General features: G+C 59.6%; 56 protein-coding genes, 2 tRNA genes and 1 pseudogene (2 of these 59 running past the window's edge). 35 read left to right on the plus strand and 24 right to left on the minus strand.

What is annotated here, in order from left to right:
* The 6 genes from AB4Z24_RS01290 to AB4Z24_RS01315 all read right to left on the minus strand — a co-directional run.
* Positions 1–1,963 carry the 5' portion of a multidrug efflux RND transporter permease subunit gene (locus tag AB4Z24_RS01290; protein WP_441705293.1) on the minus strand. The gene continues 1,190 nt to the left of window position 1, outside the view, so only the first 1,963 of its 3,153 coding nucleotides appear in the window; the start codon lies at positions 1,961–1,963; the stop codon falls past the left edge of the window.
* A 14-nt stretch (positions 1,964–1,977) separates the two neighbouring features.
* Positions 1,978–3,141, minus strand: coding sequence for an efflux RND transporter periplasmic adaptor subunit (locus tag AB4Z24_RS01295; protein ID WP_441705295.1), 1,164 nt, complete (start codon positions 3,139–3,141; stop codon positions 1,978–1,980).
* Between the two features lie 338 nt (positions 3,142–3,479).
* Positions 3,480–3,731 (minus strand): hypothetical protein, encoded by a 252-nt coding sequence (locus tag AB4Z24_RS01300; RefSeq protein WP_441705296.1) that lies wholly within the window; start codon positions 3,729–3,731, stop codon positions 3,480–3,482.
* 305 nt (positions 3,732–4,036) lie between these two features.
* Positions 4,037–4,708 carry a response regulator gene (locus AB4Z24_RS01305; protein WP_441706041.1) on the minus strand — a complete coding sequence of 224 codons (672 nt, stop codon included), beginning with the start codon at positions 4,706–4,708 and terminating at the stop codon, positions 4,037–4,039.
* 507 nt (positions 4,709–5,215) lie between these two features.
* Positions 5,216–5,500 (minus strand): hypothetical protein, encoded by a 285-nt coding sequence (locus AB4Z24_RS01310; RefSeq protein ID WP_441705298.1) that lies wholly within the window; start codon positions 5,498–5,500, stop codon positions 5,216–5,218.
* Between the two features lie 239 nt (positions 5,501–5,739).
* The gene (locus tag AB4Z24_RS01315; RefSeq protein WP_441705300.1) at positions 5,740–6,012 is read right to left on the minus strand and encodes a hypothetical protein; all 273 of its coding nucleotides are present in this window, start codon (positions 6,010–6,012) and stop codon (positions 5,740–5,742) included.
* 515 nt (positions 6,013–6,527) lie between these two features.
* On the opposite strand from AB4Z24_RS01315, the gene AB4Z24_RS01320 reads away from it, so the two are divergent.
* Both AB4Z24_RS01320 and AB4Z24_RS01325 read left to right on the plus strand, forming a co-directional pair.
* Positions 6,528–6,656, plus strand: coding sequence for a hypothetical protein (locus AB4Z24_RS01320; RefSeq protein WP_441705301.1), 129 nt, complete (start codon positions 6,528–6,530; stop codon positions 6,654–6,656).
* 119 nt (positions 6,657–6,775) lie between these two features.
* Positions 6,776–7,183, plus strand: coding sequence for an ankyrin repeat domain-containing protein (locus AB4Z24_RS01325; protein WP_441705303.1), 408 nt, complete (start codon positions 6,776–6,778; stop codon positions 7,181–7,183).
* 286 nt (positions 7,184–7,469) lie between these two features.
* On the opposite strand, the gene AB4Z24_RS01330 is transcribed toward AB4Z24_RS01325, so the two are convergent.
* Both AB4Z24_RS01330 and AB4Z24_RS01335 read right to left on the minus strand, forming a co-directional pair.
* Positions 7,470–8,906, minus strand: coding sequence for a TolC family outer membrane protein (locus AB4Z24_RS01330; RefSeq protein ID WP_441705305.1), 1,437 nt, complete (start codon positions 8,904–8,906; stop codon positions 7,470–7,472).
* A gap of 1,044 nt (positions 8,907–9,950) precedes the next feature.
* Positions 9,951–11,531: a winged helix-turn-helix domain-containing tetratricopeptide repeat protein gene (locus tag AB4Z24_RS01335; protein WP_441705307.1), complete on the minus strand. Its 1,581-nt coding sequence runs from the start codon at positions 11,529–11,531 to the stop codon at positions 9,951–9,953.
* A 207-nt stretch (positions 11,532–11,738) separates the two neighbouring features.
* Here AB4Z24_RS01335 and AB4Z24_RS01340 point away from each other — a divergent pair, with 207 nt between their 5' ends.
* The 5 genes from AB4Z24_RS01340 to AB4Z24_RS01360 all read left to right on the plus strand — a co-directional run bounded on the left by AB4Z24_RS01340 (position 11,739) and on the right by AB4Z24_RS01360 (position 17,389).
* On the plus strand, positions 11,739–12,494 hold the full coding sequence (locus AB4Z24_RS01340) for an SDR family oxidoreductase (protein WP_441705308.1): 756 nt from the start codon (positions 11,739–11,741) through the stop codon (positions 12,492–12,494).
* Between the two features lie 104 nt (positions 12,495–12,598).
* Entirely contained in the window at positions 12,599–13,015 is a 417-nt protein-coding gene (locus tag AB4Z24_RS01345; RefSeq protein WP_441705310.1) for a cupin domain-containing protein, read from the plus strand.
* Positions 13,016–13,284: 269 nt separating this feature from the next.
* On the plus strand, positions 13,285–14,202 hold the full coding sequence (locus AB4Z24_RS01350; protein ID WP_441706043.1) for an MBL fold metallo-hydrolase: 918 nt from the start codon (positions 13,285–13,287) through the stop codon (positions 14,200–14,202).
* A 314-nt stretch (positions 14,203–14,516) separates the two neighbouring features.
* Positions 14,517–15,155 (plus strand): tyrosine-type recombinase/integrase, encoded by a 639-nt coding sequence (locus tag AB4Z24_RS01355; protein WP_441705312.1) that lies wholly within the window; start codon positions 14,517–14,519, stop codon positions 15,153–15,155.
* 275 nt (positions 15,156–15,430) lie between these two features.
* Complete coding sequence (locus AB4Z24_RS01360) at positions 15,431–17,389, plus strand: DEAD/DEAH box helicase (RefSeq protein WP_441705314.1); 1,959 nt, start codon at positions 15,431–15,433, stop codon at positions 17,387–17,389.
* Positions 17,390–17,818: 429 nt separating this feature from the next.
* Here AB4Z24_RS01360 and AB4Z24_RS01365 read toward each other — a convergent pair.
* Together AB4Z24_RS01365 and AB4Z24_RS01370 are read right to left on the minus strand one after the other, a co-directional pair.
* Positions 17,819–17,908: transfer RNA gene (locus AB4Z24_RS01365), tRNA-Ser, on the minus strand.
* A 64-nt stretch (positions 17,909–17,972) separates the two neighbouring features.
* Positions 17,973–19,010 (minus strand): hypothetical protein, encoded by a 1,038-nt coding sequence (locus tag AB4Z24_RS01370; protein WP_441705315.1) that lies wholly within the window; start codon positions 19,008–19,010, stop codon positions 17,973–17,975.
* Positions 19,011–19,309: 299 nt separating this feature from the next.
* Here AB4Z24_RS01370 and rplU point away from each other — a divergent pair, with 299 nt between their 5' ends.
* From rplU to AB4Z24_RS01425, 11 genes are all read left to right on the plus strand, one after another.
* Positions 19,310–19,624 (plus strand): 50S ribosomal protein L21, encoded by a 315-nt coding sequence (rplU, locus tag AB4Z24_RS01375; RefSeq protein ID WP_092866026.1) that lies wholly within the window; start codon positions 19,310–19,312, stop codon positions 19,622–19,624.
* Between the two features lie 30 nt (positions 19,625–19,654).
* On the plus strand, positions 19,655–19,927 hold the full coding sequence (gene rpmA, locus AB4Z24_RS01380) for a 50S ribosomal protein L27 (protein ID WP_045837380.1): 273 nt from the start codon (positions 19,655–19,657) through the stop codon (positions 19,925–19,927).
* Positions 19,928–20,075: 148 nt separating this feature from the next.
* Entirely contained in the window at positions 20,076–20,597 is a 522-nt protein-coding gene (locus AB4Z24_RS01385) for a GNAT family N-acetyltransferase (RefSeq protein ID WP_441706045.1), read from the plus strand.
* Positions 20,594–21,634 (plus strand): GTPase ObgE, encoded by a 1,041-nt coding sequence (gene obgE, locus AB4Z24_RS01390; RefSeq protein WP_441705318.1) that lies wholly within the window; start codon positions 20,594–20,596, stop codon positions 21,632–21,634. Before AB4Z24_RS01385 ends, obgE begins: the two co-directional genes overlap by 4 nt.
* A gap of 104 nt (positions 21,635–21,738) precedes the next feature.
* Positions 21,739–22,836, plus strand: coding sequence for a calcium:proton antiporter (locus AB4Z24_RS01395; RefSeq protein WP_441705320.1), 1,098 nt, complete (start codon positions 21,739–21,741; stop codon positions 22,834–22,836).
* A gap of 143 nt (positions 22,837–22,979) precedes the next feature.
* Positions 22,980–24,140 (plus strand): glutamate 5-kinase, encoded by a 1,161-nt coding sequence (proB, locus tag AB4Z24_RS01400; protein ID WP_441705322.1) that lies wholly within the window; start codon positions 22,980–22,982, stop codon positions 24,138–24,140.
* Between the two features lie 4 nt (positions 24,141–24,144).
* Entirely contained in the window at positions 24,145–25,431 is a 1,287-nt protein-coding gene (locus tag AB4Z24_RS01405; protein ID WP_441705324.1) for a glutamate-5-semialdehyde dehydrogenase, read from the plus strand.
* Positions 25,432–25,456: 25 nt separating this feature from the next.
* Positions 25,457–26,110, plus strand: a complete 654-nt coding sequence (locus AB4Z24_RS01410; RefSeq protein WP_441705326.1) for a nicotinate-nucleotide adenylyltransferase — start codon at positions 25,457–25,459, stop codon at positions 26,108–26,110.
* 113 nt (positions 26,111–26,223) lie between these two features.
* Positions 26,224–26,685 carry a ribosome silencing factor gene (gene rsfS, locus AB4Z24_RS01415; RefSeq protein WP_290995364.1) on the plus strand — a complete coding sequence of 154 codons (462 nt, stop codon included), beginning with the start codon at positions 26,224–26,226 and terminating at the stop codon, positions 26,683–26,685.
* Between the two features lie 70 nt (positions 26,686–26,755).
* The gene (rlmH, locus tag AB4Z24_RS01420) at positions 26,756–27,238 is read left to right on the plus strand and encodes a 23S rRNA (pseudouridine(1915)-N(3))-methyltransferase RlmH (RefSeq protein WP_441705329.1); all 483 of its coding nucleotides are present in this window, start codon (positions 26,756–26,758) and stop codon (positions 27,236–27,238) included.
* Positions 27,239–27,278: 40 nt separating this feature from the next.
* Positions 27,279–27,791, plus strand: a complete 513-nt coding sequence (locus AB4Z24_RS01425; protein ID WP_441705330.1) for a DNA-deoxyinosine glycosylase — start codon at positions 27,279–27,281, stop codon at positions 27,789–27,791.
* Between the two features lie 15 nt (positions 27,792–27,806).
* Here the strand turns inward: AB4Z24_RS01425 and AB4Z24_RS01430 are convergent, their stop codons facing one another.
* From AB4Z24_RS01430 to AB4Z24_RS01440, 3 genes are all read right to left on the minus strand, one after another.
* Positions 27,807–28,631 carry an SDR family NAD(P)-dependent oxidoreductase gene (locus AB4Z24_RS01430; RefSeq protein ID WP_441705332.1) on the minus strand — a complete coding sequence of 275 codons (825 nt, stop codon included), beginning with the start codon at positions 28,629–28,631 and terminating at the stop codon, positions 27,807–27,809.
* Between the two features lie 165 nt (positions 28,632–28,796).
* On the minus strand, positions 28,797–29,189 hold the full coding sequence (locus tag AB4Z24_RS01435) for an META domain-containing protein (protein WP_441705333.1): 393 nt from the start codon (positions 29,187–29,189) through the stop codon (positions 28,797–28,799).
* A 20-nt stretch (positions 29,190–29,209) separates the two neighbouring features.
* Positions 29,210–30,889, minus strand: coding sequence for an acyl-CoA dehydrogenase family protein (locus AB4Z24_RS01440; protein ID WP_441705335.1), 1,680 nt, complete (start codon positions 30,887–30,889; stop codon positions 29,210–29,212).
* A gap of 350 nt (positions 30,890–31,239) precedes the next feature.
* Here AB4Z24_RS01440 and AB4Z24_RS01445 point away from each other — a divergent pair, with 350 nt between their 5' ends.
* Positions 31,240–32,130 (plus strand): YihY/virulence factor BrkB family protein, encoded by an 891-nt coding sequence (locus tag AB4Z24_RS01445; protein ID WP_441705337.1) that lies wholly within the window; start codon positions 31,240–31,242, stop codon positions 32,128–32,130.
* A gap of 79 nt (positions 32,131–32,209) precedes the next feature.
* Here the strand turns inward: AB4Z24_RS01445 and ccrA are convergent, their stop codons facing one another.
* Entirely contained in the window at positions 32,210–33,526 is a 1,317-nt protein-coding gene (ccrA, locus tag AB4Z24_RS01450; protein ID WP_441705339.1) for a crotonyl-CoA carboxylase/reductase, read from the minus strand.
* Between the two features lie 225 nt (positions 33,527–33,751).
* Here ccrA and AB4Z24_RS01455 point away from each other — a divergent pair, with 225 nt between their 5' ends.
* The 5 genes from AB4Z24_RS01455 (at position 33,752) to AB4Z24_RS01475 (ending at position 37,125) form a co-directional block, all read left to right on the plus strand.
* Positions 33,752–34,114 (plus strand): hypothetical protein, encoded by a 363-nt coding sequence (locus AB4Z24_RS01455; RefSeq protein WP_441705341.1) that lies wholly within the window; start codon positions 33,752–33,754, stop codon positions 34,112–34,114.
* A 141-nt stretch (positions 34,115–34,255) separates the two neighbouring features.
* Positions 34,256–36,268, plus strand: a complete 2,013-nt coding sequence (locus tag AB4Z24_RS01460) for a methylmalonyl-CoA mutase family protein (protein WP_441705343.1) — start codon at positions 34,256–34,258, stop codon at positions 36,266–36,268.
* 44 nt (positions 36,269–36,312) lie between these two features.
* Positions 36,313–36,615: a hypothetical protein gene (locus tag AB4Z24_RS01465; RefSeq protein ID WP_441705345.1), complete on the plus strand. Its 303-nt coding sequence runs from the start codon at positions 36,313–36,315 to the stop codon at positions 36,613–36,615.
* Positions 36,616–36,625: 10 nt separating this feature from the next.
* Positions 36,626–36,970, plus strand: coding sequence for a hypothetical protein (locus tag AB4Z24_RS01470; RefSeq protein ID WP_441705347.1), 345 nt, complete (start codon positions 36,626–36,628; stop codon positions 36,968–36,970).
* A gap of 70 nt (positions 36,971–37,040) precedes the next feature.
* Positions 37,041–37,125, plus strand: a tRNA-Leu gene (locus AB4Z24_RS01475).
* 261 nt (positions 37,126–37,386) lie between these two features.
* Here the strand turns inward: AB4Z24_RS01475 and AB4Z24_RS01480 are convergent.
* The 3 genes from AB4Z24_RS01480 to AB4Z24_RS01490 all read right to left on the minus strand — a co-directional run bounded on the left by AB4Z24_RS01480 (position 37,387) and on the right by AB4Z24_RS01490 (position 42,414).
* The gene (locus AB4Z24_RS01480) at positions 37,387–38,730 is read right to left on the minus strand and encodes a reverse transcriptase family protein (protein ID WP_441705349.1); all 1,344 of its coding nucleotides are present in this window, start codon (positions 38,728–38,730) and stop codon (positions 37,387–37,389) included.
* A 217-nt stretch (positions 38,731–38,947) separates the two neighbouring features.
* Positions 38,948–40,543, minus strand: coding sequence for an SWIM zinc finger family protein (locus AB4Z24_RS01485; RefSeq protein WP_441705351.1), 1,596 nt, complete (start codon positions 40,541–40,543; stop codon positions 38,948–38,950).
* Positions 40,540–42,414, minus strand: a complete 1,875-nt coding sequence (locus tag AB4Z24_RS01490) for a hypothetical protein (RefSeq protein WP_441705352.1) — start codon at positions 42,412–42,414, stop codon at positions 40,540–40,542. Before AB4Z24_RS01490 ends, AB4Z24_RS01485 begins: the two co-directional genes overlap by 4 nt.
* 222 nt (positions 42,415–42,636) lie before the next feature.
* Here AB4Z24_RS01490 and AB4Z24_RS01495 point away from each other — a divergent pair, with 222 nt between their 5' ends.
* The gene (locus AB4Z24_RS01495; protein ID WP_441705354.1) at positions 42,637–42,954 is read left to right on the plus strand and encodes a GYD domain-containing protein; all 318 of its coding nucleotides are present in this window, start codon (positions 42,637–42,639) and stop codon (positions 42,952–42,954) included.
* A 496-nt stretch (positions 42,955–43,450) separates the two neighbouring features.
* Here the strand turns inward: AB4Z24_RS01495 and AB4Z24_RS01500 are convergent, their stop codons facing one another.
* From AB4Z24_RS01500 to AB4Z24_RS01510, 3 genes are all read right to left on the minus strand, one after another.
* Positions 43,451–44,014, minus strand: a complete 564-nt coding sequence (locus AB4Z24_RS01500; protein WP_441705356.1) for a hypothetical protein — start codon at positions 44,012–44,014, stop codon at positions 43,451–43,453.
* A 124-nt stretch (positions 44,015–44,138) separates the two neighbouring features.
* Entirely contained in the window at positions 44,139–45,626 is a 1,488-nt protein-coding gene (locus AB4Z24_RS01505) for an ammonium transporter (protein ID WP_441705358.1), read from the minus strand.
* 99 nt (positions 45,627–45,725) lie between these two features.
* Complete coding sequence (locus tag AB4Z24_RS01510) at positions 45,726–45,890, minus strand: hypothetical protein (RefSeq protein ID WP_441705360.1); 165 nt, start codon at positions 45,888–45,890, stop codon at positions 45,726–45,728.
* A gap of 376 nt (positions 45,891–46,266) precedes the next feature.
* Between AB4Z24_RS01510 and AB4Z24_RS01515 the strand changes: the two genes are divergently transcribed.
* Together AB4Z24_RS01515 and AB4Z24_RS01520 are read left to right on the plus strand one after the other, a co-directional pair.
* A complete protein-coding gene (locus AB4Z24_RS01515) occupies positions 46,267–46,587 on the plus strand; it encodes a hypothetical protein (RefSeq protein ID WP_441705362.1) in 321 nt (106 codons plus the stop codon).
* Positions 46,588–46,920: 333 nt separating this feature from the next.
* Complete coding sequence (locus AB4Z24_RS01520; protein ID WP_441705364.1) at positions 46,921–47,535, plus strand: LabA-like NYN domain-containing protein; 615 nt, start codon at positions 46,921–46,923, stop codon at positions 47,533–47,535.
* A 23-nt stretch (positions 47,536–47,558) separates the two neighbouring features.
* On the opposite strand, the gene AB4Z24_RS01525 is transcribed toward AB4Z24_RS01520, so the two are convergent.
* Both AB4Z24_RS01525 and AB4Z24_RS01530 read right to left on the minus strand, forming a co-directional pair.
* Complete coding sequence (locus AB4Z24_RS01525) at positions 47,559–48,500, minus strand: SphA family protein (protein WP_441705366.1); 942 nt, start codon at positions 48,498–48,500, stop codon at positions 47,559–47,561.
* A 28-nt stretch (positions 48,501–48,528) separates the two neighbouring features.
* Positions 48,529–49,302: an autoinducer binding domain-containing protein gene (locus AB4Z24_RS01530; protein WP_441705368.1), complete on the minus strand. Its 774-nt coding sequence runs from the start codon at positions 49,300–49,302 to the stop codon at positions 48,529–48,531.
* A 123-nt stretch (positions 49,303–49,425) separates the two neighbouring features.
* On the opposite strand from AB4Z24_RS01530, the pseudogene AB4Z24_RS01535 reads away from it, so the two are divergent.
* From AB4Z24_RS01535 to AB4Z24_RS01545, 3 genes and pseudogenes are all read left to right on the plus strand, one after another.
* A pseudogene (locus AB4Z24_RS01535) lies at positions 49,426–49,869 on the plus strand (acyl-homoserine-lactone synthase); the annotation flags it as partial.
* Between the two features lie 169 nt (positions 49,870–50,038).
* Positions 50,039–51,358: a cytochrome P450 gene (locus tag AB4Z24_RS01540; RefSeq protein WP_441705370.1), complete on the plus strand. Its 1,320-nt coding sequence runs from the start codon at positions 50,039–50,041 to the stop codon at positions 51,356–51,358.
* A gap of 20 nt (positions 51,359–51,378) precedes the next feature.
* On the plus strand, positions 51,379–51,570 hold the full coding sequence (locus tag AB4Z24_RS01545) for a hypothetical protein (protein ID WP_441705371.1): 192 nt from the start codon (positions 51,379–51,381) through the stop codon (positions 51,568–51,570).
* On the opposite strand, the gene AB4Z24_RS01550 is transcribed toward AB4Z24_RS01545, so the two are convergent.
* Positions 51,567–51,815, minus strand: coding sequence for a hypothetical protein (locus tag AB4Z24_RS01550; RefSeq protein WP_441705373.1), 249 nt, complete (start codon positions 51,813–51,815; stop codon positions 51,567–51,569). The genes AB4Z24_RS01545 and AB4Z24_RS01550 overlap by 4 nt on opposite strands.
* 247 nt (positions 51,816–52,062) lie before the next feature.
* Between AB4Z24_RS01550 and AB4Z24_RS01555 the strand changes: the two genes are divergently transcribed.
* Positions 52,063–52,374: a hypothetical protein gene (locus AB4Z24_RS01555; protein ID WP_441705374.1), complete on the plus strand. Its 312-nt coding sequence runs from the start codon at positions 52,063–52,065 to the stop codon at positions 52,372–52,374.
* 82 nt (positions 52,375–52,456) lie between these two features.
* Here AB4Z24_RS01555 and AB4Z24_RS01560 read toward each other — a convergent pair whose 3' ends face one another.
* Complete coding sequence (locus tag AB4Z24_RS01560) at positions 52,457–52,780, minus strand: hypothetical protein (protein WP_441705376.1); 324 nt, start codon at positions 52,778–52,780, stop codon at positions 52,457–52,459.
* Between the two features lie 240 nt (positions 52,781–53,020).
* Here AB4Z24_RS01560 and AB4Z24_RS01565 point away from each other — a divergent pair, with 240 nt between their 5' ends.
* The 4 genes from AB4Z24_RS01565 to AB4Z24_RS01580 all read left to right on the plus strand — a co-directional run.
* Positions 53,021–53,866, plus strand: coding sequence for a lytic murein transglycosylase (locus AB4Z24_RS01565; protein WP_441705378.1), 846 nt, complete (start codon positions 53,021–53,023; stop codon positions 53,864–53,866).
* A 418-nt stretch (positions 53,867–54,284) separates the two neighbouring features.
* The gene (locus tag AB4Z24_RS01570; RefSeq protein ID WP_441705380.1) at positions 54,285–55,220 is read left to right on the plus strand and encodes a hypothetical protein; all 936 of its coding nucleotides are present in this window, start codon (positions 54,285–54,287) and stop codon (positions 55,218–55,220) included.
* 23 nt (positions 55,221–55,243) lie between these two features.
* Positions 55,244–55,597: a lysozyme inhibitor LprI family protein gene (locus AB4Z24_RS01575; RefSeq protein WP_441705382.1), complete on the plus strand. Its 354-nt coding sequence runs from the start codon at positions 55,244–55,246 to the stop codon at positions 55,595–55,597.
* Between the two features lie 117 nt (positions 55,598–55,714).
* A protein-coding gene (locus AB4Z24_RS01580) for a hypothetical protein (protein WP_441705384.1) crosses the window boundary here: on the plus strand, positions 55,715–55,785 show its 5' portion. It continues 238 nt past the right edge of the window; only the first 71 of its 309 coding nucleotides appear in the window; the start codon lies at positions 55,715–55,717; its stop codon lies off the right edge, out of view.

Raw genomic sequence — 55,785 nt, forward strand, 5'->3', positions numbered from 1 at the left:
TGCCTTCCGGTGCGGTCGCCATCGCGGCCGTGGCGGCAGCAATCGCATCGTCAACTGTCGTGCGGCGCTCGCTCCAATCCTTGAGACTTGTGAAGGCCATCGCCGCATTGGGGCCGGAACCAGAGAAGCCGAAGCCGAGGATCGCGGTATTGCCTGCAACGTCCGTACGAGAGGCAACGTGCGTGTCAAACTGCTTGACTATGCTGAGTGTACGTTCGGCCGTCGCATCTGCGGGCAGCGCGAACGTCGTCATGAAATAACCCTGGTCCTCGGCAGGCACGAAGGATGAAGGCAAGCTCAGATAGCCATAAGCGAGCGCGCCGACGATGGCTGCGTAGATCGCCATCATACGGCCGGTCCGTTTCACGAGCGCCGATACCCAGTTGGCGTACCCTGCCGTCATACGATCGAAGGTGCGGTTGAACCAACCGAAAAAGCCAATTGTCTTTTGATGCTCAGCGTTGATTGGCTTAAGCAGCGTGGCGCAAAGCGCTGGCGTCAGCGTCAGGGCGAGGAACGCGGAAAAAAGGATGGATACGGCCATAGACAGAGTGAACTGGCGGTAGATGGCGCCGACGGACCCGCTTGCGAGCCCCATCGGAATGAATACCGCCGATAGCACCAGAGTAATTCCGATAACGGCGCCGGTGATTTCCTTCATCGCCTTCTGCGTCGCCGCCTTGGGCGACAGCTTCTCGCTCGCCATGATGCGTTCGACGTTCTCGATCACGACGATTGCGTCATCGACGATGATTCCAATCGCGAGAACCATGCCGAACATCGTTAAAACATTGATGGAGAAGCCGGCCGCCCACATCACCGCAAAAGTACCAAGTAGCGCAATAGGAGCGACAATAGCGGGGATCAATGTGTAGCGGAGCTTCTGCAGAAAAAGAAGCATCACGAGGAAGACTAGCACCATCGCCTCGAGCAGTGTCTTGACAACCTTCTCGATTGAGATCTTGACGAAGGGGGCCGTGTCGAAGGAGACGCTATATTCCATCCCCTGCGGCATAGCTGCCGAGAGTTCCGCAAGTCGCGCGCGGACAGCATCGGCGGTACGAACTGCATTAGCGCCGGGGGCTAGCTGAATGGCTGCGGCTGTCGCCGGCTTGCCATTCTCACGTGTGGCAAAACCGAAACTCTGTGCCGCGACCTCTACGCGAGCGACGTCGCCCAACACCAGTTTGGAGCCGTCCGGATCAGATCGTAGCACGATCGCTGCAAAATCTTCCGCCGTCTGTAATTGACCCTGCACCGTAAGTGGAATGCTGACCTTCTGGCCGGGCACAGTCGGCTCCGCCCCGACGCGCCCCGGTGCAATCTGCGCGTTCTGAGATAGGATAGCCCCTGTGACCTGCGCCAACGACAGTGAATAGGAGACAAGCTTGGCAGGGTCGACCCAGACACGCATTGCCTTTTCCGAACCAAAGCCCTGGACCCGGCCAACGCCATCGACGCGCTGCAGCTCCTCGACAATATTCCGGGTCATGTAATCGCCGAGTGCCAGTTCGTCATATTGGGCATCGCTCGAAGTCAGCGAAACAATCATCAAAAACGATGACGAGGCGGATTCGACAGTGACCCCGGCGCGGCGCACAGCCTCAGGCAAGCGTGCCTCGACCGCTTTCAGACGATTCTGAACGTCGACCTGCGCCATCTCGGCTTGCGTGCCAGGCTTGAAAGTTGCCGTGATGCTCGCGCTACCTGAGGTGTCGGCCGTCGACTCGAAATAAAGGAGGTTCTTGACTCCGGAGAGCTCCCTTTCGATCAGACTGACAACGCTATCATTGATTGTCTGCGGCGTGGCCCCCGTATAGGTCGCGCTGATGCTGACGCTCGGCGGGGCAATATCGGGATAGCGTGAGACCGGAAGCTGCGGAATGGCCGCGGCGCCGGCAAGCGCAATGAAAATGGCAATTACCCAGGCGAAGACCGGGCGGTTGATGAAGAACTGAGCCACGATAATTTCTCCGCTCAGTTCTGCGCCTGCGCGGCCGACAGCCCGAACGGCACGGTTTCGGCGGGAACGCCGTCCTGTACTCGTTCCTGGCCTTGCACCACAACGCTCTCGCCCGCCTTTAGGCCGGAACGCACGATGTAGCGACCATCGACGAATTCACCGAGTTCGATAGCACGCCGCTCGGGCATTCTCGCCTTACCTATGATCACCAGCCGTGGCATACCGGCCTGATCGCGGATAACCGCTTCCTGCGGAACAAGAAGTGCGTTGTCGCGGACACCCCGCGGCAAACGCGCGCGAACATACATCCCAGGAAGCAACAGCCGATCGGGATTGGCGACCTGCACGCGCACGGTAACGTTTCCTGTACCGGGGTCGACGGTGATATCTGAAAAGAGCGCGCGGCCTGAAACGGGATACGGATTGCCACTCGCACCGACTATCACAACCGGGATGTTCGACACCGCTTCAAGTTGCCCAGACTGCGTCGCCGCACGGATGATGTCGATCTGCGCCGCAGGCTGACGGACGTCGACATAAACTTGATCAATCTGCTGAATGATGGCGAGAGCACTCGCACCGGACGCAGAGACCAATGCGCCCTCGCTGATCAGCTCAGGCCCAATCCGCCCCGCGATGGGGGCTCGCACGGTGGCAAATCCAAGATCCAGGTGACGGCGATCAAGCGTCGCCTGCGCCTCGGCAACGCCGGCCTTGGCATCGGCAAGATTGGCTACCGTATCGTCGTAGGAGGCCTGGCTGATAGCATTGGTCGGCACCAGTTGCCGTGCGCGATCAAATTTCGTTTGTGCGCGAACAAGGGCCGCCTGCGCTCGTTGTAGCGCTGCAGCAGCACTGGCAACATCCGCCTTGAACGGCTCCGGATTTATCTCGAACAGGGCCTGACCGGCTTTGAGCTCAGAGCCCTGCTCGAACAAACGCCTTTCGATGATGCCGCCAACCTGAGGTCTGATCTCGGCCGTGCGATAAGCGACGACCCGGCCCGGTAGCTCATCGATAAGAGTTACTGTTTCCGGTTTCACTGCCATGACTGAGACGAGAGCTGGCGACGCAGGGTCGGCCGAAGCTTCAACGGGTGTCTCAGCCTTGCAGCCAGCCAGGGCTAGCACTGCGAGGGGCGTGAACAGTAACCAGAGACGACTGAAGCGACGGACCATCCACAAACTCCAACGCGGCCCGCAATGAGACCACAAATTTCATTCCGATCATCGTTCCGCGACATCGTCGGCAAAGCATGGGGGTTGAATGGAAATTTGGTGGAGACTTGGTATTTGATGGTTCAAGCGGAGTCGCAAGGGGCCAATAGGATCGATTTCCGCCAGCTGCTTAAGCGCGTTTCGACGCACGCGGTATGTGCTGAGATTTCCGCCTCACAGCAGATATTCACATGAGCGCATGGGGCCAAGTCATTTGGTTAGTTTGCAGCGTGCACCGCGCACTCCGACGAAAATACTCGAACCCCATTTGTACGATGCTGTTTGCGCGTTTGAATACGTCACCCAGGACTTCGCCGAGGGAGCGCGCCCACAGCGTACAAAGCCCACATCGTGTCACCAGGAATAGTAATAACCCCAAGGATCGTACCAATCGCGATATCCCTCATTCCAGGCTCGATCCCAATCGCGGTCATGACGATGGTGCCGCCAGCGTCGGCGCCACTCATACCCATCGTATCCATCGGCTGACGGCCCGTACCAGCTGTTCGCATGACACCACCCGTCCCAACTGCGATGATAATGGCGTCCACAGCCACCCTCCGCCTGAGCTGGTGTGAACATCACCAACGACAAACTACCCACGATGATATTCGCCAGGAAAAGCTTTTTCATAATAGATCCTTCAGGCAGATGCACGGAAAGCCGATGCTGGCAATTCTCATCGCCCAAAAGCTCCAGATCTTGATCCTGAAGCCTTTGCTAGACGTAGCGAACCAGAGCTATGCGTGTAACGGCAAATGAATGACGGCTTGCGCAGGTCCGATGGAAATTTGCTTCAGACTGCGAATTGCGATGGGTATTTCTCGACCCGGCAATGCGCCCGTTGCGCATCGAGTCACTTCGACGCACGCAGACTGTATCCTAAGCCCCGGATTGTGCGGATAAGTGAAGCCTCGTGGGCTCGGTCAATCTTTGCGCGCAGGCGAGAGATGTTCGCCTGGACGACGCTCGCCCTCGGGTCGAATGACGAGACCGACAGCCGCTCCATGAGCAACCGGCGAGACAACACCCGCCCGCAGTTTCTCATCAGGAGTTCCAGCAGTTCGAATTGCCGCGGGGCCAGATGTATTAAGCGGCCGCTGCGCGTAACCTGACGGGATAGAAGGTTCATCTCCAAGTCGGCGTACCTCAAGGTCGTTTGCTGCGACCAGGCGCGTGGGCGATGCGCAAGAATGCGCGCACGGGCATAAAGTTCTGCGAAGGCAAACGGCTTGACGAGGAAATCGTCGGCGCCCCCCTTTAGTTTTTCGGTGCGATCGCCGATGCCATCGAGGCTCGTCAAGAACAGACAAGGCGTTTCGGTGTCCGCATTTCGAAGCGCGGCCAACAATGACATCCCATCCATGTCCGGTAGTAGCTGATCAACAATGAGGACATCAAAGCGATCAGTAGTTGCGAGCTTCAGACCATCAAGGCCATTGGCCGCCACCGCTATGCTGAGCCCCCTTTCTTTGAGGTTGCTAGCCATATATTCGGCGGCCCCATAGTCACCTGCAATGACGAGAATGCGAGGGTTGCGTTCTGCATCGTCGTGACTTTGTTGGCAATGCGAGTCGCTCGCCGGATTTAGTCTGGCTTGCCGGACCCCGGTATCGCACTTCGCCCCGCTGGAAAAAGTATTTGTCCAGGTCATTGCCTTACCTCGTGCAAATGCCAATCGCCATTTGGATCTCGCAATCACGTGTGAGTTCTGGGGCGCCGAAGCACTGCTCTTGCACGAGCTGTGACCGCGCGAGGGTTGAGTGGCTTGACGACGTAGTGGTCGGCACCGAAACGAATGGGGTTTCTTGGCAGAGGTTTGTCCATGTTTTATGGAGGCATCGCCGAGATTTTGTCAGATTGAGCGCCTTGTTGGCTTAAAACTCCCGGCGACCTCCGCCCCGGTTATGGTCGTAGATTGGAGTTCTACGCGGAGCCAACATGGACAATCGACGTACCTAAAGACCGCGCAAAGGTTTCGGAAAAAACAAAACACCGGCCGGTGTTCGCTGCCAATGCGCTCCACACTCAGAGATCATGCGTTCGGATCCTCTCCGATCGGCTCGAATTGCCTCTCGAAGATGTCGGGCTTGAGAGGATAGAATTGGCCATTTGACCCTTTGACGATGTAATCATCCGGATCGGCACGTAACCAACCCTCAGGCGTCGCGATAACGATTGCGAGAGGTTGGCCACGACGCTCGCAGGCCCCCCTCGACCAATTTTCGATGGCATAGGCGGTCGTCGTTGAGCCATCCCACTCCATGGCATCCACCACCTCGACGACCTTGCTGCGGTATCTATTGGGCCGGTCTATCATCGACTGCGTACCTTCCGCCGTCAGCTCTTTTGGTCATCCGGCCGATTGCGGCAGCGCTTGCCTAGCCCGCATCTGTGAAGGACATGTCGACGCTTTATGGAAAACTAATGGAGATAACTAATCCCGTCTCGCGCCGGAAAAACAGAGAATTTAACTATCCGGAAATCTGAGTGATCGCGGCGTTCGCATGTAACTGTTGCACCAGATCGCGAATGATCCGCTCATTGCGAAACCTAATCCTAATTATTCTCTTCTTTCTTGTTTTTCTTGTTGGCAGAAATTTTTTCTATTTTCTTTTGCAGAAACTGGTTCGCCATTGCGATAACCCAGCCGATAACACAAATAGCAACAAAGGTAACGAGGCAGGCAAGACCCAGAATGCCGAAGCCAATTGCGTAAGCGAACACACTCCGACCCGCTCCTAGAGCGAGGTAAACTGTTCCAAGCGAGGCAATTGCCATGAGTACCCAAATTGGCCAGACGGCAGCCTCTGAAAACTTCTCTTGCTTCATTGAAGGTGCTCTTCAGCGCTGTTGATCTTCGATGATGTCTCACGCCGTCGGAACCTCGGCGGGCGTTAGGCCGAGTGCGATCCTCGCAAGCGCTCTCGAAATTCGCGAGTTGGCAGTAAACGTTACCCGGTAGGCACCTGGGGGTCTTGAGTGAATTGTCCTTCGCTGCTCGCGGAAACTCAGGTACCCCATGTAGTGGTGAAAGATCTATAACTTGCGTAGATTCGATGGAGATTTGCTGGAGAGTGCGGCCATCAGCACCTACTAGCACCTGCTGCTTTCAGCAAACCCGATTCATCTCGCGAGACGCGTAGGCACAACGGCGACCGCCGTGTAGTAACGTTGCTCGGCGATCAATATTCGGGCCGCCTATTCTTCGTCGTCGCGGTAACCTTGATCTGCGAACCCGAAATTTGCGGCTGCCAACGACAACACCCCCAGGATCACCTGAACTCGGATCGAAATGGCACGCACTGCAATTCGTCCCCATTGCATGCACGACCAGCGGTTCCTTCATGCCAACGCTGTCCAGGGCGTTCTCAGATCAGGCGGTGATGCTACGCGAGAAAGCAGCGGCGGTTGCGGAGCGCGAAGGCGGTCTTGCGCACGGCCAGCACTATCTCATTGCGGCTGAGGCAATCTAGGCGCCATTCGCGGTTCCGCCGTGTCTGATCCGACCGCGTAGCTTGGTCTTGTCGAGCCATTGTTGCTCTCCCGACGACAATCTCATATTTCGTGTTTTAGGATGAAAAAGGGTACGGAAATGGAAAAGCCTCCAGCACTTGCGCCTGAGCTTGTGAGTGAATTCGTTCGCAAAGCACACAGCGACATCAACCGCGTGCGAGAGCTCTTGGCGATCGAGCCGAGACTCGTGAATGCCTGCTGGGATTGGGGCGGTGGCGATTTTGAATCGGGTCTTGGAGCCGCGGCGCACACGGGTCGCCGAGAAATCGCTCTGCTTTTGATCGAGCGTGGCGCGCGCCTCGATATTTTCGCTGCGGCTATGCTTGGGATGTTGGATGTCGTCAAGGCTGCTTTGACGGCCTACCCCCACGCTGCGAAATCTCTGGGCCCTCATGGTATCCCGCTGCTGGCTCATGCCAAGATGGGCGGAGAACCTGCGCGCCCGGTTTACGAGTTTATTGAATCTTTAGGGCAGCTCCAGAACTAGTGGAGCTGCCCTCTGCGTCGTGAACCCGACGGTCGATAACGGGGACTCGCTGCAGGCGAAATCCCATGAGACACCATAATAATCATCAATCTTCGGGAAGGCGCGGTGTCTTCAGGTTGCAAGCACCGCTGTGGGTGAGAGGCTCTGCGCAACGAACGCGATCATTGCTTCGGAGCAGTCCTTTGCGTTTGCCTCTCCCGTGGCCGAGATGATGACGCGACGCCGCGCGGGACGCTATAACTTACTTGCCGTTCCAAAAAAATTCCATGAAGGATGCACCTTAGCGCTATTTGTTGGGCGCAACGTCCAAGTGTTCCTCGCGGCCGTCATCATGGGTGATGTCGAGGCCCCACCACTTGCTGCGGACATCCTGATAGTGAACTTCAGGATTGTACACGGCGGTCGCCGCACCCACCTCCGAGACGCTGAGCCGGCCGATTGCCGACGCCAGGGTATAGGACGCAACGAGAATGTTACGCTTCGTCTTCTCGAGATTGACCTGCGACTGGAGGAGTTCCTGCTGCGCGTTCAAAACGTCCAGAACCGTACGCTGACCCACCCGCTCTTGCTCGCGAACTCCATTCAACGCGATCCTATTCGCAACGATCGATGCCTTGTCCGATTCCGCCTGGGCTTTGAATCCCATGAGCTGCGACCAGGCCTGCACAACCAGCGACTGCGCCGAGGCCCGCTGCACTTCGATCTGCTGCCGCGCTGCAACGTGGTTGTGCTTGGCTTGTCGAACCTGGGCGAAGACCTCGCCACCCTTCGCATAGAGCGGAGCGGTAACACGACCGACGATCGACGCCGACGTCCGCTCATCGACCCCTTCGGAGGGATCGAACCCGTCGGTATAATTCGCCTCTAGCTGCGCTTGCGGCAGAAGCTGACCGCGGACTTGATCGACCGTGAAGCGGGCGGCCTGCTCGGTGTAGAGCGCGTTGACGACGAGCGGGTTCTCCTTCGTTCCGATCGCGATCGCATCTTCGAGCGATCTTGGAACGAGCTTTGTGTTCGGATTGGCCTCGATCAAGTTGTTGGGCGGATGCCCAATCACCTGCTCGAAGATCGCGCGGCTCGACTTGAGGTTGGCGCGCGCCTGATCGAGGTTTGACTGACCCAGAGCACGACGAGCTTCCGATTGCGCCACGTCCGTCTTCGTTACTTCGCCCACGGCGAAGCGATCGCGCTGCGCCTTGAGTTCCGCGTCGAGAAACTTCAAGTTGTTTTCGTTCAGCCTCACAATCGCCTGGTCGCGTGTAACGTCTCCGAAGGCCGTCGCCGCATCGAGAAGGACCTGTTGCTCCGTGCTCCTTAGCGTTTCACGTCCGGCGCGGTCGTTTGCTTCGGCGGCGTTCACCGAATTCGCCACCTGAAAGCCCCTGAAGAGCGGCTGAACGAGGTTGACCGCGTAACCGCGTGGGGAGCTAACGGACTGTCCCGACCTGCCGGGAATCGGAGAAACCGTATCCGTGCGTTGCCGGCCCACGTTCAACGACGCATTGATGTTAGGGCGATAGCCTGAGTTGGCGCGAGCTATGTCCTCGTCTCGGGCACGCTGCTGTGCGCGTGCTGCATCGAGCGTTGGACTATATTGGTAGGCTGCCGACAGCGAGTCGTGCAACGTTTCGGCCTTCGCCTCGACCGAAAGGCTCAAGCAAACAGCCATCGCAAGTATGGATGTGAGCGAGCGGCAACGCGCCTTTGAGATGGCGTAGCCCATCAACGCCCTTGAGATCAATTTAGCCAGCGCTATGGACCTTTATTCCACTCACAGTCCCCGATTTCTCTCTGGCAGAATTTCGTCCATGCTTTGTGGAAACATCGTCGAGATTGTGCGAAAAGTGAAAGATCAAAATCGGTTAGAGGTGCGTGTCACACATTCTAGCTGGGCCATGATCCATTGCGCGACTTCTGACAAGAGCCACGTAATGGAAAAAGCCCACACCTCTCCAATCTTAGGATATGCTGGGCGTATAGGGCACGATCCGACGCAGTTCAGCCTTTGTGATTAGACGGAAGCGTTCGGCATCCGTCGGCCGGTCTGAATATAGCTGTCGCTGCGTGTTTGATCCCGATTTGCAGCGCCTCCCGAGAGGCGCAATTCAGAATTAGCGACATATTTCTCTTCGGAGGATGTCCAAAGACGTGGAGAGATTCGGACCTCGGCCAAAAACACCCATAACCCATTGTAAAATTTAAATCTCACTATTCACGCGGGCGCGTTTCACTGCGGGTTAATTTGCGGCTCTTTATGAGCTGTATCAGAATGAATGGCGAAATACGCAAGGATATATAGCTGATATAGGCTTAAAACGTCCATATTTGCTGTATATACGGGAAAAAGTGGTGCCGAATTGCGGCAGGTTGTGTACGATGCTTGAACGGTACAACTTCGCAGCCAAGGCCTATTCATTCCATCAAGGCGTTATGGACGAGTCGCGGCTGCACCGTGCCGAGTTGCCCACGTGGCAAAACCGGATGATCCAGGATTTGATCCGGCTTGGCGGGTTGTGATAGCCGGACGGCCTAGGCTTAGTCGGTGGCGCGCCGCAGCTCCTCACGCGCCTGCAAATGCCCAATCGCTGATATGACGCGCTTGGCCGGAAGATCCCATTATCGAACGCGGAGGGCGCCGTAATACATCAACGCGACGTCCGCAACGCCTTCCAGAGCAGACGTCCGTCAAATGACGCGATGGGCCAGGAGCGGAATCCAAAGATTCGGCTCATCCGCGGCACGAAGCTCTCTATGCATGTTCGTCGGATCATTGCTCTGGCATTCCGGCGATGCGTAATCCCTCCGAGAAGATAATGAGGTCTTCCTGGCGGCGAATGGGCAGCCAGTCCTTAAGGTTTGAAATGCGGATCGAGGGATCGAGCTTGCGAAGCTGCGCCATGGCCTGTTGGGCTTCGGTGATACGCCCGGAAAGCGCGCGGGTTGCCGCGATGAGTCCGACCACCATGAGAAAGCTCGGCAAGTTTCTGTAAGACAATTCCGCCCAATGAGATGCAGCCTCGATGCGCCCCGCAAAGAGATGCGCCATCCCGATACCGGCCTGCATGCGATAGAGTTCGGGATCCAGCGGATTGAGCCGCATGGCGCGTTCGAAATGCGCTATGGCGCTCTCACTCTCGCCATGCCACGTCCTGAGGAAGCCCCCGAGGAACCACGCAGACGCAAGATTAGGATTGAGAAAGACCGCGCGGTCGAGAAGGGCAATCCCCGCGTCGAGATCGCCCGCGAGATGTGCCAGAGCATGAGCGCCGCGTGTCAGCGCTACAGCGTCATCGCGTCCCAATTCGACGGCGCGACGTGCCAGCCGCGCGCCCTCCTCAGTTTCCACGTCGCGATCGGCACACCAGCCATTGATCTTGCGCCAGAAGTAGCACCAGCCCGCCATGGCGTGGGCGGCGGCATAATCGGGATCGAGCTCGATGCTTTTTTTGAAAAGCGGTAGCGCCAGCTCAATCGATTCGCGCGTCCCCCGATGCACATGGGCGAGGCCGCGCAAGTAGAAGTCATAGGCATTAAGGCTGCCGGTCGGTTTGCGCTTTGCGCGTTCGATCTCGGCGAGTTCGACGCGTGGGGCAATCGCTCCGGCAACCCCGGCCGCAATCCGATCCTGAAGCTCGAATATGTCGTCGAGCGTTCCTTCGAAACGCTCAGCCCAGAGCTGAGCACCGGTCGACGCGTCAATGAGCTGGCCGGTGATGCGAACGCGGCCGGCGGCCTTGCGCATGCTGCCTTCTAGCACATAACCGACGCCGAGTTCCCTTCCGACCTGCTTTATGTCGAAACCGCAGTCGCGATAAATGAAGCTCGAGTTTCGGGCGATGACGAACAGCCAGCGCACGCGGGATAGCGCCGTGATGATTTCCTCCACGACGCCGTCTGCGAAATACGCCTCGTCCGGGTCGCCACACAAGCTGTGAAAGGGCAGAACCGCGATCGAGGGAGCGATCGGAAGATTGCTTGTGGAACGCGCAGGATCAATGCCTGAATCTACGGGAAGCGTTGAGGTGCCGTTTACGCTTCTCGCTTCTTTCACATCGCCTATGAAGCGAAAGCCCTTGCGCGGAACCGTCTTTACCAGTTGCTGCGCGTCCCCGGTATCGCCAATCGCTTTGCGCACGGCGTTGATATGGCTGGTGACCGTCGATTCCGAAACAATGCGCCCGTCCCAGACGGCATCGAGCAAATCATCTTTGCTCACGACGCGATCGCGGTTGCGGACGAGGAACAGCAGGAGATCGAAGACTTGCGGACCGACGGCGACCGCTTCGGAGGCGCGCGTCAACTCCCGCCGTTCGGGATCGAGCACACAATCCCTGAAAAGAAAATGCACGTGACGGCTCCATCCGACGCGAACAACGCTCACATTTGCCGGTGTCGATAGCACAGGTTCGCGAAAAAGGGCGAGCGGCCGCTTGGACGCATTTTCAAGGAAAACTCAAGCCCGCTTCAAGGTCGCCGCAAAGTCATTACCGCCGCAAATCGATATTCTCTCAAAACGACGCCGCCACGTGCACTGCGTTCAAGTTGGAGAGAATTAATGAAAATCGTTGTTATCGGCGGAAGCGGCCTCATCGGGTCGAAGCTCATTCGCCATCTCAAAGCAAAAGGTCATGAGGCGGTTGCCGCGTCACCCAACAGCGGCGTCAACACCATAACGCGCGAGGGCCTGGCCGAGGCGATGTCCGGCGCGCAAGTGGTCGTCGATGTTGCCAATTCGCCCTCCTTTGAAGACAAGGCCGTTCTCGAATTCTTCGAAACATCGGGACGCAATCTGCTTGCCGCCGAGGCGGCGGTCGGCGTCGGGCATCACTTGGCATTGTCGGTCGTGGGTACCGATCGCCTTCCCGAAAGCGGTTATCTTCGCGCCAAAGTCGCTCAGGAAGCGCTGATCAGAGCCTCAAAAATTCCCTTCACGATTCTGCGGTCGACGCAGTTTTTCGAGTTCGTCGGTGCAATTACGCAGTCGGCCACCAAGGGTAGCGACGTCCATTTATCTCCGGCCTTCCTGCAACCCATTTCCTCCGACGATGTGGCAGCCGCTCTGGCGGAGCTTACCGTCGGAAAGCCCGTGAACGGTATCGTCGAAGTGGCAGGCCCTGAGAAGATCCCTCTCGACGAAATCGCCCGTCGGTATCTCTCCGCGACAGGCGACGGGCGGCGCGTGATCGCCGACGTTCATGCGCGCTACTTCGGCACCGAACTCAACGACAAATCTTTGACGCCTGGAGCCAACCCGATCCTCGGCAGAATTCGGTTCGAGGACTGGCTGAGCCGCTCGTCGGCGCACGCCTAGTCGCCACCGAAGCACTTTTACTTTGCGGTCCCCGGCCCCTCACGATTTGCGATTGGGTACGAGCCTCGCGAAGGGCATTCGCAAACTCAGAGAAGGAAACGCACATGAAGACGACTGCACTGCTGCTTGCGGCCGCTGCCGCACTGTTTGCGACGAGCGTCGCCGCACAAGAGACGATCGCTCCGGGGGCGAAGGTATCCGTCGTTTTTGACCAGGCCTTGCCGAATGTCCCTGGCAAGAGCATGCGTGTCGTGCTCGTAGAGTACGACCCCGGCGCCGGTTCGCACTCACATCGTCACCCGTCCTCGGCCTTTATTTATGCGCGGGTGCTGGAAGGAGCAATCCGCAGCAAAGTGAACGACGAGCCCGAGCATACATATCAGGCTGGCGAGAGTTGGACGGAGAAGCCAGGCGATCATCACCAAGTGAGCCATAATGCCAGCGACACGCAGCCGGCCAAACTTCTAGCCGTCTTCGTGGTCGACACGAGCGACCATAAGATCGTCATTCCGGACAAATGAGTGTCGCGTCGGACAGTGGCGGCCAGCGCTTCACGCGCAAACAAGGAATGCCTGCTTGCGTGCCACTGACCGCTTTGGGGCAGTCGCGAGTCATGTTCGATAAATCGCCACGGTGACACACCAGCAATGAGCGCGTCACCCATCTCTGAACACCCCACCAGTATTGAAAGGGCTTCGCAGCCGTCAGCACGGCCCGCTTCAGGATCGCGCGCCAAGAAAAAATGCAGAAATTTCCAAAGATGATCCGCAACGCTCAGCAGGAGAAAAACATGAATTTGCACGACACCTCACAGCCCGCCAGATCGAGGCCCGACGAATTGGTTCCATCGCGCTACGCGGTGCAAGTTGGCGACATCGAGGTGCTGGTCGTCAGCGATGGCGTGCTACCGCTGCCAACCACAATGTTAGGACACAACGCCGACCCGGCCGTCCGGGCCGCCTGGCTGAAGGACATGTTCCTGCCGCCGGACGCTTTCGACTGGGCGTTGAACGTCGTCGTGGTGCGCAGCGGCGACAAGACCATCCTCATCGACGCTGGACTAGGCGCCGATCCGGACTTGCACTTGCCGCGGGCCGGACAGTTGATCAAGCGACTGGAGTCCGCCGGCATCGACCTTGCGTCCGTGACGGATCTGGTGCTGACCCACATGCACATGGACCACATTGGCGGGCTGCTCGTCGATGGGATCAAGGACCGGCTGCGTCCGGACCTGCAGATCCACGTGGCAGCTGCCGAGGTCAAATTCTGGGAGTCGCCCGACTTCTCCCACACCGCCATGCCGCCGGGATTCCCGGACGCGCTTCGGTCGGCCGCCAAGCGGTTCGCGAAAGAATACCATAACCATCTGCGGCAGTTCGATGAGGAGCACGAGGTTGCACCGGGCGTCGTCGCCCGTCGAACCGGCGGCCATACCCCTGGGCACAGCGTGGTCCGCCTGTCATCGGGTGGTGAAGCGCTGACGTTCGCTGGTGACGCCGTGTTTGCGGTCGGATTCGACCAGCCCGAGTGGCACAACGGGTTCGAACACGACCCAGAGGAGGCGGCACGCGTTCGGGTACGTCTTTTGCGAGAACTGGCTAAGACGGGCGAGCTGCTGGTCGCAACTCATTTGCCGTTCCCATCTGTCGGCCGGGTCGCGCTCGATGGCGACGTATTTCGTTGGGTACCGATCTTCTGGGATTACTGACCGCTTGTCGGGGTAGATCGAACCAGGGTGCGTACCTCTGAATGGAGAGAGTACGCGCCCTGGTTTTCGCGCTGCGAATTGCGTTTCCGACCTAATTTGCTTCTCCTTCGGATTATGGGTCGACAGTTCGAGTGGGTTGCTGCGGGTGCATCCACAGCTGCGGCGAGCCCAAGCCGCTGTGGCGTCCGCCAAGGGTCAAAATCGTCCGTCGATAACCAGCAAAAGGAAGAATTGCCCCAGAGCGGTCGCGGAATCTGCTCGATCGGTAGCTGCCGGCGCATGCTGGTTTGTCTCTCGAACATGGAGACAGAGCAATGTACAACGATCACGAAGTTGAAGACCTGAAACCGGCGCGCCGAGCCCCCTGGAACAAGGGCAAGCTGATTGGTGCCAAACCTCCGCTGCGACCAAGTCACGTCTGGTCAATAAGGACCAAGCTCCAGATGGCGGATCGAAAGCGCGATCTGGCACTATTCAACCTCGCCATCGATAGTAAGCTGCGTGGCTGTGACGTCGTAGCCGTCCGCGTCGAAGACGTTGCGCCGAGCGGCTATGCAATGGACCGCACGACCATCCGTCCAAAGAAGACGGGTAGACCGGTGCGGTTCGAGATGACGGACCAAACTCGCTTGGCCGTTGACGACTATCTCAAGCTCACAGGACGGAAGGCCGGCCAGTTCCTTTTCGCGGGCCGAGGCGATAGCGCCCACGGGCTGACGACGAGGCAGTACGCTCGGCTTGTTCACGAGTGGGTCGCAAGTATTGGGCTTGATCCAGCGAACTTCGGAACGCACTCCTTGCGACGTACCAAGGCTGTGCTGATCTACCTTCGTACCGGCAATCTTCGCGCTGTCCAGTTACTGCTTGGGCATTCAAAGGTCGAGAGCACCGTTCGCTATCTCGGCATAGAGGTCGATGACGCGATCGAGATCGCCGAGAAGATTGATATCTAGTGGCAGAGTCTCTCCTAAGAGCAGACTTGGTCGGCGAATACACGGGAGGCGCCGACTAAGGACGTCTCAATGACCGCTTGTGGGATTCTCCGGCCGAAAGTCTTACGTGGCCGACGTTTGTGGCAGGCTAACCGACAATCGAAGCGCGCCAACCTGCCTGCTAGCGGTAACTCCGAAAAACGGCTAGGCACACCAAATAACGACATTCCTGGCGACGTGCGCCTGCCACTTGAGTAGAGTCCGGCAGGCTTCGTTCATTCAAAAAGTTCCCAATCATGACCTTCCCGTCGGTTCATCCTGCGCTCGGGCGCGCAATCGTTGCGCGCGGCTACTCGGTGCCGACCGCCGTGCAACTCGCGGTTCTCGATCCCAATACGGTAGGGCGCGATTTGCTCGTCTCAGCCCAGACTGGCTCAGGCAAAACGGTTGCCTTCGGTCTTGCAATGGCGCGAACGCTGCTTGGTGAAGCGGAACGCCTCCCGCAAGCCGCCGAGCCGCTGGCTCTGATCATCGCCCCCACGCGTGAACTTGCCATGCAGGTGCAGCGTGAACTCGATTGGCTTTATGCGGATATCGGAGCGAGAATCGTAACCTGCGTCGGCGGCATGGACGCGCGCGCAGAAGCCCGCCAGCTCGGCTTTGGTGCCCATATCGTGGTCGGCACGCCTGGACGCCTGCGAGATCATTTAGAACGGCGGCGGCTTGACCTGACAAAACTCGCCGCCGTTGCACTCGACGAAGCCGATGAGATGCTCGATCTCGGATTCCGCGAGGATCTGGAATTCATTCTTGATACAACCCCCGAATCCCGCCGGACGCTACTGTTCTCGGCCACCATGCCGCGCGAGATCGAAGCGCTGGCACGGCGCTACCAGCGCGACGCCGTCCGAATCGAGACCGCAAAGCGCAATGAGCAGCATGCCGACATCGACTATCGCGCTATTCGTGTTGTTCCGGGCGACACTGAAAACGCCATCGTCAACGTACTTCGGTTTCATGAGGCCGGCGCCGCGATTGTGTTCTGCTCGACGCGTGAGGCCGTAAAGCGGACGCACGCGCGCCTGTTGGAACGCGGCTTCTCCGCCGTGGCCCTATCCGGAGAGTTGACGCAGAGCGAGCGCACGCATGCGCTGCAGGCTCTGCGAGATGGACGCGCGCGCGTTCTCGTCGCGACCGATGTGGCGGCGCGCGGGATCGACTTGCCGGCTCTCACGCTCGTCATTCACGCCGATCTGCCCAACGATGCCGAGACACTCCTTCACCGCTCGGGTCGCACGGGGCGGGCCGGCAACAAGGGCCTGTGTGTGTTGATTGTCCCGTTCAACCGCCGGCGTAAGGCCGATGCGCTGCTGGCCGGTGCCAAGCTCAAGGTCATGTGGGAGCCGGCACCGACCGCTGAGGAGATTCGCGCACGCGATCAGGAGCGCTTTCTGGCCAGTTCTATCTTCATCGATCCCGCGACGGACGAGGATCTGAAGCTCGCGCAATCCCTTCAGGCCAGCCGCACGGCAGAGGAGATTGCCCTCGCCCTGGTCCGCATCCACCGTGCCCAGCTTCCCGCGCCCGAAGATCTGACTGAGGATACCGGTCCGCCGCCGCGGCGCGATGACCGTGCGCGTGCACCGCGGGAACGGGGCGAGCATAGGCAAGTGCGCAGCCATGCGCGGCAAGACCGAGACGAGCGCACAAGCACGCACCCCGTTCGTGATCAGGGCCGTGAGATGGTGTGGTTCCGGGTCGATATCGGCCGCGAGCGTAACGCCGAGCCTCGCTGGCTGCTGCCGCTTCTCTGCCGCGCCGGCAATGTGACGAAGGCCGAGATCGGCTCCATCAAGATCTTCGACCGCGACACGCGCTTCCAGATCGCCGCCGAATTCGCAGACAAGTTCGCGGATGCCGCGAGTTCAATGAAGCCCAACGAGGGGCGGATCTCGCGCATCGGCGCCTCCATGAGGGACGACGCTGGGATGCGCGGCAATCCGGCTGTCCAGCGACAGAAAGACGATGAAGCCAAAGTCGCAACCCCGTCAGATCCTCAAACGGGTCCCCGCGCGAAGAAGCCATGGCGTGATCGAAACAAAGAGAAATTCGGAGCCCATCCGCATCGAAAGCGTGACGAAGCGAGAGCTCATCACAAGGGCCCTGGGCCTCACCCCGGTTCGCCAAAATCAAACGGCGCAAATAAGCCTGGCTCAAAGCACTCTCACAAGAAGAAGCACCGCTCGGCATCGTAGACTTAGGAATCGCTTCTCCAACGTAAACAAGTCCAATCACGACTTGAACACGCGATCGACCACCCTAGGGTTCGACTGATCTCGCCCTAACACCGGAAGTAATTCGTGACGGGTTCCACCTCGCCGATTGAAAGGCGACCGACTTCCGCTCATGGGATAAACCCACTGCCGTCCCGAAGACCAAGCATCACAACGCATCGAGCGCTCTCCACTCATCATCCCTACAGAGCAGAGTTAGCGAACGTTTGAGCGAACTTTTTGTACCAATGCAATTTGGCTGGGCGGGATCTCTCTGTGCCTGCTCCCTCAACGTCCATTGTAATATCGAGACGAATAGCGCCTCAGGACGTCCAATGCCTAAATTTTGAGCGGGGTCCGAATCCCTAGTGTGACAATGTAAGTTATTGATTATAAAATGAAATTTTTGCTTGGCGGAGAGGGAGGGATTCGAACCCCCGGTACCCTTGCGAGTACTCCGCATTTCGAGTGCGGCGCGATCGACCACTCTGCCACCTCTCCGGAAGCCGTGGCGCCAAACGGCGAAGTGGGCTTGTAGCTTCGCTTTTCTCGTCGCGCAAGCGGCTCAGAGAGCCGCATCCCAAATGAGATCGAGTGACTCGGTCGCAGGGCCCGTCGCCTCGTAGCCGCGCGCGAGCAGCCGGCCCTCTCTAGCATCGGCAACCATCGCGAGGCGCGTCTTCTCGTTCAGCACCGGCGGCTGAAGCCACGTGAACTGGCGATCGAACTGCGGCTCCGTTTCCCTCATCACATCCGCCCGGTCGTGACTGCATTCACCGCGCGACTGGCCGGGCCAGCCCGGCTCATCCCAGTGATTGGCAGCCACCGCGTCTTGCTCGCGCACGCGCGCCGCATGCTCGCTGCGTTCGATGACGGCCGTTTCGTCCGCTGAGATGCCTGCAAGCGTGAAGATCGCCGGCGTCGAAATCGGGCGCTCGCTCAACATTCGGCGCGCATCTTTGAAATCGCACGCCTCATCAGCGATTTTGCGCAAGAGATGCGCGGGCGTCGGATGCGGCATTTTCCAGACGCGGCGGCGGTTCGCGGCCCAATCCAGATAGAAAAGCCCCGTCGGATCGCGCATCGGGGCTTGATTGAGAGAGGCGGAAAAACGGCCGGGCGCCATGACTTGTAGAACCCCGGTATAGCCGGGCCACGTCATCACGGCGAACGGCCCGGCCGGCGCGCCGTTGACCTTCGCGCAGACGATATTGCGGCCGAGCCCCGGCGTTTTCCAATCGAGAACGCGAATGAGCCGCGCCGAACGCCCATCGGGCGAGCCCGTCGCCCGGCAGGTGCACCCCCATTCGTAGTTGATCGAAAAGAAGTATGCGCCCGGCCGGCCAAGCACGCGCGCGATCGTGTCGATCTCATCGAGATGCTCGTTGTTCCAGCGCACGAGCCACGCCCGGGAAACCCTGTCGAGGCCCGCAAGCAGCCGGCGCGGGTACCGGCGCGTCGCAATGTCGAGAAGCGCATGCGTCTTGTCGGCAGCAGCCCGAAGCGTCGCGAGCGGAAAGTCCGGGCCCGTTTCGACAACGGGGATGGACGCGAGCACGCTATTCCCAGGCGCCGGTCTCAAAGCCGTAGCAGGAACTGCCATGAATGCTTCGCCTCTCCCTCGAGTTGCCGGCACATTGTCTCGGAACCGGGCCCCGCAATTTCAAGAATTACAACGCCGTTTCCGATCACTAGAGATATGGCCGAAACGCCGCATGGCAATTGACAATGTGCTTCAATTCGACAATAAACCGCCCCTACCGTGGGCAGGAAAACTGTCCGCGTTGAACGCGCTGCCCGAGGCTCCGCTAGCACTGGCTAGCATCCCCTTGAAAGTCCACCCGTTTTACGGTGGCGCCATAGGGCGCGGCAACAGGCCTAAAAGGCCGAAAGGACGAAGCCATGTACGCTGTCATCAAGACAGGCGGCAAGCAATACCGCGTTTCCAAGGACGATGTCGTTACGATCGAGCGCGTATCGGGCGACGCTGGCGCCAAGGTCGAGTTCGACCAGGTGCTGATGGTCGGCTCGGGCGCAGACGTAACCATTGGCGCTCCGGTCGTATCGGGTGCCAAGGTCATCGCTGAGCTGGTCAAGCAATCGCGCGGACCGAAGCTGATCGCTTTCAAAAAGCGCCGCCGTAAGAACTCTCGCCGGAAGAAGGGCCACCGTCAGGACCTTTCCGTCGTACGCATTACCGACATCACAGGCGCGTAACGAGCCGCCGCTCCATTCGAGGACTTTGAAATGGCACAAAAGAAAGCAGGCGGTTCGACACGTAACGGCCGCGATTCCGAAAGCAAACGCCTCGGCATCAAACGTTACGGCGGTGAATACGTCATTCCCGGCAATATCCTTTGCCGCCAGCGCGGAACGCAGTGGCATCCCGGCGCCGGCGTCGGCATGGGAACCGACCACACCATCTTCGCCGTCGAAGAAGGCACAGTCGAATTCGCGACCAAGCGGAACGGCCGCATCTATATTTCCGTGAAGCCCGCCAAGCCCATCGCGGCCGAATAATCTTCTCGTGCGGTTGGCGGCAGCTCCGCATCAGCGGATCCGCCAGACGCATGAATCATAACGACCATGGGGATGGCTCTGCCGTCCCCTTTTGCCTTTTTGAGTGCCCATCCATATCGTGAACTGAATTTCGCGGTTAACCGTGGCCATGAAAACCGCACGCCTCAATCTCAGAGCCCTCGTCGATGGCGATGCCACGCGCATCGCTATGTTGGCGGGCGAGTGGGACGTCGCGAGCATGACCGGCCGCATTCCCTACCCCTACACCGCAGAAGCCGCGCTCGATTGGGTCAACGGCCTCGCCGAACGCGAGGAAGTGTTCGGCATCGAACGTGACGGCGAACTGATCGGCATCTGCGGCTTCACGGCCGAAGCGAACGGCGATGCGGAGCTTGGCTATTGGCTCGGCAAGGCCTATTGGGGGCAAGGCTATGCAACGGAAGCCGCTCGCGCGGTCATGAACTATGGCTACGCCAAGGCAGGCGTCCGCCGCTTCGTTTGCAAGCATCTGACCGGCAACGGAGCCTCGGCACGCGTTATTCGCAAGCTCGGCTTCAGATTATCGGGCTCGGCGACCGGTTGGTGCGAAGCGCGCCAATGCGAACTGCCCGCACTTTCATACGAGCGCCGTCGTCCCTGGACTTTGGCCATTAGAGCTTTGGCATCATGAAATTTCTCGATCAGGCAAAAGTCTACATTCGGTCCGGAGCCGGCGGTAACGGTTGCATCGCTTTCCGGCGCGAGAAGTTCATCGAGTTCGGCGGTCCGAACGGCGGCGATGGCGGCAAAGGCGGCGACGTCTACGTCGAGTGCGTGCAGAACCTGAACACGCTGATCGACTACCGCTATCAGCAGCATTTCTTCGCCGAGAACGGCACGCCGGGAATGGGCCAGAACCGAGCCGGACCGAACGGCAAGGATTGCACGATCAAGGTACCGCCCGGCACGCAAGTTTTTGGCGAGGACGGCGAGACGCTGCTCGCCGATATGACGACACCCGGCCAACGCGTGCGCCTCGCCAAGGGCGGCAACGGCGGCTTCGGCAACGCCCACTTCAAGACCGCAACGAACCAGGCTCCACGCCACGCCAACCCTGGTCAACCGCCCGAAGAGTTGACGATCTGGCTGAAACTCAAGCTCATCGCCGATGCCGGACTCGTCGGCCTGCCAAACGCGGGCAAATCGACGTTCCTCGCGGCCGTATCCGCGGCGAAACCCAAGATTGCCGACTATCCCTTCACGACGCTGCACCCGAACCTCGGTGTGGTCCGCGCCGGCGACGTCGATTTCGTGCTTGCCGACATCCCGGGCTTGATCGAAGGCGCGCACGACGGCGCCGGTCTCGGCGATCGCTTTCTCGGCCACATCGAACGCTGCCGGGTTCTTCTCCATCTCGTCGACGTCAACTCGGAAGACGTCGCCGCCGACTACAAAACCATTCGCCGCGAACTGAAAGCCTACGGCAACGGCATCGAGAAGAAGAAAGAGATCGTCGCGCTTTCAAAATGTGATGCGGTCGACGAAGCAACATTGCTCGAGCGCCGCGACCAGCTGAAAAAGGCGTCGCGCAAGACACCACTCGTCCTCTCGGCTGTCTCCGGCCAAGGCGTCAAGGATGCGCTTTACGCCATCGCGCGCGAAATCGCGCGCGCCAACTCAGCTGAGGAAGAAACCGATGCCGAGCCACCGGGTCCCTGGCAGCCCTGAGGCGCGGCCAGCCTGAATGGATCGCTTGCCCGGCGCGCGCAACTCACTCACAATCGGCGCGTGAGATTGAAGCCCCTTAGACAAGCACTCAGGAAACACCGCGCATGACCCACCCAGGCCGAACCCCCGTGTGGACATGGGCCGTCCCCGTTTTCGGACTTCTGTTTTTCGTTGCGGCGTCGGCAGTGGGATTTGGCGACGATTTCGCCACTCACCCGCTCGGCTTAGCGATATCCCTCATCTTGATCCCGGTGATTATCGGCACGGTATTCGCAGCCGTCTACCATGCCGAGGACGTCGCACATATCATGGGCGAGCCTCTCGGCACACTCGTACTGACGATCGCCGTCACGGTCATCGAGTTGGCCTTGATCGTATCGATCATGGCGGCGGGCAAGGCGACGCCGACGCTAGTGCGCGAGACCGTATTCGCCGTCATCATGATCGTCACGACAGGCCTCGTCGGGCTCTGCATCGTGGTTGGCGGCATTCGCTATCGCGAGCAGCGGTTCGACGTAACATCGGCAAAGATCTATCTCGCCGTGCTGATCGTGCTGACAACGTTGACGATCATTCTGCCGAATTACACGACGACGACGCCCGGCGGTGTCTATTCCGAGAGCCAGCTGATGTTCGTCAGCATTGTCACCATCGCGCTCTATTCGGTGTTCCTCTACACGCAGACAGTCTTGCACCGGGGCTACTTCGTCGGCGAGCATACGGAAAAGAGCGGCGTCCAGCCCAGCCAGGGCAAGCTCGCCCTTGCGGCCCTCCTGCTTTGCGTCGCTCTGGCCGCCGTCGTGTTGCTGGCGAAACTGGTCGCCGTCGTGATCGATGTCGGCGTGTCGAGATTCGATGCACCGGAGAGCATCAGCGGCGTTATCATCGCGCTGATCGTACTGACGCCGGAGTCCATCTCCGCCGTTCGTGCCGCGCGGAAGAATGACCTCCAGAAGAGCCTCAACCTTGCGCTCGGATCATCGCTGGCAACCATCGGGCTGACGATCCCGGCGATCGCTGCAGCCAACCTCTTCATTCACAAGCCGCTCGTTCTCGGCCTCGATACAAACGACCTCGTGCTGGTCGTCATGACGTTCGCGACGAGCATCCTGACGTTCAGTACCGGACGCACCAATGTGCTCTTTGGCTTCCTCCACCTTGTGATCTTCGGCACATTCATGTTTCTGACGTTCGTCCCGTAAGGCGGAATTAGCCATTCGGGCCTGCAATTGGTAAAAACCGCGTCGGCATTGCCGCTATGCGGCCCTCGCCTCTTGCCGGAATGCCCGCATTTGCAGATAAGCAGGCCACAAACTGCTTCCCGCTACCCTTTTTCGAGATGGAAATGGCCAACCCGTCAGCATCCGATGCCACGACGCTCACCGCGCGCCCAGAATGGGCCGAGGCGCGGCGCATCGTGGTCAAGATCGGCTCCGCCCTGCTGACCGACCGCTCCACGGGCCGCATCAAATCCGCCTGGCTGAACTCTCTGCTGGACGATGTCGCCGAGCTCGCCAAGGCCGGTAAGGAAATCGTCCTCGTATCATCCGGATCGATTGCTCTCGGCCGCCATGCCCTGAAACTGCCGAAAGGCCCCCTGGAGCTCGAACAGAGCCAGGCGGCAGCGGCCGTTGGCCAGATCAGCCTCGCCCACGCCTATCAGGAACTCGCCGCAGCGCGCGGGCTGACGGCCGCCCAGGTGCTTCTGACGCTCGGCGACACCGAAGAGCGCCAGCGCTATTTGAACGCCCGCAACACTATCGAAGTGCTGCTGGCGCTGAAAGCCATTCCCGTCGTCAACGAAAACGATACCGTCGCGACGGCGGAAATCCGCTACGGCGACAACGATCGGCTCTCCGCGCGCGTCGCCTCGATGGTCTCCGCCGATTGCCTCGTCCTCCTGTCCGACATCGACGGACTCTATACCGCTCCCCCGAACGACGATCCCAGCGCCAAGCACATTCCTCTCGTGACCGAGATCACGCCCGAGATCGAGGCGATGGCGGGCGATGCCGGAACCGAGCTTTCCAAAGGCGGCATGAAGACCAAGATCACGGCCGGCAAGATTGCCCTCGCCGCCGGCACCGACATGGTCATCACCTCCGGAAAAATCTATCATCCGCTGCGCGCCATCTCTGAAGGTGTGCGCGTCACTTGGTTTATCGCCAAATCCGACCCGGTCACCGCGAAGAAGCGCTGGATTTCGGGCCAGCTGGTCCCGAACGGCCAGATCTTCCTCGATGCCGGGGCCGAGAAAGCACTTCTGACCGGCAAAAGCCTCCTGCCGGCCGGCGTCACCCGCATTGACGGCGCGTTTGGCCGTGGCGATGCCGTTATCATCCGCTCGGCCGATGGCCGCGAACTCGGCCGGGGCCTTGTCGCCTATGCGGCAGACGAAGCCCGGCGTATCATGGGAAAACGATCTGGCGAGATTGCCGCGATACTCGGTTACGAAGGACGCGACACGCTCATTCACCGGGACGATATGGCGTTGACGAGGACGTGAAGCGATGAACAGACCGGAGCGCATCGAGAACGATACCGCTGCGTTGATGCGCGGCATCGGCGAAGCCGCGAAGGCCGCAAGCCGCCGGCTCGCCATCGCCACGCCGGAAGAGAAGAACAACGCGCTCAAGGCCGCAGCCAAAGCCCTGCGCGACGCGACGCCGGCTATTCTTGCAGCCAACGTCAAGGACGTCGAAGCCGCGAAGGCCGCCGGACGCCCCGCATCGTTCGTCGATCGGCTCCTGCTCGATGAAAAACGCATCGCCGGCATCGCCAAGGGACTTGAGGAAATAGCCGAGCTGCCCGACCCCATCGGCACCGTCCTTGCCGAATGGACACGGCCGAACGGCTTGAAGTTCCAGCGCGTGCGCGTTCCGTTGGGAACGATCGGCATCATCTACGAAAGCCGCCCGAACGTGACGGCCGATGCCGGCGCGCTCTCATTGAAAGCGGGCAACGCATCGATTTTGCGCGGCGGCTCCGAAAGCCACCATTCGAGCGTCGCCATTCACGCCTGCCTCGTCGAAGGACTGCGCGCAGCGGGACTTCCCGAAGCCGCAATTCAGCTCGTTCCGACGACGGATCGCGAAGCGGTCGGCGCCATGCTGCGCGGCCTCGACGGCGCAGTCGATGTCATCGTTCCTCGCGGCGGCAAAAGCCTCGTTCAACGCGTGCAGGAGGAAGCACGCGTTCCCGTCTTCGCGCATCTCGAAGGCATCTGTCACACCTATGTCGACAAAGCTGCAAACATCGATATGGCCCTCCCCATCGTCATCAACGCCAAGATGCGGCGGACGGGCGTCTGCGGCGCCACCGAGTGCCTGCTCATCGATAAGAACGCCACGAGCGACTTTGTGATTCCACTGGTGAAGGCCCTGCTGGACGATGGCTGCGAAGTCCGCGGCGATGCCGTCGTGCAAAAGGCCGATCCGCGCGTCAAACCGGCATCGAATGAGGATTTCGGCAGGGAATTCCTTGAGCCGATCATCGCCGTCAAAATGGTCGACGGCGTCGACGACGCCATCGAGCATATCGCCCGCTACGGCTCGCAGCACACCGACGCCATCGTCACCGACTCCGTGCCGACCGCCGAACGCTTCCTCGACCGCGTGGACTCGGCCATCGTCCTCGTCAACGCCTCGACACAGTTTGCCGATGGCGGCGAATTCGGCTTTGGCGGCGAAATCGGCATCGCTACAGGCAAGATGCACGCGCGCGGACCTGTCGGCGTCGAGCAATTGACGAGCTTCAAATATAAGGTCCGCGGCAACGGCCAGATCAGGCCGAAGTGATGAACCGCGGAGAGGCACCTCTCAGTTGACGCGAAAGATTCCGCTGCAGAGCTTCGGCTCCCTTCGCGTCAAAACCCCTGTCTGTCTTCCGGGGCAACGCATAGGTGTGATGGGGGGCACGTTCAATCCGCCCCACGATGGCCATCGCATCGCTGCCGAAGCGGCGATGAAACGACTGAAGCTCGATCAAGTCTGGTGGCTCATCACGCCGGGAAATCCGCTCAAATCGAACAACGGACTTCCCCCGCTCCACGGCCGAATGAACCTCGTCCAAGCCTTCGCGCGCGGACCAAAAATGAAAATCACGGGCTTCGAGCGTGAGCTCGGTACCCGCTACACGGCCGGAACGCTATCGTTTCTGAAGCAGCGCTATCCCGCCGTCCGTTTCGTCTGGATCATGGGCGCCGACAACCTCGCCCATTTCGACCGCTGGCAGCATTGGCGGCACATCGCCGAAATCATGCCGATCGCGGTTGTTGATCGCCCTGGCTGGCGCCACGCCGGCTTATCCTCACCCGCTGCCCGTGCCCTCGAGCGCTACCGCGTCCCTGAGTCCGAAGCGGCGATTTTGGCCGACCTTCAGCCCCCCGCCTGGATGCTTCTGACCATCCGCCTTTCGGGCCTTTCCTCCACCGCTCTCCGTGGTGCCGCGAACCCAGTCATGGCGCTGAATGATTAAGTCTTTGACTTCTATGACACTTCTGCGACAGCCCGGCCCTCATTTCCAATTGCGGCCCGGCGCGACGCCCATTAATATCCCGGGTGCTCCGGATCGTCCGGACCTTGAAAGACATGCGGGACCAACCAGCAAAGGACGTTCGCCGCTTGATTCGAACCACAACCGAGGCCGCCCGTAAGGGCTCCTCTCTCGCCTCGTCCGCCGCCCCGGCGCCGGACTCGGCCGCCCTGCTTGATGATGTCGTCCGTTGGCTTGACGACGCGAAGGCAGAGGAAATCGTCTCCCTTCCCCTCAAAGGCAAATCCGCACTGGGCGATTACATGGTCGTCGCGTCGGGCCGTAACGACCGGCACGTTGGCGCCATCGCCGAGCAGCTGCGCGAAAAGCTCAAGGCGCGTGGAGAGTCGCGCGTCAGGGTCGAAGGCTTGGGCGCCTGCGATTGGGTGCTGATCGACACCGGCGACGTGATCGTTCACGTCTTCCGGCCCGAGGTCCGCGAATTCTACAATCTCGAGAAGATGTGGCAGGCGGAGATCCCGCCGGATGCATCGCGCGGCGACTCCTCGCAGCACTGATTGCGCGGATTAAGAAGACCACCTGCAGCGGACGCGGCCGCGCATCGTCGGCCGCGCTAACGGGCGATTGATGCGCATCGCGATCTCGGCGGTCGGGAAACTAAAGGACGCCGAGGAACGCGCCATCGTCGAGCGTTACGCCAAACGCCTGAACGGCGCCGGCAAATCGCTCGGCCTCGGACCAGTAGAAATTCGTGAGTTCCCCGAAAGCCGCGCCCCCGGCGCCGACGAGCGCAAACGCGATGAAGCGGCGCGCCTCCTAAAGGACATCGGCGCGAGCGATGTCGCCGTCGCACTCGACCCATTGGGGAGATCTCTGACGAGCGAAGCCTTCGCTATCTTGATCCGCGACACCCGCGACGGCGGTGCGAAGACGTGCCACTTCCTGATCGGTGGTCCCGATGGCCACGGCGACGCCGTACTGAGCGCAGCGGCGTTGAAGTTATCGCTTGGCTCGCTCACGCTTCCGCACGGCCTCGCCCGCGTCGTCCTCGCGGAACAGCTTTACCGCGCCGCGACCATCCTCTCCGGCCACCCCTACCATCGAGCGTGAGATCACGGGAAATTCAGTCAGCTGCACAGGGACCTCCAGAATGGAAGTGCTGTCAAAATATAGCTTTCTCCCAATCGTCGGTCCCAATGCACGTGTTTTGGTTCTTGGTACCCTGCCCGGCGAGGTATCATTGGAGCTTCAGCAATACTACGGCCATGCCCGCAATCAATTCTGGCCAATTCTCGCAGAGATATGCGGAGAAAATCTTCCATCAGCATACCCCGATCGAGTCGAAATGGTGCGGCGGAGTAAAGTTGCGCTATGGGACGTTCTGCACAGTGCCGAGAGGAACGGAACGGCGCTCGACTCCGCTATCAAAAACGAATGCGCCAACGATTTTGCCAGCTTCTTTCGCCAACATCCGATGATCCGAACCGTCGCTTTCAACGGAAACAACGCGCACAAATTTTTTAAGCGACACGTAAAGAAAAAGCAGGATCTCCCATCTGATCTCCATTTGTTGCCCTCCTTACCGTCCACTAGTCCGGCATTCGCGAGGGCTCCAGCACTAAAAGCTGCCAAATGGCGAGAGATACTAACGGCCGCTCTTTAATCTCACGCACCATATTCAGGACTTCCGCGTGAAATAATCGATCGCGAACTGCGGCAAAGCCCGCCGCATCGCAACCGCGATATATGTCGGCGTCGTCACGTAATAATGGCGCCGCGGCCGCGCGCTTTCGACGGCGTGGATAAGGCGTTTGCTCACCGCTTCAGGCTCCAACTTGAACGTCGCTTTCCCGCCGGCCTGCATCGCCGCGATGCGCGCCTGATAGATATCCCGATGCGGTGAATTCTCGATATCGACGGTCGCGAGCAGCCGTGCCAGCGCATGCTCGACGAACCGCGAACGGATCGGCCCCGGCTCGATCAGCGAAACGGAAATTCCCGATCCCTCGAGTTCGAGCCGCAGCGACGTCGTCAACGCTTCGAGCGCGAACTTCGAAGCGCAATAGGCTCCGCGATACGGAGCAACCACTAGACCGAGCACGGACGAACAGTTGACAATGCGCCCCGATCCGTTCTTCCGCATCGACGGAATGAGCCGCCGCGTCAGATCGTGCGTGCCGATCACGTTCACTTCGAACTGTTCGCGCAACAGCTTCGGCGACAGATCTTCGATCGCCCCAGGCTGTGCAAAGGCGGCGTTATTGAACAGCGCGTCGATCTTTCCGCGCGTCATCTCCAACGCCCTGATGGCGCACGTCGCGATCGATTGAGGATCGGCAAGCTCGAGGGGCAGCGCTTCGACGCCGATAAAATTCTTGAGCCGCGCCAGATCTTCGGATTTGCGGGCGGTCGCGATCACGCGCCAGCCGCGCTCGCGCATCGTCCGCGCCGCGTCGAGACCGATACCGGACGAACATCCGGTGATGAGAATAGAGCGAGTCATTGGGCTCCGGCCGTTGCGCCGATCCGAGCTTAGCACGAGGCTATAGGTATCGCCTCGGTGCGGTCCCGAATCAGAATGTCCGCCGGATTCTAGCGCGTTCCACGGCGCGCATCCCGGCCCGCAAGCACGGTCGTTGCGCCCGGCGACGATGCCGCCCCGGCCCTGCTATTTCTTGAACTTCACCAGCACGTGGCCGTCGTCCGCCCGGAGCGTCAGCACGTCGCCCTCGACGACGAAGGAACGCGCGGCTTCGAGCGCCGTGAAGTATTGAGTTTCGATATCGGACTTGCCTTCGCACGCCATTTTCGTCGCCGCCAAGGGACCGATCTGAATGGCATCGTCCTCGATGGAAATCGGACCGCTGAAGCGGTTGCAGCCGCCGGACCCCGAAACCTTTTCCGTCGTGTAGTCGAAGGTCAGGCCCTCCACGGGGTGCCCGTTGAGTTCGGTCGCGACCCAGCTAGCGGCCAACGGACCATCCTCGTCATCCCCAGCGAACGCCGGACCGCTCATCGCCAACGCCAGCGCGCCGAAGAGCATCGCCCTCATGTATCGCATGTGCCTTTGCCCCCAAGCGATTAGTTGGCACCCTCAAGCAGCCGCCGCGCAATAACCTGCGCCTGAATTTCTGCCGCACCCTCGAAAATATTCAGGATGCGCGCATCGCAAAGCACGCGGCTCACCGGATATTCGAGCGCGAAACCGTTGCCGCCGTGGATCTGCAAAGCATTGTCCGCGTTCGCCCAGGCGACGCGTGCGCCAAGCAGCTTCGCCATGCCCGCTTCGAGATCGCAGCGACGGCCAGCATCCTTCTGCCGCGCCGAGAAATACGTGAGCTGCCGCGCGATCATCGTCTCGACGGCCATCATAACGACCTTGTTGCGGACGCGTGGGAACGAATAGATCGGCTTGCCGAACTGCGAGCGTTCGAGCGCATACTTGAGCCCGAGATCCATGGCGCACTGCGCGACACCGACCGCGCGCGCCGCCGTCTGGATGCGCGCCCCCTCGAAGGTGTTCATCAGCTGCTTGAAGCCTTGCCCTTCGACGCCGCCGAGCAGGTTTTCAGCCGGAACTTCGAAGTTGTCGAAGGAAATGTCGTATTCCTTCATGCCGCGGTAGCCGAGAACCTCGATCTCGCCGCCAGTCATGCCCTGCGCCGGAAACGGCTCCGCGTCCGTTCCGCGCGGCTTCTCGGCGATGAACATCGACAGGCCCTTGTAGCCCTTTTCGTTCGGATTGGTGCGCGTCAGCACCGTCATGACGTCGGCGCGGACGGGATGCGTGATCCACGTCTTCTGACCGGTGATCTTGTAAACGTCACCGTCCTTCACTGCGCGCGTCGTCAGCGAGGCAAGATCGGAGCCGGTGTTCGGCTCGGTGAAAACGGCCGTCGGCAGCCACTCGCCGCTCGCGATCTTCGGGAGATATTTCTCCTTCTGCTCCGGCGTGCCATTGTTATGGATGAGTTCGCCCGCGATCTCCGCGCGCGTGCCGAGCGACCCGACGCCAATGTAGCCGCGCGAAAGCTCTTCCGACGCGACGCACATGGATTCCTTGCCGAGCGCCATGCCGCCGAACTCTTCCGGCAGCGAGAGACCGAAAACGCCAAGCTCGGCGAGCTTCGCAATGACGTCGAGCGGAATGTATTCGTTCTTGAGGTGCCACTCGTGCGCGTGCGGATAAACTTCATCGAGACAGAAGCGGCGCATCAGATCCTGGATCTGCGCATGCGTCTCGTCGAGACCCGTGTCGCCGAAGGTCATCGCTTCGGGCTGTGAGGCGATCAATTCGCCAAGACGCGCCTTGACCGTTTCCGAACCGCCTTCGGCGACGATGTCGGCAACCGAATCCTCAAAACGGCGGAGATCGCTCTTCGGAACACCCAGCGCCTCGGCGCGCGCGATTTCAAGCTGGCTCATCGGAATGCCGTTGGCGACCTGCGCGGCGTATTCGCCGAAAGCCGCGATGAGCAGCAGCTGCTCGAATTCGCCGAAGCGCCCTTCGCCCTCGAGACGGCTCGCCCAATCGTGCATCTGGCGAAGGCCCTCGACCGTCGTCGCAAGCCATGCGAGCCCGTGCGCCGTATGCTGCGCCTCGTCGATGCCGCCGGCTTCCTGGATCTTGATCCTGACGCCCGCCTTGGCTGCCTGAAGTATTTTGTCCGCCCCGGCAACGACTTCACCGGTACGCTCGATGAGCTTGGCGGCTCCTCCTGCAAGGATGCTGGCTCCAGCCTTCATCGGCGTAACAGACATACGTTTCTCCTGAGGAATGACAATGCGCCGGACAATGTATTTCGCCCATCCCAGCGGTACTGCGCGACCAATTCACTGCTCTGCAGGATTAGTCAACAGGCCGCGACCCTGAACCAGCCCTCGCGCGACGTATTTGCGCAAAACCGGCCGCCAGAACGCTCCGAGTGCGCCCCGGGAACGATCGTGAACCTTGTAAGGTTTCAGCCGGTTACAGGACTGAGCATGAGCCGGAACCTGCGTCCAAATTGCCGCCTCCTTCAGACTTATGACGTCCGGTGTGGACCCCGGTTCTCGGAGACACTAGGTTCCGCGCAACAAAACACGAAAAGCTTGGGGAGAGACGTTAACTCATGAAGCGCATGCGAAGATTGTTCGAGGCCGTCTACCGGGTCTACGAGCATTCGGGCTTCGCGATGGCCGGCGCGATCGCATTCTCTTTTGTCGTTTCCATTTTTCCCTTTTGCATCTTTCTCGGCGCCCTCTCCGGTATTTTCGGCGGCCGCGAGCTTGCTCAGGACGCCATCAACCAATTGTTTGCCATCCTGCCGGAGCCGGTCGTCAAGGGTATCGCTCCGCAGATCGAAGCGGTGATGGGATCGCAGCGTATCGACCTTCTGACCGTCTCCGCATTCCTGGCCCTGTTCTTCGCCACAAGCGCGGTCGAGACACTGCGCGCCGCCTTGAACGGCGCCTACCGGGTGCGCGAGAAGCGGCCCTACGCGCTATGCCTGCTGATCAGCATGCTCTTCGTATTCGTCAACGCGTTCTCGACGCTGGTGATCACCTGGGCCGTCGTCGTCGGCCCGGGCATCTTCGGACCAGCAATCGTCGAAAGCTTTTCTGCCGGTTGGATTAAAACGTTTATAGACTCGATCAGCCTAGGACCCGGGCTCCGCTACAGCGTCGCCGGCACCGTGATGGCCGTCCAGTTGTTTGCGCTTCACTTGTGGCTGGTGGCAGGCAGACGGCGCGTCGCCGATGTTTGGCCCGGCATACTCCTGACGATCGGCCTTTGGCTCGCCCTCGCCGGACTGTGGTCCTACTACATTAAAATCAGCAATTATTCGCTGTTCTACGCCGGTCTTTCGCAGCTGATGATCGCGCTGATCTTCTTCCAGTTCACCGCGATCACCATTCTCTTGGGCGCCGAATTCAATCGCGGTCTGATGGAAATGAAGCGTATGCGCCGCGAAGCGGCCGAGCGCGAAGCGCTTCGCCTCAGCACGATTGGCGGCGCGTAAACGCGCCGCCTCGGCAATCGAAGATTTCTCAGGACAAATACAGCCTCCTTCGCCGTGACCAGCGAAGGAAGGTAATGCGTTATCGCGGCTGCGGCCCAGCTTCGATGACGTCTTCCAGAGTCCGAAGACCCGTCGTCGGGGCCGATACCAGCACCGCCATGTTGCCTGGCTTGTGCTCGTTCCGGTACATCCGCATGTGTGCCTTCGGAATCTGCTCCCACGAGAACACTTCCGACATGCACGGATCGATGCGGCGCTCGACGACCAGCTTGTTGGCCTGCGACGCTTGGGCGAGGTTGGCAAAGTGCGAACCCTGCACGCGCTTCTGGTGCATCCAGAGGTAACGCGCATCCATCGTCAGATTGTAACCGGTGGTGCCTGCGCAGATCACGACCATGCCGCCGCGCTTCACGACCTGCACGGAAACCGGAATCGTCGTCTCACCCGGGTGTTCGAAGACGCAGTCGACGTTGACGCCCTTGCCGGTGATCTCCCAGATCGCCTGGCCGAACTTGCGCATCTCCTTCAGCCACTCTTGATACTCGGGCGAGTTCACCTTCGGCAGCTGTCCCCAGCAGTTGAACTTCTTGCGATTGATCACACCCTTGGCGCCGAGCTGCCGGACGAAGTCGAACTTGTCATCCTCGGAAACGACGCCGATCGCGTTGGCGCCAGAGGTCGCGCAAAGCTGAACCGCGAAGGCGCCGAGGCCGCCGGCCGCACCCCAAACGAGCACGTTATGGCCAGGCCTAAGCACGTGCGGACGATGGCCGAAGAGCATGCGGTAGGCTGTTGCGAGCGTCAGCGTATAGCAGGCGCTCTCTTCCCACGTCAGATGCTTCGGCCGCTCGAGAAGCTGGCGGTCCTGCACGCGGCAGAACTGCGCGAACGAGCCATCCGGCGTCTCGTAACCCCAGATGCGCTGCGAGGGCGAGAACATCGGATCGCCGCCGTTGCACTCTTCGTCGTCGCCGTCGTCCTGATTGCAGTGAACGACGACTTCATCGCCGACCTTCCAGCGCTTCACCTTCGAACCGACGGCCCAGACGATGCCGGACGCATCCGAACCTGCGATGTGGTACGGCTGCTTATGGACGTTGAACATCGAGACGGGCGTGCCGAGCGAGGCCCAGACGCCGTTGTAGTTGACGCCGGCCGCCATGACGAGGACGAGCACGTCGTGGCTATCCAGCTCCCATGTCGGAACGACTTCGACTTGCATCGCCGTTTCCGGCAGACCCTCACGCTCCTTGCGGATGGTCCAGGCATACATGTTCTTCGGCACGTGCCCGAGCGGCGGAATTTCCCCGATCTCGTAAAGATCTTTCTTGATGCCCGCCGTCGCCGACTGAGCATCGGCCACGTCGCTTTTTGCTGCCAACTTCTGGCTCGACATTGGTGTTGCGTCTCCCGACCTTTTCCCCGCGACGAGGGCCGTTATGGCTCATCTTCTTCGCGTTTCTCCCCAAGTTCGCTTGGGGATCGCAGTATGAAGCACGTTTTTGCGCTGCAATGAAGAGGGTTAGGCCGCCGTTAATGTCGGCTCAATTCCTCTTTAACGAGAGAGGGTTATCGTTCCGGCGTCCTTTACCTACCCATTCGGGCAGTTGGAACTCGGCTCATGCAAGACCTCTTTTGGCAGCTCAAGAATACCGACTCCTTCATCATTTACACGACGCTCGTATTCGTCGCGATCGTCGGCTGGTTTATCCGCGAAATCGCCGGCTCCTCGGGGCTTGCCTTGAGCTCGCTCCCTTTGCTGACGATCGGCGGAATTGCAGGCCCGGCTTTCTTTACCCAGCAAATGATCGCGCTTTCATACGATAAGAACGTCAACGTCGTCACTGCGACAGCATTGGGCGTCCTCGTGGTGCTGCTCGTCATCCTGTTGGGCAAGTGGCTCTGGATGGTCATTAACGAGCATCGCGTCAGCCGCGCTCGGCTCGTCGCCATTCCAAGCCGTCCGCCCCGCCTGCGGCGCTGATCCAGACCCGCGGCAGTCAGTCTTTGTGCCATCCCGTACTGGCAGAGCGCGGCGAACTGCCGGTTTTGCCTTTTCAAGGGCTTCGGCTACGGTAAATGTCTTGCCACCACAATTTGACCCGAGCCCAGGGGCGCTTTTTCGATGTCGGACACCAAGTCCCGTGACCACGCGACGACCAACTCAGCAAAAGCCGTGCGCGATAAGCCCTGGCTGTTCCGGACCTATGCCGGCCACTCGACGGCAGCAAAGTCGAACGCCCTTTACAAGATGAATCTCGCGAAGGGTCAGACAGGCCTTTCGATCGCCTTCGACCTTCCGACGCAGACGGGCTACGATTCCGATCACGAACTGGCCCGCGGCGAGGTCGGCAAGGTCGGTGTTCCAGTTTCGCACCTCGGCGATATGCGTACTCTATTCGCCGACATTCCCATCGAGCAGATGAATACCTCGATGACGATCAATGCCACGGCCGCGTGGCTCTTGTCGCTCTACATCGCCGCCGCCGACGAACAGGGTGCGGACCGCAGAAAGTTGCAGGGCACGATTCAGAACGACATCATCAAGGAGTACCTCTCGCGAGGCACATACGTATTCCCGCCCGAGCCCTCGCTCCGCCTCATCAAAGATACGATCGTTTACTCCTACCTGCACGTACCGAAGTGGAACCCGACGAACGTCTGCTCCTACCATCTGCAGGAAGCAGGCGCGACGCCGGTGCAGGAACTCGCCTACGCGCTGGCGACCGGTATTGCAGTTCTGGACACCGTGAAAGCCTCCGGTGAAGTGCCAGAAAAGGACTTCGGCACGGTTGTCGGGCGCGTCTCCTTCTTCGTGAACGCCGGCCTCAAATTCATTACCGAGGTCTGCAAAATGCGCGCGTTCAACGAATTGTGGGAAGAAATTACGCGCGACCGCTACGGCGTGACTGATCCCAAGAACCGTATGTTCCGCTATGGCGTCCAGGTGAACTCGCTCGGCCTCACCGAACCGCAAGCTGAAAATAACGTCTACCGCATTTTGATTGCCGCGCTTGGCGTCACACTCTCGAAGAACGCACGCTGCCGCGCGCTCCAGCTTCCGGCGTGGAACGAAGCGCTCGGCCTTCCGCGCCCGTGGGATCAGCAATGGTCGCTGCGCATGCAGCAAGTGCTCGCCTACGAAACAGATCTGTTGGAGTTCGGAGACATCTTCGATGGCTCGGCCGAGATTAAGCGCAAGGTCGATGCGCTGAAAGAAGAGGCAAAGGACGAGCTCAAGACGATCGAGCGCATGGGTGGCGCAATCGCCTCCATCGATTACATGAAACGCAAGCTTGTGGAGAGCAACACGGCTCGGCTTTCAGCCATCGAAACAGGCGATCAGACATTGGTCGGCGTCAACAAATGGACGGAGACGGAAATTTCGCCGCTTGGAGCGGGCGAAGGGGCCATCCTCGTCGTCGATCCGGCCGTAGAGATCGACCAGGTCGAGCGCCTGAAGGCTTGGCGTGCTGCGCGCGATAACAAGGCCGTGGCTAAAGCCCTCGCGGATATCGAATCCGCCGCGAAGGAAGGACGCAACATCATGGAGCCCTCGATCGCGGCGGCCAAGGCTGGCGTGACGACTGGGGAATGGGGCGGCCTTTTGCGTAAGATATTTGGCGAGTACCGCGCACCGACCGGCGTCTCGCAAGCCGCCGTCGCTCGCGACAGCGCCGCCTTGGAAGAGGTGCGAAAATCAGTCGATGCGGCCTCCGAGAAACTCGGCCGCCGTTTGAAGTTCCTCGTCGGCAAGCCAGGCCTCGATGGCCATTCCAATGGCGCCGAACAGATTGCCGTGCGTGCCCGCGACGTCGGCATGGAAGTTGTTTACGAAGGCATCCGCCTGACGCCTGCGCAAATCGTTCGCGCGGCAGTCGACGAAGGCGTCCACGTCGTCGGCCTGTCGATCCTGTCCGGTTCGCACGTGCCTTTGGTGAAGGACGTGGTTGACCGCATGCGAAAAGAAGGACTGGACGACGTGCCGCTCGTCGTCGGCGGCATCATCCCGCCCGAAGACGAGAAAACGCTGAAAGCCTTCGGCGTCGCTGCCGTCTACACGCCCAAGGACTTCCAGCTGAACGACATCATGGCGGACATCGTGAAGCTCGTGGACCGCTACGCCAAGGCCGCGTAACCAGACCTTGCGAGGGCCAGCCGGCTCTCGCTACCCTAGGCCACATGAAAATCTGGGTCGTCCTGTTCCTGCTTTTGCTCGCCGTAGGCATTGCCTTCGGCGTCGCACGCGATCTGTTCTCCCGCCAGCAGGGCACCGTCGTCGGCATCGTCACCGCCGTGGATTTCGGCAACCCACAGCCGAAATGGTATCCGGCAACGCCCCCGCACTACACCGCGCGCCTGCCGGACGGCCGACTGGTCGTGGTCGCCGCCAAAACGCCGCTGAACCTCCCCGTAGGAGCCTCGATAGGCCTTACGGAACTGATGACACCGTGGGGACAGATCTGGTACAGGCAGCGCGACTAGGGAGGGGCTGTTGCGCGAAGAAACTCGAAAGCGGCTCGAACGGGCACTCTGGATCGACCGAGCCAAGAAACTCGGTATCGCCCTGGCGATCGTCGCGGCGATTGGCTTGGCGTTCGGCTACGAAACGCTGGATATGTCCGTCTCCAACACGGATGTACAGGGCACCGTCACCGACATCGAGCCCCTGGTCTCCAAGCAGAACTCCGCCGATGGCGAAAACGTCATCGTCAGGCTCGACGGCGGGCCTCTGGTCCGCGTGCTGGCCTACAAGTCCCGCAACATCAAGATCGGCGACAAAATCCAGGTCGTCGAGCACCATCATGCGACGGGCCGGGTGACGCATACGCTCAGATAATATCTTCGCGCGTTGACGCGGCGCCAGGGCCGGTATATGTCGCCGCTTCGCTCGAAATATTCGGGTCGATGCCTCAGTGGCGGAACGGTAGACGCGGCAGACTCAAAATCTGCTATCCATCGGGTGTGGGGGTTCGAGTCCCTCCTGAGGCACCACAGTTACCCACAATCGCTAGTTCCGTCGTGCTATCGACGGACTAGTTTAGGCTTCGCAACTCGCGAAGCGCGCGCTTTTCAAACTGCAAGACCCTGGAGTTTGTGGATCGCAAAAGGGATCGTTATTCCACGTCCAGCTGGATGCCTGTCACGTCCTAAGTAAAGGAACATTCCGGCTGTCTTGATGCCATTTTACTTGGCAGGCTGGATTATGTGTCTCATTGGACAGGTCGCGTTTCTGACGGCGTATGAGACCTATTCTCAGACGCCTCGAGTTGGCTTTTTCCAACCCAACGCTGACGCTTGATCTCGGTTGAGCATGTAAAGGTAGGCAAGCTTACCCTCAAGACGCATACGCTCGTGGGCGTCGACGTCAGGCGAAGTATTTTGACGATGTAACGCCGCGCGCAATTTGCGCCGCTCTTGCCTCGAAAGCCCCATTTCCTCGTTTACGACGACGCCGGTGACGGCCTGACGGCGGCCAGCTCGCATGACGCGAGTTTTCTTCGTATTGGCGGCGAAGCCTTCTTCGGAAATAATTTGGGGGACGAGCTTCAGCAGCTTGGCAATTTTCTTTGTGTCGTTTCCGGAGAACGTCAGGTCGTCGGCATATCGCGTGTAGGCGAAACCGTGCTTGCGAGCCAGGCCAGCGAGGCGATGGTCGAGGCGCAGCAGAATGGCATTGCAAAGTCCTGGGCTCGTCGGCGCGCCTTGTACGCAGACTCGGGGTCCGGTCGGAACCTGATATGTTTTGCCCTCTGCTACCACAGGCTGGCGCGGAGATTCCGTCATGAGAACGGCGAGCGCGGCCGCCACTGGATAGCTGTACCCGAGCGCGATCAGGAGACCGCGCACGCGTCCATAGTGGATGGTTGGAAAGCAATCCTTGATATCAAAATGCAAGACGACTGCTTTTCCCACATGCGGTGCCGCATTGGTCGCGACCGAACGACCTTGCAAGAACCCATGCGCATGCTCGCTCACCGGCAACTTAGAAACGAGAAGGTGATCCAGTCTGCGCAGCACGGCTTTCAGCTGTCGTTTCGGCGCATGAATGATGCGTTCGCCGCCGGAACGCTTGGGAATCGCGAACGTAACGTAGTGAGACGCCGTTTCTCGAAAGCGATGCTGGCTGAAGTATCGGAGCTTCCCCGGCGTCAGCGATAACGCGGCTGCGACCTCGTCTTCCGTCTTCCAGAGGGGTAGCCCATAACGCTCGAGTTGCGCTTCGTCGATTGCGAGATCCATCACGTCGCGGTTGCGCGTGCGCAGCGACGGACCGAACAGGCGATCGGCCTCGTGCTCCGTCAGATATTTAGTTCTTGGCGGCGGCGGCCAGCGACGTTGTTTCGGATCGGGCGGGGGCTTCGGCAGGAGACGGTTATCACGGAGAATGAGCCGGCGATGGTTGGGCTTCAGTGTTCCGGATGTCTTGATGACTTCCTGCTTGAACTCTGCCTGTCCGACGTCGGCTACAGCGGACACGTCGCGTTGCGGAGCCTGCGCCCACTTTTTTTCAGCTCGCTTGCGTTGCCTGTTGCGCCAAGCTGTCCTTATGCCCACGAATAGGAAATACGCGATGACGAGCGCTGCAAGATGAGTCATCGAGGCCCTGCCTCGACTGTTCCCACCCAACAATCAATACGCAGCCCCGAATCTGAGGGAACACCCACAAACAAGGCTTTGGACCCGTGGCCTCCCCGCGTTTCGTACGTGGGGAACCGTGGCGATGTGATGGGATCAGGTAGCCACCACGGCGAAACACCGTGGCATGGAAAGCTGGATGATCCTATCAGGTCCGGGACTGCGTAAAGCGAGTTCATTAAGACGCCTCTTCACTCGCGCCGTCAACCTCCCAACGGGACGGTTGTCGGCGTTGAGCGATTGTAGATGCTGCATCTGCAGGCGCGCTCGACGGCTGATCGGCGCGCTGCGGTTCGCTGGCTTTGAAGAGCGCAAGCATGTGCTCGCATGGCCCTTGATTCATGAGATGCTCGGCGAAATGCGGGCATGTGCAGCGGCCGAAAATGATGCGGCCGGAGTCGTTGACAACGATCTCGACAGGGTTTTGATCAGCGACAGAACCGATGATGCGCCAGTCACGGTACGTGATCTCGCGTACGATCTTTTTCTTACTATCTTCCGCATTCGGATCCTTAAACGAACGCACCTTCTTCGTTTCTTCCGCTGTGCAATTGATGACGCGCACTTTATTCTCTGCGAGCAGCTGTGTTGCCAACTCCTGCCGCCGGTCAGGCGGGAAGTATCGGGCTTCATCCGCAGGCGTCTCGAAGTGCTCGCGATGACGGTATCGGCGGGTTTCGACGTCGAACATCGTGCGACCCTGCCGGCAAAGCCTTACGAGAACGCGCGATGCCGCGACTTTGTCGATGTTGAGCGCCGTGGCCACTTCGTCGATCGAGACATGCTGGCGTTCACGGAGAAGAGCGAGGGCCGGCTCCAAAAGGGTGTCGTTGCCCGCCGCAGCTTCGGCCAAAAGATCAAAACCGCCCGTGGTCGTGAAGCCGCTGCCGGACCATCCGGTCAGTCCGAGCAGGAACGTCATCCCCGGCAGCTTTACGGCGTAAAAGTTCGGGAGTGCCCGGCCTTTCAAATAAATGTCGACGCGTTCGGCAAATGGCAAAAGCCCTTCGATCAGCTTGAGACGCCGGCGTCCCCAAACGCGCGTGTTCTTGAATTCGGTGTAGTTGTGTTCGGCTCCTTCCAGCGGGACGACATGCTCCCATGGCTCCAGGACCAGCCGTGCATCCTGGCCTGGCTCGAACTCGTAACGGATGCCGCGGGGAGACACCTTCGCTTTCGACAAACGAAGAAAGCGCACAGCAGCCAAGAGATCGATTGGCTTCACCGAGAGGCGCGTGCCCGGCATGCCCATCGCCGCCTGAACCTGCAAGAAACCACGCACCCACGTCTCAGGCAGATCGACTTTCTTCTCGAAGCGGCCACCTGCGTTCGACGTGCGCACCTCAAAACCCTCAGGTCCAATGCGGAAGGTGGTCGAGCGGCTGGTGCGTAGCTCTCCGAGGGCACCCCAGAGCCAGGCCGTAAAATCGATGTTGGTCGTTCCCGTCACGATCTCGCCCATCGGCTCGAAGACCTCGGGATCGACGATCAACGCGGCGTAAACGGATTGGTCCTGACTGAATGCTTCGAAGAAAATGCGGTCGCGATGGACAGTGATGACCGGATCGAGCAAATCGGCCTGTCCCATCCATGTGTCGTCCGACCAGATCGCCTCACCGAGCGCCCGGAGCGCAATACGAAGAATAAAGCCGTGCTGGCGCACGATCCCATGGAAACGAACGGGCCGGCGAAGATTGGTTGAGAGTTCGACGGCAGCAGTGTCGCGCGTCGACTCAAGGACCGAAGGCGAGGCGTAATCGACAAGCACAATCATGCGGCAGCCTCAGCACGCCGATAGACCACCGGATGTTCAGCCGCCGTCGCCAATGCCGGTTGTGCGGCGACGACGGCCGCGATCAGCCCTATGAGCTCTGCCTTCGGATATTTTTTGTCGGGAAGTTTTAAAGCATCTCGCGCGCGGGATAGGACGCGGCGCGCGGTTGCCTCATCATGCTTCGCCGCGTTGGCGAGAGCTCCGAATGCCGCCATTCGCGTCTTTCGATGAAGCGGGCGCAGCAATGTTCCAAGCAAGATATCGATGTTGGCGGCGGCCAAAGCAGACGCGCGCGGATCGGAAAGGGCAAGAACGCGATAAGCCAACATCATCACATGAATGTTGGAACCCTCCACGAGATCCTGCACGGATTGCGGAACGGTCAGGAATTGGTCGAGCGAGCGTACGAACAAAAGTCGCGCCAGATCGTTATCGCGCAAAAGCCGCCCTTGATCGAAGGTTGCAAAGGCCGGAATGCGAGTGAGCACGTTCGATGCGCGACGGGAGAATTCTCCAGGGTCGCGATCGCGAATGTCTTGATAATAAGCGGCGAGTTCGGATGTAGTTTTTTCCGCCCCTTCTGCCTCTTTATTCTTTTTTCCCCAGCTCCACGAAATGCGCGTCGCGTACCGGCTGGCGAGCGTGTCGAGGAGATCGGTATCGTTGGCATCCTTCGCAGCGCGCACGAGCGCTGAGAAGCCGCGCCACCATGTCGGCGTTACGTTCGCTCTTAACGGTCCACGGATCAAATCCGGATAACGTGCGTAAACCAATGCGGCGAGATTGTCGTCCAACGTATGAATGCGAGCGAGGCCAAGGCCGGGCCAATTCCACTCCCGCGATACGCCCGCCAGGGCTGTGAGACGTTCACGGCGCTCGCTATCGTTAATAGTTGCGTCCTGAATGACTTTGCCGACGCACTCGTTGAATATTTTTTGATTGCTGATGGTCCGCGCGGAGGCACTCCAAAGATCCCACCAGCCATGGCTTTCCGCGAACTCGACGAAACGCGCGGCGTCTTTGTCTTTTCCCCACCCACCGATCGTTTCCTCGAGCTTGGCACGCACGTAGGGAATGACGTCGCGGCCCCGCCGTTCAAGGAGTTTTAGGACGGTAGCAGCGCGCTCGATACCGTAACCCTCGATATGTCTCTCTTCCAGCGCACTATTGAGTTGATCAGGCGCAGTCAAGGATTCGGCAAGCGCCATGACTTCCATTTGCCAGCGCTCAACCGGCATCAGTTTCCGATAAAGCGAGAAAAAGAACTTCTTGTCGTTGCGCGATTGAGCAAGTGCGCCAAGCTTGTCCCACATCGTGCGCTTTTCTTTATTCCAGTAAAACATCGGCAGATGTTTTAAGATAAAGGGCGCCGAGCTTTGATCGCGGCCGTAAAGTGCAAGCGCCGTCGGTTCATCGAGTTGAAACCAGTCGTCGAATTCGTCGAGAATGATTGTTCGAGCCGCCGGCGTTGGAGCCGTTTGATAAGCCTCGATGAGAGCCGCGTTCCAGCGAACGGTATCTAGCCCCCAACCTTTTGCAGCCGCGTATTTCCAGCGATTGAGACGACGGATCAAGCCGCCATCGCGGCTCTCTCTCGCTATTTTCAGCCAGCCTTCCAGTTCGGCGGTGTGATCGGACCACTGAACACGGGTCCAACGGGACTCTGCTGTGGTCCATTCGGAAAAATGATTGAGAATAAACGGACGGAAAATGGCTCTGTTTCGAGCATAAAGCTTTGGTCCCCAGAACCACGTCAATCCCGGGAACTGCGGATCGCGACATAGCCCTTCAAGGTTGTCGCGTAAGCGCTGATTGTTGGGTTGGCTTTCGAGCAGTTGCTCGACGCTTCTGCGCAGCTGGCTTTCATTCATCGGGCTGATCCACGCTGCTCGGGTCCGTCCGTCATTCCAATTCCAAATTTCGGATTTGACCTCTAGCAGAACCTATTGGGAATAATTGAGGCAAACTGACAGAACTTGATCCTCGAGCCCTGCAACGTAGCAACAGCGCCACTCGCGGTTATCCCATGTTTTCCAATCCAACCGAGTAGCTATAATCTCCCGTCTCAAGGAGCTTGAAGAGGAGGAGAAGCTATGCCGAAGTATCTCGTGCAGGGTTCTTACACCGATCAGGGTCTGAAGGGCCTGCTAAAGGAAGGCGGCTCGAAACGACGCGCTATGGTAGAACAACTCGCCAAGGAGATGGGCGGAAAACTCGAAGCATTTTATTTTGCTTTTGGCAGTGATGACTTCGTCATCATTCTCGATTTGCCGAGCAATCTTGACATGGCAGCCACTGCAATGGTCGCCCAGGCCAGCGGCACGGTGAAGTCTCGGGTCACGGTCCTCATGACTCCGGAGGATATGGACCAAGCGGTGCAAAGAAAAGTCAAATTCCGGCCGCCGGAGTAAGGGCCGGCGTTCGTCATGAAACGTCCGCTTCGGGTCAAAAGCAGTCGGTGGCTCACCACCGCCGGACGCAGACACCTCCATTCCAACGCCTGCACCTACGAACATCACGGCGAACGCGGCGAATAGCTCTTCTCGATACGCAGACACCATTGACGCGTGTCCTGCCCGGGCCGCATCCGAAGCGCACTTGCGTGATCACGCCGTCCGGCTGATGAATGGGCGCGAGCGGCATGGCGTGCGCAGATGTTGCGACGACCAAGGCAAAGGCAACACCGATCAATCTGATCATTTTCGTTCCTCCACGTCGTAGCTGTTTTCGAACGCTCACGACACGCCTCAACCACTGGCGCGGGCAAGAGGAACGAGCCTTTATGGTGATTGCCGAGCTTGCTGCACGACCGGGCTTTGAAGCGATTGATCTTGTGTTTGCTTACCGGCTGTTAAGTTTGCGGCATCGCGCGAAGGCGTGCCTCGCCACTTGCTTTCGGCAGCGGCCTCACCGGACGTTCGCGGCGCGGCCCCGATTGTAAAGCCACATCCGCGTTAGCGAACCCATGATCTCCTCGGGCGTATGGTCGAGGATATCGAGCGGCACGCGAACCTTCGATCCCGGCATGAGATAGAATGGCCGCCGCATGAAACGCCGGTAGAGCGGAACCGTCAGCGCCTCACGGCCGAGCGCTATCGCGAGCGGGTCCGAAAGCGAAATCTCGGCTTCCTTGTAGATATTTCCCCGGACGACGACCTCGATGACGTCGATAGCGGCGATTTCCCTCCACGCGAGGCGCCCAAGAGCCTCGATGAAAAGCCCATCGCAATTAGCCGCGAGTCGTGGCTTGCCGGTCTCAAGTAGCGGATAGCTGTAGTAGACGAGGCAAGCGAAGCACACGCTCGTTAGAAATAGGGTCACGCTCCCTTTGGCCAGCGACGCATAGAGAAACCCGGCGCCAAAGATCATGAGGATCCAAACAGGAAATTGGATCTCCTCTTGATCGTAAGCGACCGTATACCGGTCGTGGCGATCGTCACTCTCGGCAGTCATGGCGGCAGCTCGAAGCATGGCCCGCTTCTCGCACGCGAGTCGAAATTACGAGGCTTCTCTTGCCCCGCAGATAAACCGGTACACCGATTACATTCGGGAACCGGAATATCCGGCTCCCGAAGTGATTCCGCTGTTTCCCGGCCTAGTGAACAACCTCGCCGTGAAGCGTCAGATCGAGACCTTCGCGCTCGACATCCGGCGCAACGCGCAGGCCGATCGTCCAATCGATAAGCTTCAGTATGATGAACGTGACGATCACATCATAGACGAAGACGATTGAAATACCGGCCGCCTGGTTGATCACCTGATGCGGATTACCTTCGATCCAGCCCGGCGTTCCACCATACTCGCTGATTGCGAAGACGCCAGTGAGCAATGCGCCAACGATACCGCCGATGCCGTGCACGCCGAAAGCGTCGAGCGCATCGTCGTATCCGAACATGTGCTTGAGACCCGTCGTCCCCCAATAGCAGAAGACGCCTGCGCCAATTCCAATGGCCAGCGCACCAGCCGGTCCGACGAATCCCGAAGCGGGAGTGATCGCGACGAGCCCGGCAACGGCCCCTGAGCAAATACCGACCACCGTCGGTTTGCGCCGCAATATCCACTCGATCAGCATCCATGTAAGAGCCGCCATCGCCGTCGCCAGCTGCGTCACGAGCATCGCCATGCCGGCCTGGATGTTGGCTGTTACCGCCGAACCGGCATTGAATCCGAACCAGCCGACCCAAAGCAGCGACGCCCCGATGAACGTGAGAACGATGTTGTGGGCAGGCCCGCTGTCCTTCCGCGCTCCGAGCACGAGACACGCGACCAATCCCGCCGTGCCCGAGTTGATGTGCACGACAGTGCCGCCCGCAAAATCCAGAACTTTGAACCAGGCCTGATCGTTCGACGAATTCAGAATCCCGCCCGGTCCCCAGACCCAGTGCGCGATTGGCGCATAAACGATCGTTGCCCAGAGAGCGATGAACCAAAGCATCGACGAGAACTTCATGCGCTCCGCAAACGCTCCCGCGATCAAGGCGGGCGTGATGATGGCGAATGTCATTTGGAAGCAAACGTAGACCGTCTCGGGGATCGTCGGCGCAAGCGGGTTGGGATTGTTCGCACCGGTCGAAATATCGCTCAATATGCCCTGCAGAAATGCCCGGTCGAGCCCGCCGATGTAGGGCGTTCCCCCTCGGAACGCGAAGCTATAGTTGAAGGCGGCCCACAATACCGTCACCAGGCATGTGATCGCGAACGACGTCATCACCGTGTCGCCGACGTTTTTCCTTCGCACCATTCCGCCGTAAAACAACCCGAGGCCGGGGATCGTCATCATCAGCACGAGTGCAACCGACGTCAGCATCCATGCCGTGTCGCCGGAATTGACCGTGCACTTCTCCAACGTTTTTGCATCGCACGCGGGAAGTGGCGCCGGAGCGGCTGGAGCAGCGGCCGCAGGAGCCGCTGGCGTCGTCGTAGCCGGAGCAGGAGGCGCATTCTGCGCGAGCGAGAATGACGATGCGAATACGCTCGCGAGGCTCGCCACGAAAAGCGCAAGAGCGATGCCTCGAAATAGTTTAGCGATCGATGGAAACCTGAACTTGGCAAATCTAGCGAGCGGAATGTCGGGATGAAGCATCGCCTAAATCTCCTGTGATCGAATTCGAATGAGATCGCAATTGCCGGTAAGTATGCTTGTCGTGCGCGAATCATCCGCACACGTTCAGTGCGCAGGTCTTCACTTCCAGCGGTCGGCGAGGAGCGTCGAACGAAAAAATTTCAAATCGGAATTTTCGAGAAAGGCACGCCGGGAAACGCTTCCACGAGCCGCGCCGAGATCGATCGGCGCTGCGCTGATTTCCTGACGCTTGAACGGCTTCAGAACGGCTGAGATCGTTTTCATTGGCCCCCCGGGTTCAGGTGTCGTGGAGGCGACCGGGCCCTGCGCATGAGAAGGGCCCACCAAGAAATGAAACAAAAATCGTGCCAGCCTGATCAAAAACCAGTCAAGGCCTTGAAACTAGGCAGAATGCGCGTTTACCAGCGCGGCGACGAACAATAATGAGTACGGAGTATTTGGACTGAAATCTGTGCAACGGCGACCCGGACTGCACAGATGTTGACCATTCAACTCGCAGCGAGGAAATGGCCCGCTTTGGCAAAGGATAGCAATCATTCGTGACCGGCAAAGGCGGGCTGAGGCCGGCCGGCGGCCAAGCCGGCAGGAACCGAATGGCGCTCGTTTCGTTCCTTCATCGAAGTAATTTGGAGGAAATGACATGACCTACGAAGATCCTCGCACCGGTCGCGAGCGTAACCTCGGCCAAGACGACGTCGGAACCTCGACAGGATCGTGGATCGCGGGCCTCATCATCCTGGGGGCGATCGCCTTCGGGGCTTGGTATTACTACGACCACACCCGCAACGTCGCCGATTTGAATCACCCGACAACGAACACCGCGACGAACCCGGCAGCCCAACCCGACAATAGCTCCGCGACCGGCGCTTCGACCGGTACCAGTGGCACGACAAGCCCGAGCACCCAGCCTTCGCAGGACGCTACGGGCGCGAAGACCGCTCCGAACGCACCGAAACCGTAAGACCATCATCTAAATCAGAAAAAAGGGCTCGCCAATGCGGGCCCTTTTTTTGTCTGGAACGGGCGTGGGACCCGGGTTGGAAAAAATTCTAAGCCATCGCGAACAAAGTCCAGCAGATGGTTCGACTGCAAGTTCGCAACTGCAACAGCTCGACAGCTGCATAAAAAATTCCGCCGCGAGGCTCGGACGAACGCTGTTCTCGACAAGAACGCCGCAATCGCCACGCATAACTGCGAACATTGCAGAAGCACATCAAATTCCGCTGACGGATTCTACCATTTTGCCGTAGAGAATGATTTCTTAAAAAAAATTAGCCCGCGCCCAGGCCGAGAGATGAAGCTTTACCAGAACGAACGAACTCTGCTCCTGATTGACGGAGCGAATTTTCACGCCGCTGCAAAGTCGTTGGGATTTGACATCGACTACCGTCGGCTCCTCGACCTGTTTCGAAGCAAAGTCCGGCTCGTCAGAGCCCATTACTACACGGCGATCCCCGAGGAACCCGAATACTTCGCAATACGCCCGTTGGTCGATTGGCTCGATTACAACGGATATTCCGTCATTACGAAACCTATGAAGGAATTGACGGATGCCGCGGGCCGAAAGAAGTTCAAGGGAAACATGGACGTCGAATTGGCCGTTGACGCCATGCGGATGGCGAACCAGCTCGACCATATCGTCATCTTTTCCGGTGACGGCAATCTTCGAAGTCTCGTCGCCGCGCTTCAGGAATTGGGGAAACGCATCACTGTCGTTTCCACCCTTCGAACCGATTCGCCGATGATCTCCGACGAACTCCGCCGGCAAGCCGATCATTTCATCGATCTGGCGGACTTGGGAAATGAGATCGGCCGAGTCTATCCCGACGCCGCGGCGAAACAACCCGCAAAAAAGCGAACGGCCGCGCAGGCACGCGATCTGGCCGAGATCGACGACGGAGACAACTAGGCCGAATTCTCCATCCGCGCCTGCTAGAATTTGAGTGCGGCGGTCACGCTTAAAATATCGCCTTCAAAGCGATTGGTCGCATCGATCTCGTGCAACCATTTCCCGACGATCTTGCCTGGAATTCCGATGGAGGTCGTGTTCCAGAGCAGCGCCGGCCCGATGGCCGCCGATGAACTCTGGATGTCGGGCGCCCCCGCACCGCTGTCGTGCGTGAATTGCGAATAGAAGTACCCGTGCAATCCCACAGCAAAGCTCTGCGAGAAATATTTGTTGAGCATGCCATCGAGATGGAACTCATTGCCCGTCCTGTAATGAGTAGACGGATTTTCCGTGTTGAACATGATGCCGGGCACGAGCGAAATTTCGCAGCCCTGCTGCTGGTCGAGCCATGTCAGCGCGACGACGGAATCGAAGCTGAAGTAATTCCGGCTGGAATTGAGCGCGGCGCCATCGCGGTAGGCGCCTGTCGGCATGATGATCGATTGATAAGCGCTGGCGTAGAAGTTTCCAAACGCCCAATAGAGAACGAGCGGTGAGATACTGGTGTCGCCGCGGTTACTGACGCTCGCATCGAGGTCGAACGGAGGTGCCTTCGCTTCGGTGTTGGCGTCGAGGAACGTCGTGTAGGAGCCGAACGCGTAAGTCGCGCCCAGAAACTTGTAATCCGTGACGTACTGAAATCCGCTGAGATAGAGCATGGCGCTGGCGGACACCGTGTCCGGTACGGCGGGACCTTTCAACTTCGCCTGATAGCTGTAGGCGGTTCCGTAGACGTAGAGACCCTTCTCGGGCGCAACCGCCACCGCGAAGTCTCCATAGTAACCGGGAACGTAGTTGGTGAGCCCGCCCTCAGCTGAGCGAGCTTCGGGAATTGGGAACAGGGGGAAGACACAGACTGCCGCCGCAAGGGCGATGTTTCTACGCAATCGATACAAACGATAGAGGCATCTCCGGCTACCGAGCATTCCCGCTCCCCCCGCTACGATATCAACCTCAGTAATCGATCAATCCAAGATAGAGAGCACGAACGGCGGCATGTGTTTTGTTGGCAGCCCCGAGCTTCCGCATCGAATTCCGCAGATGGCTCTTGATCGTCTCTTCGCTCAGTCCAAGAATTTCGGCCGTCTCCAAAACGGTCTTGCCTCGTCCCGCCCACGCCAGCACGTCGCGCTCGCGGTCGCTCAGAGGCACGCTCGAGACCGTTTCGGGCGCGAGCACCCTGTTGGGATCGTCTCTGTGTTTTTCGGCAATCAGATCGACCGCCCGTTGAACCCAATAGACCAGCACCACATGCAGATCGATCTTCTTCCGCAGGATCATGAAGCGGAAGCGGCTGACCGTGTCCTTCCAATAGAAGGAACAGAGGCTCGAATTCATGCGGCCGAGACGATCACGATAGTGAAACGGAACCACGACACCATTCTTGAAGCCGTGGTCCTGCGCGGCCTCCATGATCTTGTATGCGCCCGGCTTCGGTCCGCTCGCCACGCTCGGCAGAGGCACCTCGTCCCACGAAAATGGCGTATTGGTCCGCCGCGCGAATTTCACGCAATGATCGACATGAACGAACTTGTTCGACTTGTAGTCATTCTCCCAGGCTTCGCCTGTTGTTCCCATATAAAACGGAACATCCTGATGCGGATTCCCGACATCGAGAAAATTAAACGACGCGAACCCGTAGTCCTCCGCAATCTTCTGCAAAGTATCTCTGAGTTCATCGAGGTCGCTTGAAGCTTCGACCGCGGTAATCGCCTCTTCCACGTTCATTTCGCAGACTCTCCCCCTTTCAGGGGATTTCCCAAGCAAGTCATCTCGCGAAAAAGTTCCCCATCGAAATTGCCGTACGCACCGAGCACCGATGAGGTCGAAACTTTGCGGACAGTAGTGGCCATGAGTTCCCAAAGACCGAGACTGGTTGCGAAACTTTGCGATGTCCAGAGCAATTCCGCACTCGTGACCGAATTTCAGGAATTCCGACGAAAGCTCTTCGTCGATACGTTGCAGTGGGACTTACCCGTATTCGGTAACCTTGAGATTGACCAATTCGACGGGGCCACCGCGACCTATTGCGCCATCTATGCCGACGCGAAACTCATCAGCGGATTCCGGGCAATACGCTGCGATCATGAATACCTTGCCCTTTCGGTATTTCCGCAACTTGCCACTGAGCGCCCGTATCCCAGAGCGCCGGATATGTGGGAAATCAGCCGGCTGGGCGTCCATCCGCCGGACCTGAATGTCGCTGGTGTGACCTATGCGGTAATGCTGCATCTCGCGCGCCAGCGCGGTGCCAAGGCTTTGGTGGCGCTGGTCGACCTCGGCCATGAGCGCTTGCTCCGGCAGATCGGCATCAAGACGCGCCGATACGGATCTCCCCAGTACATCGGAAACGACCGGAAGGGCCGAAGGCTCACCGCGGTCGCCGGCGAAATACCTATCCAGGAGCAGGGCGGCGAAGCCTACGAAGCTCTCATGGATCTCCTCCAAACAGTTGAGATCATCGATGAAACACTGGTTTTCAGACCTGAGGTCGTTCAATCGGGACCCGCTGAAGTTCTTCCTGACTCAGGCGGAATCGGCGATCGATCCACTGGTGAGGCTCCATCTTGGGCCAAAACCTATTTGGTTGGTAACCGATCCTGACCTCGTCAGACACCTGCTGAAGGCCGACGAAGTCCTGGTCGACAAGGGGCGGTTCGTAAGCAAGCTCCGTCCGGTCGTTGGCCAGAGCACGCTGACGCTCAACGGCGACGAAAACCGCAAGCGCCGCGCCGTGCTTCATTCCGTCTTCGCAAAAGGCGTCGCCCAGCGTTTCGTTCCGGAAATGTCGTCTGCCATACGCGAGACTGCGATTTACGCCTCGAGGCAATCGGAAGTCTCCGCTCACGACCTGACCGCACCCCTGGCGCTTCGCATGATCTGCATCGCCATGTTCGGCAAGGACGTGCTGTCCCGCGGCGACGAGCGAGCGATCGTCGAAGCTGTCCGGCTCGTCGAGGCCGATCTGGCGGACGACTTGTTCCGCGTCCTCCCGCTTCCGCCCTGGAAGGCCCGCGCGCGCTGGCGCAAACGGGAACTGGCGCGGCGTATGATCGACGCCGTCGTGGCGAGGGTCCGCGCCCGCGCCGCATCGTCGACTGCCGTCGGCGCCCTGATCAATCTCGGCCTGACCGACGTTGAGATCCGCGACGAGATTGTGACAATGCTGCTCGCCGGCCATCACACGACAGGTTCGGCCGCGGCTTGGATTCTCTATTACCTGGGCACGGTGCCCGGTCTTGCAGACGAACTCGCGGAGGAAGCCGAAGCCTCTTCGGATGACGCGGGCGAGTTGCGGCCCGACATTCTGCCGCGCGCATCGAAGAGCCTCGCCTTCGTCCGCGAAGTCTTGCGGCTCTACCCTTCGGCGCACTGGTTCTCGCGCGACGTCCGAACCGACATCACCGTCCGCAATATTCCGCTGAAGACCGGCGACTCGCTGATCTTCTGCCCATGGCAACTACATCGCGACGAGCATTACTGGAGCAACCCCGACAAGTTCGACCTCACGCGCAATTTCACAGGGAAAGCCTACCTCCCATTCGGAGCCGGGCCACGCGTTTGCATCGGTATGGGATTGGCGAACCTTGAGTTGCAGCTCCTCGCCTTGGAAATGGCGGCGGCATTTTCGATCTCGGTCAAAAGCGCCGTTCCCGCGCCAATGCCGACTCCCTCCGTCACGCTTGTTCCCCCGGATATCCGCCTGTCGCTCAAGGTTCGTGAGCCTTGGGAGAAAAGCATCGCGCTTCCCCAAGAGCCGATGCCGGTTCGCGCCGCATCCTGAAATTTCGAAAAGCCCTCTGCATGGACCGCCAATTTTTCATTCAGTACGATCAGCCGGACGAACTGGTCATCCACCTATGCCGCGTCATCGACGCCATCCGCGACGCAATGGACACATCGCAACGTCGCGGACAAAGCAATGTCACGAAGGAACTCGGCACGCGGCTTCAGCAGTTCGCCGATCTCATCGACCGCCTGCCGCCGGACGACTAATCGACGGTATTGGCGATGACGCCGAGAATGTCCGTCATTCGAACCTTCAGCGCCTTCCCGATTTCATAAAGCTCGCACGACTTGAAGCGGGCCTCGCCCAACTCGCGGCTTGCGTATTCGCCGATGTCCAGTCCGGAAACGCGGGCCATATCTTCGGCCGAAATGCCCGAAGCATGGCGAAAAAGCCGTATACGCTGGCCGATGAGTATATCTACTCTGCGATGACCTCTAAACGAACGAGGCATTGGCGCTTCGCCCCCTGCTCATGAACGGCTTCCCCCCGGGCCGAAGGATTTCTCCTGAGACGGATAAACCGGATTCGGATAATACCGCGAATGCCTTAACCTGCAAGGGAAGCATAACGCGCGATGTGATGTATCGACGACGCGATCTCACTGAAATCTGCGCTGCGTTGTCGATTTTCCATGCTTGCCGTTTCCAAGACGTGGCACGCTTCCTCTGCTATCTCGCCAACCACTGGGAGTGAATTCAATGCGCAAGTTTTCTGGCCAGATGACCGGTTTGACTCTGGCTCTACTGGCGGCCGCAGCATTCGCCTCAGCCCCCGCCGACGCCAGGGAATGCTTCAAAAAGTATTCGCTGGGATCTTCTCCACTCGGCGAAACCCACGCAAAATTTCTTGCCGATGAATCGCTGCTTCAGCAGACGGATATGGGCGTGTTTATGGTCTGGATGACCGGCGCCGGCACACCTGGCTATAGCTTCGGCCCCCGCAAGTACCGCTGCTCGCAAGACGGCGTCATGTCGACCTGTCACGCACAAGCGACCCTCTGCAAGCTGTGATGCAGACGTTCGTTTGAAGACCGGGGCGGCGGCGGGACCGCCCCTCTATCACTGACATGCCTTCACAGGCTGATCCTCGACGTCAGTCCTTATCCGAAAGCCTGATCTCTTCGCGCCGCCGACCAGGGGAAAAGCTCCCATCCGCCACCGGCACGCGCTCATGAGAAGCCGCACGTTCCGAAATGGGTTTTGAGTTTCGTTGCGGCCCATTGAGTGCGCTTAAGAGCGCGTTGAAGCGCGATGCATCGGCCTCCGCCTGTGTCCGGTGGAGAAAATCCGAAATCGGCGAGTCTTCTGCGCATATCGAAACGCAGAAAACCAAAACCCCGACGATGAGTAGTCCGCCAACCAATGCGGCGGCATCGCTCAACGAGAATGGGTCTGTCGTCGCGGCTCGGATCATCATGGCGCTTCGTCCTCCGGATGCGAAGACGAATTAGCCCAGAGGCTCCCCCCGAAACTGTTCCCGGCGTAACAGCCGTTGCATGAGCCGCGCCTCAAACATGCCCCCTCGAACCTTGAAACCGCGTACTTTTTCCGCGCGGTGACTTGCGCATTTGGCGGCGCGCGGAAGATGTGACAGTAAGGACGCATCCGGCCTGGCCGCCCTTCCAAACGATTCCCCCTGCTGACGAAAGAACCCGCGATGCCGTTGACGTTTGTTGCGCCCATCAGGATCAGGCTGAATGCGATATGTCTGATCGCCCTCGTGCTCGCCGGGACGGCTGGCGAAGCGGCAGCGGCTCAATGCGGCAGCGGACCGGCAGGCTTTCAAAGCTGGCTTCAGCGGTTCCGTCTTCAGGCGGCTGCGCAGGGCATCGGCTCGGGAACTGTTCTGTCGGCGCTCTCGGACGTCACGTATGATCCAACCATCATCCGCCTCGATCGCTCGCAACACTCGTTCAAACTGAGCTTTCAGCAATTCTATGCGCGTCGTGTCGACAAGGCGCTGATCAACAAGGGCCGCGTGCTGATGCAGCGTCATCGGGCGCTGCTCGACCGCATCGAAAAGCGCTTCGGCGTACCGGGCGAGGTCATCATCGCGATCTGGGGTCTCGAAACGCATTACGGCGCCGACGCCACCGCCCGCTATTCGATCATCCGTTCGCTCGCCACCTTGGCCTACGATTGCCGGCGAAGCGAGTTCTTCACCGGCCAATTGCTCGACGCATTGCGGATCGTCGATGAAGGCGACCTGACGCCTGCGCAATTGCGTGGCGGTTGGGCGGGCGAAATTGGCCAGACCCAGTTTTTGCCGACCCCGTATATCCGCTTCGCCGTCGACTTCGACGGTGACGGCAAGAAGGACTTGATCCACAGCGTACCGGACATCCTCGCATCGACGGCAAGCTTCCTCGCTGGCCACGGTTGGCAGCGCGGCGGCGATTACCAGCCCGGCTCTCAGAACTACGGCGTCATTGCCGAATGGAATAAGGCGGACGTCTACGATCGGACCATCGCGAAAATGGCTGATGAGCTTGGCGGCCGCTAAGCGCAACCGCCACGGCAGAGCGCCTGCCCCATCCACCCCTGTGGTCGCCACTGAGGTGGGGCGCGAACCCGCCTGAATTCCCAACCCCTTGATGGCGCTGCCGCCCATTCTGTTGCCCGGCTGCCGCCCGAGCCCACCGCAGCGATCCGGACAATTCGATTTTGGTTGGCAACTGGCCCCCACGCACTAGGCGGGCATCGCCAGCAGGCCTAAGACAACCGCCATGCGCCGCCATCGTTCGTAGTTTTGCTCGATTGCGGCTTATGTCCGCGCATGTCAGAAAGGGCCGTGAGTAGGCGGCCGGACGGCGCCGGATGTGGCGTCCGAGTTGCAGTATTTGTCGTGTGAGTATTGTCCTGTGAGCGTCGGTCGAAAAATCGCAGCATGTTTCTCCAGCACGGCTGGAAGCTTCTTTCTCGTGTCGGTGACGGCAGGCCTGGGCCTTGCCCTCTATGTGGCGACAACTCCCGACAGCGTCTCGGCACCCGCTCAAGTTCAAGTAAAGGCCGTCGCCAATCCTCCGCTCGTAAGAGCCGAACCTGTGACACCACCGTCGTCGGCGCCGAACGTCGTCGAGGTCGCGACAATAGCACTGACGAAGCCGATCGCGCCGCCGGTCCCAACGTCCGACCGCGCCGCGCGCGTACGCCAGTTGCAGAAGGCCCTGGCGCGCGCCCAATGCTATAACGGCCCGATCAGCGGCATCTGGAGCGATGCCTCGAAGGATGCGATGCGCGGCTTCGCAACAACCGTGAACGCGCAACTGCCGGTCGATAGCCCCGACGATACCCTCGTGGCACTTGTCGAATCCAATGAGACAGCCACTTGCGCCCGCGGCCGCGCGATCGCGACAGGAACCTTGGGAGCCAGCGTACAACCGGTGTCGCTCCAACAGGCTCGCGAAGAAATTCGCAATCCCGCCGCGCCAGTGCCTTCAGCAGTCACCCCGCCTCCACCAGTGGAAGAGCGAACGATGCTGGACCATCCGTGGGCCCGCGCCGAAATGCTGACGATGCCGAAGGAAGAAGTCGCAGCCGTTACGCCCCCGCCGAGTGAACGCCCCGCGCCAACACCCACCGTCACGGCAACAGCCAACGAACGCATGCCGGCCAATGCCCGCGCCACAACGCCGGTTTCGACGATTTACTTCGAGGATAACAAGGCCGTCACGGTCGATCCGTCGGCCGATCCGGGTTCCACCGCTGCGGTCGCCGACCCTGGCGCTCCGCCGGTTACCCCGCCGAAGCCGAAGAAAAAGACTGCCAAACGCAAGCCAAGCGACTACGACGATGTCCAAACATCGATCAGCAAGGGCTTCGACAACTTCCAGCGGTCGCTCTCGTCGATGTTCTAGAAGCTTCGCAAGGGGAGGCTTCCATGCGGCCGATCGCCCGAACTGCCGTGATCTTCGCTATGGCCTCTGCATCGGCGGCGAACGCTGGTGAATACGCGCCCCTCGATTGCAGCAAGGCACAATCATCGACCGAACGGGCTATCTGCAATAGTTACAGCCTTGGCCAAAGCGAAGCGCGGATGGCGACGCTGTTTTCAATTGTAACTTCCCTCGTCGCGATGGGGCAGCGCGGCAACATCCAGGATGATCAGCGAAAATGGCTGCAATCGCGGGATGCCTGCGGCAATAACCTTGCCTGTCTGCGTGAAAGTTACGCCGTCCGCATCCAGCAGCTCGAAAACGTCATGGCAGGCATCGCATCCCGCGGCCCGTATTGAGCCCCGTCACCTCTGGCCCCATATAGGCCCAGGAACGTACCCTGCTCCCTCGCGTTCGGTCACCGAGCGCGGCTTCGCTTCTTGCCCGCATGCACCTGCATCGTTAGGAGATTTTGCATGACGACGTTCGGCACTGCACGGCTATGTCTTATGACGGTCGCGATCTTCGCCGCTGCCACGAGCTCGGC

The organism is Hyphomicrobium sp. 2TAF46 (assembly GCF_052114865.1).
In the GTDB taxonomy this organism is placed as follows: Bacteria; Pseudomonadota; Alphaproteobacteria; order Rhizobiales; family Hyphomicrobiaceae; genus Hyphomicrobium_B.

Excerpts from the sequence above, each read along its gene's own strand:
- AB4Z24_RS01320 (WP_441705301.1), top strand. The coding sequence starts at position 6,528 with ATGCCAACGCTGTCCAGGGCGTTCTCAGATCAGGCGGTGATGCTACGC.
- obgE (WP_441705318.1), top strand. The coding sequence starts at position 20,594 with ATGAAATTTCTCGATCAGGCAAAAGTCTACATTCGGTCCGGAGCCGGC.
- AB4Z24_RS01520 (WP_441705364.1), top strand. The coding sequence starts at position 46,921 with ATGAAGCTTTACCAGAACGAACGAACTCTGCTCCTGATTGACGGAGCG.
- AB4Z24_RS01480 (WP_441705349.1), bottom strand. The coding sequence starts at position 38,730 with ATGACTCATCTTGCAGCGCTCGTCATCGCGTATTTCCTATTCGTGGGC.
- AB4Z24_RS01360 (WP_441705314.1), top strand. The coding sequence starts at position 15,431 with ATGACCTTCCCGTCGGTTCATCCTGCGCTCGGGCGCGCAATCGTTGCG.
- AB4Z24_RS01485 (WP_441705351.1), bottom strand. The coding sequence starts at position 40,543 with ATGATTGTGCTTGTCGATTACGCCTCGCCTTCGGTCCTTGAGTCGACG.
- AB4Z24_RS01405 (WP_441705324.1), top strand. The coding sequence starts at position 24,145 with ATGAACAGACCGGAGCGCATCGAGAACGATACCGCTGCGTTGATGCGC.
- AB4Z24_RS01370 (WP_441705315.1), bottom strand. The coding sequence starts at position 19,010 with ATGGCAGTTCCTGCTACGGCTTTGAGACCGGCGCCTGGGAATAGCGTG.
- AB4Z24_RS01555 (WP_441705374.1), top strand. The coding sequence starts at position 52,063 with ATGCGCAAGTTTTCTGGCCAGATGACCGGTTTGACTCTGGCTCTACTG.
- AB4Z24_RS01465 (WP_441705345.1), top strand. The coding sequence starts at position 36,313 with ATGAAAATCTGGGTCGTCCTGTTCCTGCTTTTGCTCGCCGTAGGCATT.
- AB4Z24_RS01440 (WP_441705335.1), bottom strand. The coding sequence starts at position 30,889 with ATGTCTGTTACGCCGATGAAGGCTGGAGCCAGCATCCTTGCAGGAGGA.
- AB4Z24_RS01455 (WP_441705341.1), top strand. The coding sequence starts at position 33,752 with ATGCAAGACCTCTTTTGGCAGCTCAAGAATACCGACTCCTTCATCATT.
- AB4Z24_RS01350 (WP_441706043.1), top strand. The coding sequence starts at position 13,285 with ATGAATTTGCACGACACCTCACAGCCCGCCAGATCGAGGCCCGACGAA.
- rsfS (WP_290995364.1), top strand. The coding sequence starts at position 26,224 with ATGCGGGACCAACCAGCAAAGGACGTTCGCCGCTTGATTCGAACCACA.
- AB4Z24_RS01435 (WP_441705333.1), bottom strand. The coding sequence starts at position 29,189 with ATGCGATACATGAGGGCGATGCTCTTCGGCGCGCTGGCGTTGGCGATG.
- AB4Z24_RS01510 (WP_441705360.1), bottom strand. The coding sequence starts at position 45,890 with ATGAAAACGATCTCAGCCGTTCTGAAGCCGTTCAAGCGTCAGGAAATC.
- AB4Z24_RS01325 (WP_441705303.1), top strand. The coding sequence starts at position 6,776 with ATGGAAAAGCCTCCAGCACTTGCGCCTGAGCTTGTGAGTGAATTCGTT.
- AB4Z24_RS01340 (WP_441705308.1), top strand. The coding sequence starts at position 11,739 with ATGAAAATCGTTGTTATCGGCGGAAGCGGCCTCATCGGGTCGAAGCTC.
- AB4Z24_RS01315 (WP_441705300.1), bottom strand. The coding sequence starts at position 6,012 with ATGAAGCAAGAGAAGTTTTCAGAGGCTGCCGTCTGGCCAATTTGGGTA.
- AB4Z24_RS01430 (WP_441705332.1), bottom strand. The coding sequence starts at position 28,631 with ATGACTCGCTCTATTCTCATCACCGGATGTTCGTCCGGTATCGGTCTC.
- AB4Z24_RS01330 (WP_441705305.1), bottom strand. The coding sequence starts at position 8,906 with ATGGGCTACGCCATCTCAAAGGCGCGTTGCCGCTCGCTCACATCCATA.
- AB4Z24_RS01445 (WP_441705337.1), top strand. The coding sequence starts at position 31,240 with ATGAAGCGCATGCGAAGATTGTTCGAGGCCGTCTACCGGGTCTACGAG.
- AB4Z24_RS01560 (WP_441705376.1), bottom strand. The coding sequence starts at position 52,780 with ATGATGATCCGAGCCGCGACGACAGACCCATTCTCGTTGAGCGATGCC.
- AB4Z24_RS01550 (WP_441705373.1), bottom strand. The coding sequence starts at position 51,815 with ATGCCTCGTTCGTTTAGAGGTCATCGCAGAGTAGATATACTCATCGGC.
- AB4Z24_RS01515 (WP_441705362.1), top strand. The coding sequence starts at position 46,267 with ATGACCTACGAAGATCCTCGCACCGGTCGCGAGCGTAACCTCGGCCAA.
- AB4Z24_RS01345 (WP_441705310.1), top strand. The coding sequence starts at position 12,599 with ATGAAGACGACTGCACTGCTGCTTGCGGCCGCTGCCGCACTGTTTGCG.
- AB4Z24_RS01565 (WP_441705378.1), top strand. The coding sequence starts at position 53,021 with ATGCCGTTGACGTTTGTTGCGCCCATCAGGATCAGGCTGAATGCGATA.
- AB4Z24_RS01495 (WP_441705354.1), top strand. The coding sequence starts at position 42,637 with ATGCCGAAGTATCTCGTGCAGGGTTCTTACACCGATCAGGGTCTGAAG.
- AB4Z24_RS01530 (WP_441705368.1), bottom strand. The coding sequence starts at position 49,302 with ATGAACGTGGAAGAGGCGATTACCGCGGTCGAAGCTTCAAGCGACCTC.
- proB (WP_441705322.1), top strand. The coding sequence starts at position 22,980 with ATGGCCAACCCGTCAGCATCCGATGCCACGACGCTCACCGCGCGCCCA.
- rplU (WP_092866026.1), top strand. The coding sequence starts at position 19,310 with ATGTACGCTGTCATCAAGACAGGCGGCAAGCAATACCGCGTTTCCAAG.
- AB4Z24_RS01500 (WP_441705356.1), bottom strand. The coding sequence starts at position 44,014 with ATGCTTCGAGCTGCCGCCATGACTGCCGAGAGTGACGATCGCCACGAC.
- AB4Z24_RS01540 (WP_441705370.1), top strand. The coding sequence starts at position 50,039 with ATGAAACACTGGTTTTCAGACCTGAGGTCGTTCAATCGGGACCCGCTG.
- AB4Z24_RS01385 (WP_441706045.1), top strand. The coding sequence starts at position 20,076 with ATGAAAACCGCACGCCTCAATCTCAGAGCCCTCGTCGATGGCGATGCC.
- ccrA (WP_441705339.1), bottom strand. The coding sequence starts at position 33,526 with ATGTCGAGCCAGAAGTTGGCAGCAAAAAGCGACGTGGCCGATGCTCAG.
- AB4Z24_RS01575 (WP_441705382.1), top strand. The coding sequence starts at position 55,244 with ATGCGGCCGATCGCCCGAACTGCCGTGATCTTCGCTATGGCCTCTGCA.
- AB4Z24_RS01425 (WP_441705330.1), top strand. The coding sequence starts at position 27,279 with ATGGAAGTGCTGTCAAAATATAGCTTTCTCCCAATCGTCGGTCCCAAT.
- AB4Z24_RS01295 (WP_441705295.1), bottom strand. The coding sequence starts at position 3,141 with ATGGTCCGTCGCTTCAGTCGTCTCTGGTTACTGTTCACGCCCCTCGCA.
- AB4Z24_RS01395 (WP_441705320.1), top strand. The coding sequence starts at position 21,739 with ATGACCCACCCAGGCCGAACCCCCGTGTGGACATGGGCCGTCCCCGTT.
- AB4Z24_RS01460 (WP_441705343.1), top strand. The coding sequence starts at position 34,256 with ATGTCGGACACCAAGTCCCGTGACCACGCGACGACCAACTCAGCAAAA.
- AB4Z24_RS01505 (WP_441705358.1), bottom strand. The coding sequence starts at position 45,626 with ATGCTTCATCCCGACATTCCGCTCGCTAGATTTGCCAAGTTCAGGTTT.
- AB4Z24_RS01355 (WP_441705312.1), top strand. The coding sequence starts at position 14,517 with ATGTACAACGATCACGAAGTTGAAGACCTGAAACCGGCGCGCCGAGCC.
- rlmH (WP_441705329.1), top strand. The coding sequence starts at position 26,756 with ATGCGCATCGCGATCTCGGCGGTCGGGAAACTAAAGGACGCCGAGGAA.
- AB4Z24_RS01490 (WP_441705352.1), bottom strand. The coding sequence starts at position 42,414 with ATGAATGAAAGCCAGCTGCGCAGAAGCGTCGAGCAACTGCTCGAAAGC.
- rpmA (WP_045837380.1), top strand. The coding sequence starts at position 19,655 with ATGGCACAAAAGAAAGCAGGCGGTTCGACACGTAACGGCCGCGATTCC.
- AB4Z24_RS01310 (WP_441705298.1), bottom strand. The coding sequence starts at position 5,500 with ATGATAGACCGGCCCAATAGATACCGCAGCAAGGTCGTCGAGGTGGTG.
- AB4Z24_RS01545 (WP_441705371.1), top strand. The coding sequence starts at position 51,379 with ATGGACCGCCAATTTTTCATTCAGTACGATCAGCCGGACGAACTGGTC.
- AB4Z24_RS01525 (WP_441705366.1), bottom strand. The coding sequence starts at position 48,500 with ATGCTCGGTAGCCGGAGATGCCTCTATCGTTTGTATCGATTGCGTAGA.